Source organism: Delftia sp. JD2 (genome assembly GCF_001682645.1).
GTDB lineage: Bacteria > Pseudomonadota > Gammaproteobacteria > Burkholderiales > Burkholderiaceae_C > Comamonas > Comamonas acidovorans.
Genome location: NZ_LFJT01000045.1, coordinates 1 through 53,332 on the forward strand (window position 1 = coordinate 1; position 53,332 = coordinate 53,332).

Below are 53,332 nucleotides of genomic sequence, written 5' to 3' on the forward strand. Positions count from 1 at the left end.
CGCGGCTGCCCTCGGGCACGCGGGTGCTGGTGTTGTGCGGGCAGCCGCTGCAAAACCATGGCACGCGGTCGCCCGTGGGCTGGCTCTGGGCCACCTTGAGCGCGGCCTCGCGGGCGTCCAGCACGGCAATGCGCTCGTGCATGCGCTGGGCGATGTGTTCGGGCACGCCGATCTTGGTCAGGCGCTGGACGATGGCGCGCGCGATGAGGGCCGGCGTCAGGTCCGCATTGGGGCGCAGCAGCCAGTCCTGGCTGGGATTGGGCACCGACCATTCGCCGCCGTGCTCATCGCTGAACTTGCCGACCACGTTGGGCCGCACGTCGGAGCGCCAGTTGTAGAGCTCTTCCTTGATCTGGTATTCGATGACCTGGCGCTTTTCCTCCACCACCAGGATTTCCTGCAGGCCGCGCGCGAAGTCGCGCGTGATGGTGGCCTCCAGCGGCCAGACCACGTTGACCTTGTGCACGCGTATGCCCAGCTGGCGGCAGGTGTCGTCGTCCAGGCCCAGGTCGGCCAGGGCCTGGCGCATGTCGTTGTAGGCCTTTCCGCTGGCGATCAGGCCGAAGCGGTCGTTGGGACCGTCGATCACGTTGTGGTTGAGCCGGTTGGCGCGCACATAGGCCAGGGCGGCATACCACTTGTAATTCATCAGCCGCTGTTCCTGCTCCAGCGGCGCATCGGGCCAGCGGATGTGCAGGCCGCCGGGCGGCATCTGGAAGTCCTCGGGCAGGATGATGTTCACGCGGTCCGGCTCCACCGACACGCTGGCCGAGGACTCCACCACCTCCTGGATGGTCTTCATGCCCGACCACAGGCCGGAGAAGCGGCTCATGGCAAAGGCGTGCAGCCCCATGTCCAGGATGTCCTGCACATTGCTGGGAAAGAACACCGGCGTGCCGCAGGCCTTGAAGATGTGGTCGCTCTGGTGGGCGGCCGTGCTGCTCTTGCTGATGTGGTCGTCGCCGGCCAGCGCGATCACGCCGCCGTGCCTGGCCGTGCCCGCCATGTTGGCGTGCTTGAACACGTCGGAGCAGCGGTCCACGCCCGGGCCCTTGCCGTACCACAGGCCGAAGACGCCGTCGAACTTCTTGGTCTCGGGATAGAGATCCAGCTGCTGCGTGCCCCAGACGGCCGTGGCGCCCAGCTCTTCATTGACGCCGGGCTGGAAGACGATGTTGTTGGATTCGAGGTGCTTTTTCGCGGCCCATAGCGCCTGGTCATAGCCGCCCAGCGGGGAGCCCCGGTAGCCGCTGATGAAGCCTGCGGTGTTCAGGCCCGCTGCAGCGTCGCGCTGGCGCTGCAGCATGGGCAGGCGCACAAGGGCCTGTACTCCGCTCATGAATGCACGGCCGTGCTGCAGAGCGTATTTGTCGTCGAGAGTGACCGTCTCCAGGGCGCGGCGCACGTCTTCGGGCAGTGGGGCATTCATGGCTTGTCTCCATCGATGGTCGGCGCCCTGTCATGTCCTGCCCGGAACGGGAAAGAGGCATGCACGGCACTCGTTGTCTGAACCAAATCGCCTTTTTTCAGTGTATTCGTGCTCGTCTGATAGGTCTTTGCTTTCTTTGCGCTGTTTCAAGTATCCTGAGCAAGGATCTTTCTTGAAAACGGTGTTTTGTGCAAACTTTGGACAAATTCGACATTGCCATCCTCGGCCACCTTCAGGCCGACGCACGCTTGACCAATGCCGAGCTGGCCCAGCGCGTGGGCCTGTCGGCCGCGCCCTGCTGGCGCCGTGTGCGGGCGCTGGAGGAGGCGGGTTTCATCCGCGGCTACCACGCCGACATCGACCGCCACAAGATCGGCCTGGGCGTGCTGGCCTTCGTGCGGCTCGATGCCGTGCGCACGGCCGGCACGCTGACGCTGGAGATGGAGGACGCCATCCGCAAGCTGCCCGAGGTCGTGACCTGCCACTACATCAGCGGAACCGGCACCTTCGAGCTGCAGGTGGTGGCGCGCGACCTGGACAGCTTTGCGCAGTTCGCGCGCAACACGCTGCTGAACCTGCCCAATGTGAAGGACATGCAGACCAGTTTCTCGCTGGGCGAGATCAAGTCCAGCCATGCACTGCCCCTGTCCCAGCTGGGGCCCATGGCGGGCAAGGGCCTGCCGGACCAGTAGCCGCAGGCCGGCGGACTGGCCTGTGAAGGTCGCGCCGAAGCGACAGTGTGCTCCTGCAAAAGTAGCGCAAAACGCCTGCCGCGCAAGGCGGTGATCGTGGTTCTTAGTGCAACAACCATTTCTGGCGCCACCCCCGCGTTTGGGCCGAGAATCAGGGGCACATGGCCGCAGAACAAACAACACCAGTCCCCGCCCAGCCGCCTGCCTCTGAATCCGAGCCTTCCACCCCGCCCCCGGCCGAGCCTTCGGGCATGGGGGCGCCGGGCACCCTGATCGAAGACCCGTCAGGCATGACGGCCGCCGACAAGGCGGCTGCCGAGGCCGAAGGCCAGAAGGCGGCCCAGGCCCAGCAGGGCGTCTGGGCGCCGCTGTCCGGCCCCACCTTCCGCATGCTCTGGCTGATCTGGATGGCGGCCAACACCTGCATGTGGATGAACGATGTGGCGGCGGCCTGGCTCATGACCTCGCTGACCACCTCGCCCGTGCTCGTGGCCCTGGTGCAATCGGCCTCCACGCTGCCCGTCTTCCTGCTGGGCCTGCCCAGCGGCGCGCTGGCCGACATCCTGGACCGGCGCCGCTACTTCATCGTCACCCAGTTCTGGGTGGCGGCCGTGGCCCTGGTGCTGTGCCTGTTCGTGCTGTCGGGCCAGATGACGGCGCACTGGCTGCTGGTGCTGACCTTTGCCAACGGCATCGGCCTGGCCATGCGCTGGCCCGTGTTCTCGGCGCTGATCCCCGAACTCGTACCCAAGCACCACCTGCCCTCTGCCATGGCGCTCAATGCCGTGGCCATGAACGCCTCGCGCATCATCGGCCCCCTGGTGGCAGGCGCCATCATCGCCAGCCTGGGCAGCGCCTGGGTGTTCGTGCTGAACGCCGTGCTGTCCATCCTCTCGGGCATCGTGCTGATCCGCTGGAAGCGCCGCCACGTGGCCAACCCGCTGGGCCGCGAGCGCCTGCCCTCGGCCATGCGCGTGGGCCTGCAGTTCGTGCGCGAGTCGCCCCGCATGCATGCGGTGCTGGCGCGCACGGTGTGTTTCTTCCTGCAGTGCACGGCCGTGATGGCCTTGCTGCCCCTGGTGGCCCAGCGCCTGCACGGCCCCACCGAGGGCGGGGGCGGCGCCGAGACCTTCACGCTGCTGCTGGCCTCCATGGGTGCGGGCGCCATCGTGGGCGCCATGTTCCTGCCGCGCCTGCGCCAGGCCATGTCCAAGGAAAGTCTGATCCGGTCGGGCTCCGCCGTGCATGCGCTGGCCACGCTGGCCGTGGCCCTGTCGCCCAATGTCTACATGGCCGTGCCGGCCATGATGCTGGCCGGCATGGCGCTGATCTCCACCGCCAACGTGCTGGGCGTCTCGGCCCAGATGGCCTTGCCCAACTGGGTGCGGGCGCGCGGCATGTCCATCTACCAGATGTCCATCATGGGCGGTACGGCGACAGGCGCCGCGCTCTGGGGACAGGTGGCCAGCATGGTGGGCGTGCGGGGCAGCCTCATGGTGGCCGCCGCCAGCGGCGTGGTCTGCATGCTGCTGGTCCAGCGCCTGGTGCGCGACCGCCAGATCGAGGAGGATTTGAGTCCCTCCAAGGCCTTCCAGCGCCCTGAGGTCAACATCCCCGAAGCCGGCCGCGTGGTCGTCACCATCGAGTACCAGATCGACCCCACCCAGGCCGAGGCCTTCCGCGCCCTCATGCAGGAAAGCCGCCGCAGCCGCATGCGCCAGGGCGCGCTGGGCTGGAGCCTGCTGCACAGCATGAGCCACCCCGAGCGCTACGTGGAGCAGATCATCGACGAGTCCTGGACCGAGCACCTGCGCCGCTTCGACCGCGTCACTGCCGCCGACGTGGCCCTGCGCGACCGCAAGCTGGCCTATCACAAGGGCAAGGAACCGCCGCGCGTCACGAGGTATTTTGATACCCCCTGAGGCGCTGCGCGCCTTCCCCCTGAGGGGGACGGCGCCCTCGCCGCGAGGCGGCTCTTGCTCGGCGCCCCTGGCGTTGGGCTGCGCCAGAGCGAAGGACAGTGGATAGAGGTGTGTCTGCGCTGGTCTTGTGCCATGCGGGGCGAGCCTTGGCGTAAAGGATAAAACCGGCGCACCCCAAAGCGGGAGGAAGCGGCGTAGCCGCTCAGGGGGTCACCTCAAGTGCGGTGCCTGGCTCGCCAGGGCGCGCGGCCAGAAGGCCCACAGGCGCAGGTTCTGCTTGATGCGGCCGGCCAGGTCGCCGGCTTCCGGGCCCCAGCCCATGAAGTAGTCGGCGCGCACGGCGCCGACGATGGCGCTGCCCGTGTCCTGCGCAAAGACCAGGCGGTTCAGGGCCACGGTGGGCCCGGATGTGGACAGCCAGACCGGCGTGCCGTAGGGAATGCTCTGCTTGTCCACGGCGATGGAGCGGCCTGGCGTCAGGGCCACGCCCTGGGCGCCCTTGGGGCCGAATTGCAGGTCCAGGCCTTCCAGGGGCTCCTCGCGGAAGAAGACATAGCGCGGGTTGCTCCACAGCATTTCATTGACGCGGCCGGGGTTGGCGGCCACCCAGGCGCTGATGCCGGGCCAGGTGGCGTCGCGCACCAGTCCCTGGTCCAGCAGCCAGCGGCCCACGCTCTTGTAGGGCTGGTCATTGGTGCCCGCAAAGGCGACGCGGATCGTGCGTTGCGCGCCTGTGGGCTCGGTGATGTTCAGGCGCCCCGATCCCTGGATGTGCAGCACCATCGCATCGACGGGGTCGCGCATCCAGGCGATGGCGCGGCCGGCCAGGGCCGCCTGGGCCTCGGGCATCGTCTCGATCTGCTGGCGCGAGAACCAGGGCTTGCGGCTGCCGAAGCCGGCGCCGGCCGGCGTCTTGTACAGCGGCACGTTGAAGCCGTCGCCCGGCAGGCGCCGTGCCTCGAACAGCGGCTCGTAGTAGGCGGTCAGCATGCCGTCCGGGCCACCGCCCAGCGCTTCGATGCGGTAGGGCTGCAGATTGGCCATGAGCCAGGCGCGCTGCTCGTCGCCCGTGGCAATGCTCAACTGGCGCACGTCCCGGCACAGGCCCGCGAAGACCGAACTGGGCCGTTCGCAGTTCTTGAGCCAGGCATTCCAGGCTTCGTGCAGCGCGTCTTCCTGCAGGCCGGGCAATTCGCTCCAGTCGGCTGCGATCCAGCGGCTCTTGGTGGGGGTGCTCGTGACCAGCGGGGGCCTGGGTGTCACGGTGACCGGGCCTCCCGGCTGCAGGTCGGGCACGGGCGAAGGGTCATAGACCGGCTTGGTGGTGGTCGTGCAGGCGACCAGCGTCCCTACAATCAGCGCCATCGCGGCATGGCGCAGGAGGTGGAAATTCATGGGGTTGATTTTGCTCGAAGCACTGCTGGCCTTGGTGATTCTGGTCGCTATTGTGTGGTGGACCATGTTCTCCGGGCGCCGCAAGGGCGAGTTGCCCGTGGACACGCCACGGGATTCGCATCCGTCTCCAGACAAACCCTCTCCCGGGCAGGATCGCAGCGGCCCGTGACGGCCGTGGAGGCAGCCTCGCGGAGCGGGCGCCGTCCTACGGGTATGCCCTGCCCGCACTGATAGGCTGTGCTCAGCCTGCTTTCCACAATGGGGACCCTGGCGCTACCGCACGGCGCGTCCCCAAGATTCAAAAGGAGTTTCCCATGCGCAAGCACATCGTTCTGGCCGCCGCAACGGCTGCCGCACTGTTCATCTCCGGCTGCGCGAACATGAGCGACACCCAGCGCCGAACGGCCACGGGCGCTGGCGTGGGCGCTGCAGCCGGCGCCGTGCTGGGCGCGGTCACCGGCGGCAGAGCCGGCACGGGCGCCGTGATCGGTGCCGGCGTGGGTGCACTGGGCACCTACATCTGGTCGCAGAACATGGAAAAGCAAAAGCGCGAGATGGAGCAGGCCACCCAGGGCACGGGCGTGAACGTGAGCCAGACGGCCGACAACCAGCTCAAGCTGGACATTCCCAGCGACATCTCGTTCGATACCAACCGTTCCGACATCAAGGGCAACTTCGCCCCCATCCTGGACCGCTTCGCCGAAGGCCTGCGCAACAACCCCAATGCCGAGGTGCGCATCATCGGCCACACCGACAGCACGGGCTCGGACGCCATCAACAACCCGCTGTCGCTGGACCGCGCCAACAGCACGCGCAACTACCTGACGATGCGCGGCGTCTCGGGCGCTCGCATCGCCACCGAAGGCCGTGGCTCGCACCAGCCCGTGGCTTCCAACGACTCGGCCAGCGGCCGCGCCATGAACCGCCGCGTGGAAATCTTCGTGGGCGAGATCCCGCAGCAACATCAGCAGCAGCCCCAGTATCAACAGCAGCCGCAATACCAGCAGCCGCAATACCAGCCCCAGTACCAGCAGCCCCGCTGATCCCGGCTCTGGCTCGGATGCAACGCCCCGCAACGCGGGGCGTTTTTGCGTGGGTGGCCACCTGCCTTGCCCTATGCTGGCACCCATCCATCAATGGGGAGTCGTATGAGTGAAGCAAGCACAGCAGGCATGGCCGACGTGGTCAGCCCGCTCGACAAGGGCCTGGGTGCACTGTCGGCGCCCAGCGCGCCGCAGGACGCCGCAGCGCAGGGCTGGAACCTGCTGCGCGAGGATCTGGGCCTGCCGGCCGCCGTGCTCTCGCAGTCGCGCCTGGCGCACAACCTGGCCTGGATGCAGCGCTTTGTGGACGCCTACGGCGCCAAGCTCGCGCCCCACGGCAAGACGACCATGGCGCCCCGCCTGTTCCGCCAGCAGATTGATGCGGGCGCCTGGGGCATCACCTTGGCAACCGCCCAGCAGACACGCGTGGCCCATGCCCACGGCGTGCGCCGCGTGCTCATGGCCAACCAACTGATCGGACGGCGCAATATGGCCACCGTGGCCGAGCTGCTGGCTGATCCCGGTTTCGAGTTCTTCTGCCTGGTGGACTGCGCCGAGCAGGTCGAGCAACTGGCGGCCTTCTTTGGCGCGGCGGGCCAGTCCGTGCAGGTCCTGATCGAGCTGGGCCCGCCCGGCGGGCGCACGGGTGTGCGCTCCGATGCGCAGATGCAGCCGCTGCTGGACGCGCTGGCAAGGGCTGGCGCGGCCGTGCAACTGGCCGGCATCGAGGTCTACGAAGGCGTGCTCAAGGAAGAGGATGCCATCCGCACCCTGCTGCGGCGCGCCGTTCACTGGCTTGAGCGGCTCGCAAGCGACGGACGATTGCAGCGCAGCCCAGCCGTGCTCACGGGGGCCGGCTCGGCCTGGTACGACGTGGTGGCCCAGGAATTCGGCAAGGCCGATATAGGGGGAGCGCTGGATCTGGTGCTGCGCCCCGGCTGCTATCTCACGCATGACGCGGGCATCTACCAGGCAGCGCAGCAGCGCATCGACCAGACCAATCCCGTGGCGCAGCAGATGCGTGCCAGCCTGCTGCCTGCGCTGCAGGTCTGGGCCTATGTGCAGTCACTGCCCGAGCCTGGCCGCGCCATCGTGGCGCTGGGCAAGCGCGATACCGCCTTCGAGGCCGTGCCGCCCCGGCCCGCGCTGCGCTACCGCCCCGGTGATGCCGCGCCGGTGGCCGCACCGCCCCATTGGGAGGTCACGGCCATGATGGACCAGCATGCTTTCCTGAAGGTGGCCGAGGACGATGGCCTGCGCGTCGGCGACATGCTGGCCTTCGATATCTCCCACCCCTGCCTGACCTTCGACAAATGGCGGCAGATGGCCGTCGTCAACGATGGCTACGACGTGGTCGACGTGATCGCCACGTATTTCTGAAGACGTCAGCCGTGCGTGCGCAGCAGGTTGGCCAGTTCCACGGCCGACTTGACCTGCATCTTGTCGAAGACGCGCGCGCGGTGGACTTCGACGGTGCGCACGCTGATGTCCAGCTGGTCGGCGATGAGCTTGTTGGGAATGCCCTCCACCACCAGCCGCATCACGTCGCGCTCGCGCTCCGTCAGTTCGTTGAAGCGCGCACGCACGGCCTCGCGAGCGCGGGTCTCGGCCTGGTGCTGGGCTGACAGTTCCAGCGCCTGCTCGATGCGGTCCACGAGCGCGTTGTCCGAAAAGGGCTTCTCGCAGAAATCGAAGGCGCCGCGCTTGACCGTGTCCACGGCCGTGGGCACGTCGGCATGGCCGGTCAGGAAGATCACGGGCATGCCCGCGATCTGGTTGCGCTCCAGCATGAGGTTGAACAGCGCCAGCCCGCTCATGCCGCCCATGCGCATGTCCAGCAGCAGGCAGCAGGGATTGCGTGGCGGCGGGCGCGACTGCAGCATGGCGTCGAAGGCCTCTGCGCTGTCATAGCATTCGCTGAGCAGGCGGCGCGAGCGCAGCAGCCAGGCCAGCGCTTCGCGTACATCGGTGTCGTCATCGACGATGTAGACGGTGGCGTCGGGTACAGGTTCCATGGGCCTATTGTTCCATCTATGGTTCCACCTGTGCCGGGTTGTGGGTCGGCAGCGTGAAGGCGAAGACGGTTCCGCGCGGGCTGTGCGGGCTGTGCTGCAGGTGGCCGCCATGCTGTTCGACCACGGTGCGGCACAGGCTCAGGCCCAGGCCCATGCCCTCGTTGCGCGTGGTAAAGAAGGGCGTGAACAACTGCTCCGCCACATGCTTGGGGATGCCGCTGCCGCAGTCGATGACGGCGAATTCCACCCAGCTGCGGCGCGTGCTGGCGGCCGCGCGCCGCACGCGCAACTGCAGTTCGCGGTCCACGGTCTCGGGCGAGTCCATGGCCTGCATGCCGTTGCGCGCCAGGTTGAGCAGCACCTGCTCGATCATGGTCGGATCGCAGAGCACGGGCGACAGGCCGGGCTCGATATCGGTGGTCACGCGCACGCCCAGGTTGCGCGCCTGCAGGCTGACCAGCGGCAGCACGGCGTCTATGAGTTCGGCGGCACCTATGACTTCGCGTGATTGGTCGCGCCGCCGCACGAAGTCGCGCACGCTCTTGATCACGCGGCCTGCACGGTCGGCCTGGAAGCTGATGCGCTCCATGGCCATGCGCAAGTCCTGCAACTGCTGGCGCAGATGGGCTTCGTTGCCGGCGCTGCCTGCCGCACCGTCGTCGCTGCCCAGCATGTTCAGCGATCCCGTGGCGTAGCTGGAGATGGCCACCAGCGGCTGGGTGAGTTCATGGCTGAGCAGCGACGCCATTTCGCCCACGGTGGCCAGGCGGGCCGTGGCCTGCAGGCGCTCCTGCGAGGCGCGCGAGATCTCTTCCATGCGCTTTTGCTCGCTGATGTCGATGAAGGCGCTCATCCAGCCCGTGTGCTGGCCCTGGGCGTTGATCAGCGGCGCCTCGAAGATCAGCACCGGAATGCGTGTGCCGTCCTTGCGCATGAAGATGCTTTCGTGGCCCTCGCGCGGCGGCGGTGCGTTGCCGGACAGGCGGTTGTCGCGCCGGCGCGCGTAGATTTCGGCGCGCTCAGGCGGCCAGTAGGGCGCGATGCTCAGGCCCAGCAGCTCCTCGGCCGTGAAGCCCACCATGTTGCAGAAGGCCGGATTCACATAGCTGATGCGGCCCTGCAGGTCGCGCGCGCGTAGGCCCGTGACCAGCGAGTCCTCCATGGCCTTGCGAAAGGCCAGCGCATCGCCCAGGTCGCGCTCGGCACGCAGGCGGCGGCGGTTGTCGCGCACCAGCACGGCGACCACGGAGACCAGGGCGATGGACATCAGCGTCACCAGGGCCGTGAGCACGTTGGGGAACACGCTGGGCGCGCGGTGCCAGCTGTCCATGCGCAGCACCAGGGTGCTGCCGGGCAGATCCAGCAGCTGCTGCGCCGTGAACATGCGCGTGCCGCGCCAGGAGGCGCCCAGCAGGGCCAAGCGCGTGCCGTCGGGCTCGGTGAAGGACACTTCCTGGGTGCGCGGCAGGTTCTTGCTGACCTGGGTGATCAGCAGGCTTTGCAGGCTGTAGGTGCCGATGACGAAGCCGATGATGTGGCCGCTTTGCGTCAGCGGCAGGCAGACCTCCATCATCTCCGTGCCCAGGCCCTCGGCCAGCAGCTGGAAGTAGCTGGGCGAGTAGGCGGGGCCGTTGAGGCGGCGCGCGTGGGTGCAGGTCAGCACGGCCTCGGGGTGGGTGTTGTTCGTGCGCAGCTGGTCTTCCCACTGCACGTTGCGATAGGGGGTCTCGGCATGGGAGCGGATCTGCAGGCCCGCGTCGCGCCACTCGATGCGCATCAGCTCGCGGCGCACCTGCAGCAGCTCGGCAGCGCGGGTCTTCCATTCGGCGGGCTCGTTGTCGGGCGCGTTCAGCGCCTGCAGGTCCTGCAGGTTGCGGTTGAGCGCGGCGCGTATGTCGGCCACGGCATTGGCCGTGTCGCGCTCCAGCTTGTCCTGGACCTGGGAGGCCTCATAGCGCCCGGCCAGCCAGACCATGGTGACGAGCATGCTCAGGACCAGGGCGACCAGCAGGCTCCACAGCGACCAGCGGCGCCAGGCCGTGCGCCAGCGGCGCCAGGGCCAGCGGCCTTCGGGCATGGGCGACATCGGCGACATGGGCGGGTGCGTTGGATTCACAGGACGCGGTGCTCCAGGGCCGGCAGCTGGCGGCGCACATGCGCCAGGCGCTCGCGCTTGATCTCGCCCAGCACCACGCCGGCGCCCTCGGCCTGCTGCGCCAGCACCATGCCCCAGGGATCGGCCAGCAGGCTGTGGCCCCAGGTACGGCGGCCGTTTTCATGGTGGCCGCCCTGGGCGGGCGCCAGCAGGTAGGCCTGGTTTTCTATGGCGCGGGCGCGCAGCAGCACTTCCCAGTGCGCCAGACCCGTGATGTGGGTGAAGGCGGCGGGCACCAGCAGCAGGTCGGCGCCCTGCTCGGCAAGGCGGCGGTACAGCTCGGGAAAACGCAGGTCGTAGCACACGCTCAGACCCAGGCGCCAGGTCTCGCCCTCGCGCGCGGTGATGTCGCAGGTCACGGGCGTGTGGCCCGCCTGGACCACGGCGGCTTCCGTGTAGCGCTCGCGTCCGTTGTCGTAGTGGAACAGGTGGATCTTGTCGTAGCGCGCCACGCATTCGCCCTCGGGCGAGAACACCAGGGAGCTGTTGAGCACGTGGGCGTCGTCATCGGCCACCAGGGGCAGGGTGCCGCCGACGATCCACAGCTGCAGCTCGCGCGCGGCGCGGCGCAGGAAGTCCTGGATGGGGCCTGCGCCGAAGCTCTCGCGGTAGGCCAGCTTGTCGGTGTCGCGCAGACCCATGGCGCAGAAATACTCGGGCAGGGCCGCGAGTTCGGCCCCCTGGTCGCGCGCCTGGCGCAGCAGTGCCAGCGCCTGGTCGAGGTTGGCGCGCACATCGGGTTCCGACACCATTTGCAGGGCTGCGATTTTCATGGGTTCTCTCCTGAAGAAGCGGGCTCGGTGGCGCCGGAGGGCGTGCTGGCGGGGCTGTTGGCGGCAGGATCGGAGGGTGTCGTGGCCCGGCGCCGCGGCAGGGCCGTGACCTGGGGCTCGTCCCAGCTGCCGTCGATGCGGAATTCCTTGGTGGCCGCCGCGATCAGCGGGCCGCGCAGCAGCACCTGCGCCAGGAAGCTGCCCAGGCCGACCACGGGGTTGATGGCCGTGGCCACCAGGGAGGCCGTCATGGCATTGATCTCGGGCACCACCACCACATGCAGATTCTGCGTCTCCTGGACCAGGTCGGCCGTGCCCTCCATCAGCACGGCGGCGTTGACGCCCTTCATCTGCATGTTGTTGGTGCGCGCCACGCCGTCGGTGATCTGCACGTCGCCGCGCATGAAGTCGAAGGCGAAGCCGTTGCTGAACACATCGCGGAAATCCAGCGTCAGCCGGCGGGGCAGCGCCTGCAGGCTGAGCACGCTCAGCAGCTTGGCCAGGCCCGGCTCGGCCTTGAGGAACTGGCCGGTCTGCACATCCAGGTGCATGGAGCCAGAGAGGCTGCGGAAGTCGGGCGTGATGGGCGAGCCCGTCCAGCCCGCCGAGCCCTGCAGCACGCCCTTGCCGTTGCCCACCACGCCAGGCATGTCAAAGCGCGTGAGCAGCTTGCCCACGTCGCGCAGGTCCAGCTGGAACTGCAACTGGCTGCGCCCCGGGTGCTCGGACTGGCCCTGGGGCAGGCGCCACTGGCCGCTGGCCGTCAGCGTGGCCTCGGGCGTGGCGATGTTGAAGCGTGACAACTGCCATTCGCGCGCCGCCGCATCGCCGGGAACGGGGCGGTTGCGGGCCTCCACTTCCAGGCGGCCCAGGGCGTGGCCTGACAGGTGCATGTCGTCCACCACGATCTGCAGGGCCGGCAACTGGCGCGGCCCCTCGCTGAACAGGGCATCCACGCGGTCGGATTTGGCCTCGGGCACCGTCAGGCGCGACAGCCGGGCCACCAACTGCCCTTCGGGCTGGGCATCCGTGCCTTCGCGAAAGCCCACGTAGCCGTCAAGCTCCTGGGAGGCGAGGTTGCTGTGCCACGAGCCGCCATCGCGCGAGATGCCCGCCACCACGTCGTGCAGCTGCCGTCCCTTGGCCTGCAGCTGCTTGACGCGCAGGGTCAGCCGGTCTGGGAGGTATTCGCGCGCAGGGTCCGCGGCATCGGCGGGCTCCGGCTTGGCGCCGCTGGGCTGCGGCGCCAGTGCCAGCCAGTCGTCGAGATTGAAGAGCGGCAGCTGCACGTGGGCCTGCACGCCCTGGCCCGAAGTGGAGGCCGTGCCCGCTTCCTGGCCGATGAGGATGCTGCCGTGCAGCACACGGCTGTGCTTGCCACTGATGTCGCGCTCATAGAACACCGAGCCCGTATCGCCCAGTTGCACGCTGATCTGGTCGCGCAGCGGGGCATCGGGCGAGGTGAAGCTGGCGGGTGCGAGCTGGTGGCTCACGTTCAATGGCTGGATGGACTCCGCCGCCTTGCCCAGCGGGGCGGGCAGGTTGATGCGCATGCCTTGCAGGCTGGACTGGACCTGGATTTCGGGTGTTCCGCGCCGCACCTTCAGCAGCAGGGAATAGGGCGACTGGCCTTCGGCATGGCGGGCCAGGTCGGCCACCCAGCCCAGTTCCCTGGCTTCGCGCAGCCCCTGTGCCGTGGCCGTGCCCTGCACGCGCACCTTGACGGACGATTCGGTGGCCGGCGCATTGCGCGCCAGCGCCTGCATGCCGCCATCGGCGCGCAGCTCACCGCCCAGCGCGCGCGCCTGCAGGCCGGCCAGCGAGAAGCCGGTTTCGGAGAACTTGACGGCCCCGCGCAACTGGCTCAGATGGGGCGTCTGATCATCGAGCTGCAGGGAGTTGCCCGCCAGCGTGACCTGTCCAGACACCTTGCTGCGGTCCAGATGGTCGATGGGCAATTGCAGCTGCAGGGCCAGTTGCGCGGCGCCCGTGGCCTCGCTGCCGTCCAGCACGTGCCCGGTCAGCGCCGACAGGGCCGAGGTCTTGACCACGCCCAGCATGTCGGCCAGCGGGCCCTGGCCCTTGGCGGTGACGGCCACCTCGGTGTGGCCCAGGTTGGGAATGCTGGCCTGGATGTCGCGCATCTGCAGCTGCGGGTAGCCCGCGAACTCGCCGCGTGCATTGCGCACGGCCATCGATGAACGGTCGAAGACCAGCTCACCCGACAGATCGACCAGAGCCGGCCAGGGCGCCTCGCCATGCGTGAGCAGATGGGGCGGCACATATTCATAGTGCACGTCATGCAGCTTGGCAGCGATATGGAACTCGCCCTGGCTGGGCTTTTCGGCCGGCACGTGGTCCAGGTGGCCGCGCACCTTGAAGTTCACCGTGCTTGCGCGCCCGGCGTGGATGGCCTCTCGCACGTAGTGGCGCGCATCGGCGGGGATTTCCAGCGGCAGGTAGCGGTGCACGCGCGTGCCGTCTGCGTTGCGCAACTGGCCCTGCAGGTCCAGCACGCCCGGAAAGCGCGGGTGCTTGTCGCTGCCGTCGCCGGTGTGCCATTGCGCACGGGCCTCGCCCTCGGTGTCATCGTTGGCAAAGCGCAGGCTGGGCACCTGCACGCTGATGGCCTGGCCGCGCAACTGCCAGCGCAGGCTGGCCTGCAGGCGGTGCAGCGGGATCTCGGGTTCCTCGAAGACGCCAGGAAAGGACAGTGCGGCCGGCTGCTGCCCCGTGCCCTCCATCTCCAGCTGCGCCTGTCCGCCGTCCTGGTCCAGCGAAAAGCGCGCGTTCAGGCCCTTGATGCCGGGCATGCCCGGCTTCGTGGGGCCTTCGGACGATGCCACTCCGTCGATCGACAGCTGCTGCAGCTCGCCGCTGGCCTTGTACTGCTGCACAGCCTGCAGCGGACCGCGCCAGCTTCCCTGGAACTGGCGCAGCTGGCCGGCCGGGGCCATGTCGGCCAGATGGCGCTGCAGCTGCTCGGGCAGCGGCAGGCGCTGGCCCAGCTGGGCGAGGATGGCCAGGTCAATGCCATCGGCCTGGAACTCGCCCTGCTCGCCCAGCGCCCCCTGCGTGCTGGCGCCCGCAGGGTTGTAGCGCGCGCGCAGATTGCCGGCAGGCCAGTGCAGGCCGTCACCCGTGGAGAACTCCAGGTTCTGCGCGGCGAAGCGCCAGCCATCCTGGTGCTGCACGCTCAGCCGGCCCGTCAGCGCCTGCAGTTGCAGCGGCTCCAGGTTCTCGCGCCACTGCAGTTGCAGGGCATTCACCGCCACATCGGCCATGGCACCCACGGGCTGGCCCTGGCGCAGGTCGATCCAGGCGCGCAGTGCGCCCCGGCCCTGCTGCAGGCGCAGGTCGGACGTATCCATGTACTGCCCGAGCCGGGACAGGTCGATCTGCGTGAACATCGCATGGGCCTGTCCGCTCCAGCGCTGCCAGTTGCCCTCGTGCGTGGACAGCAGCGGCTCGCGGAACAGGCCGGCGAGCATGAAGCGCTCGCCCCAGCCTTCGGGCGGCGTGGCATCCAGGCGGATTCCGTGGCTCCAGCCCTTGTTGCGCAGCACCAGGTCCACATCGCGCAAGGCCAGCGGCTGTGCCTGGCGCAGCTCGTCCTCCCACAGCAGGCTGCCGCCACGCAGGGCCAGCTCGGTCTGGGAAAACAGCCAGTCGGTGGCGGCATTGTCCCCGCCCGATGAAGGGCTGATCTCGATGCCGGCCACGAAGACACGGCCATCGGCCGCGCGGCGGACCACGAGTTCGGGGCGGTCGATATAGATCTGCTCCACGCCCAGGCGCATCAGCGAGCGGGCCGAAACGGCCACCACCACGCTGGGCAGGCGCAGGGCGTCCGCGGAGTGTTCTGGGTCTTCGACCACCACGTCGCCCAGCTCGAACCGGGGGACCAGTCCCTCGCTGCGGGCCGTGATGCTGCCTATGTGCACGGGTAGGCCCAGCGTGCGTGAGGCCAGGGATTCCAGCTGAGGACGCCATTCGCCGATTCGCGGCACAATCCAGCCATGGAGCACCCCCCACACGGAGCCCAGGACCAGCCAGAAGGCCAGGACCAGCCCCAGTGACCACCGCGCAAGGCCGGCCATCCAACGGGTCAGGCGTGTGGGGTGCGGTTTCGGTTCGATCATCGGCGGCATCAGCTATGACGGGAATTATGACCGGCCCCCCCAGGGACCGGACGGTAACCAAGGGTTGCTGCGATCCCTCTGCGCGTGAGTGGCCGCTTCTTTCGCGTTCCGTATGCAATCCTCAGAGCACGCAATGGCAGACACGGCCTTGAATGTCCCCGCACAGGCCGCCTATTCCCGTTTCCACCAACGGCTGCATCGTCGCTATGGCGACGAGTTGAGCCTGTTGCCGCCGGGCCCGCCCGAGCGCGCCTCCATGGAGCAGGCCCTGGCGGCGCTGCTGGAGCGCGGGCTGGACCTGTCGGCCGCGCTGCGCGTGCTGCGCCAGCTGGTCATGGAGCGCACCATGGTGCTCGACTGCGAGCAGCAGGCGCCGCTGGCCGTGGTCACGCGGGCCGTGACCGAGCTGGCCGAGCTGGCGCTGGAGCGCGCCTGCATCCAGGTGCGTGCCGAACTCGATGCGCGCCATGGCGCACCGCAAGGCCCCGAGGGCCGGCCCGTGCAGCTGTGGATCATCGGCATGGGCAAGCTGGGCGCGCGCGAGCTCAATGTCTCCAGCGACATCGACCTGATCTACGTCTACGAGCAGGACGGCGACACGGCCGGCCTGCCTGACGGGCGCGGCGTTCTCTCCAACCATGAGTACTTCGCGCGCGTTGTCAAAGGCATCTATGGCCTGATCGGCGACACCACCGAGCACGGATTCGTGTTCCGCGTGGACCTGGCGCTGCGGCCCAACGGCAACTCGGGGCCGTCGGCTGTCTCGCTGGCCTCGCTGGAAGAGTATCTGCAGACCCATGGCCGCGAGTGGGAGCGCTTCGCCTGGCTCAAGAGCCGGGTGGTGGCGCCCATGGACAGCGTGCGCTCCACGCAGGTGCAGGCGCTGCGCGCCGTGGTCCTGCCTTTCGTCTTTCGCCGCTATCTGGATTACGCGGTCTTCGATGCGCTGCGTTCGCTGCACCGCCAGATCCGCGAGCATGCGGCGCGGCGCAGCGCGGGCCATCCCGGCCGCTCCAATGACGTCAAGCTCTCGCGCGGCGGTATCCGCGAGATCGAATTCACCGTGCAATTGCTGCAGGTGGTGCGTGGCGGCCAGTTCCCCGAGCTGCGCTGCCGCCCCACGCTGGAGGCGCTGGGGCGCCTGGCGCGCGCCGGCCTCATGAGCCAGGAAGTGGCCGACGCCCTGGGCGCGGCCTATACCTTTTTGCGCCGTGTCGAGCACCGCATCCAGTATCTGGACGACCAGCAGACCCATGTGCTGCCCACGCGCGATGACGACCTCGAATGGATTGCGCGCACCATGGGCTTTGCCGATACCTGCGCCTTCCTGCACCAGTTCGACGCCCACCGCGAAAAGGTGGCCGAGGAGTTCGACACCCTGCTCGGCGGCTCGGCCCCGCCGCAATGCAGCGCGGGCCGCTGCAACGGCGCCCGCAGCCCTGCCCAGGGAGGAACGCCGCGCGAGATCGATGGACTCATGGAGCAGTTGCCGCCCGCCCTGGCCGCCCACGTGGCCGACTGGCGCGGCAACGCCCGCATCGCCAACCTGCGCGACGAGGCGCGCAGCCGGCTGTTCCGCCTTGTGCAGCGCACGGCGCAATGGGTGGCCGAGCGCAGCGTGCCCGAAGACGCCGCAGTGCGCTTTCTGAACTGGCTGGAGCCGCTGCTGCGCCGCGAAAGCTATCTGGCCCTGCTGCTGGAGCGCCCTGCCGTGCACGAGCGGCTGCTGGACCTGCTGGGCGCGGCGCGCTGGCCCGCGCGCTATCTGCAGCAGCACCCGGGCGTGATCGACGAGCTGGCCAACGACGCCATGCTGGGCGAGCGCTTCTCCCCCATGGATTTCGAGCATGAGCTGGCCCTGCGCCTGGCCGCGCTGCAGACCACGGGCGAGGACGACGACGAAACCCTGCTGAACTTGCTGCGCCGCGCTCACCATGCCGAGGTCTTTCGCACGCTGGCGCGTGATATCGAGGGCCGCATCACGGTCGAGCAGGTGGCGGATGACCTCAGTGCGCTGGCCGACTGCGTGCTGCGCGTGACGGCCAGCTGGTGCTGGAGCCGGCTCAAGAACCGCCACCGCGAGTCGCCGCAGTTCGCCATCATTGGCTACGGCAAGCTCGGCGGCAAGGAGCTGGGCTACGGCAGCGACCTGGACATCGTCTTCGTCTTCGATGACGACGACGAGCACGCCTCCGAGATCTATGCCGCCTTTGTGCGCAAGCTCATCAACTGGCTGGCCGTCAAGACGGGTGAGGGCGACCTGTTCGAGATCGACACCGCGCTGCGCCCCAACGGCAACTCCGGCCTGCTGGTCACCAGTTTTGCCTCCTATGCCAACTACCAGCAGCAGCGCGGCAGCAACACGGCATGGACCTGGGAGCACCAGGCCATGACGCGGGCGCGCTTCGTGCTGGGCAGCGACGATCTGCAGGCCCGCTTCGACGCCGTGCGCGAGGCCGTGATCACCGCACCGCGCGACGCCGCGGCCCTGCGCGACGAGATCGTGGCCATGCGCGAACGCGTTCGCACTGCGCATCCGGTGCGCGGCGGCCTCTTCGACGTCAAGCACAGTCCCGGTGGCATGGTCGATGTGGAGTTCGCCGTCCAGTACCTGGTTCTCTCGCAATCGGCCCTGCATCCGGGTCTGATGGCCAATCTTGGCAACATCGCGCTGCTGCAGCGTGCGGAAGAGGCTGGCCTGCTGCCTGCAGGCGTGGGCCAGCAGGCTGCCCGGGCCTACCGTGAACTGCGCCGCCTGCAGCACGTGGCGCGGCTGGACGAGCGGACGGCCCAATTGGTACCCGGCCAGGCCGAACCGCTCAGTGCGCCGGTCAAGGCCCTGTGGGAAGCGGTTTTCACGGGGGCCGCTCTGGTGTGAGGATGCGGGGAGGGAAGGTGGTCGGCCCTGGCCGACGCCATCCCGTCAGCATCCATCGAACACGGCCTACAGCAGAATGACGCTCCTCGTCAAAATGTTACATTTTTCCCGCCCCCGACCCCTGGAACTTCTGCAAAAGTAGCTCATCTATTGGACAGGTTGACGAGAGAGGGTATCCAGACCGAATTTCACGTTGCGAAGCCTCTGGGGCCACAGTCCTGAACTGTTCCGCCCGAAGCGCTTCTCCTCCCTCCCTCTCTTTATTCGTTTCGGGATGCTTCGCAACTTTTTTATGCCAGCAAAAAGGCCACCCATCGGGTGGCCTTTTTTGTTGCCGTTGCAGTTGTCGTTGCGGGGGTGACCCGTTTTCAGGGCTGAGGCGGGCGTGTGGCCGCAAAGCTGGCGCGTTCCGCCAGCTTGGCCTGCAAGGTGGCCAGATTGGGGTGGTCGGCGCGCCAGTCCAGTTCGGGAAAGCGAAAGTCCAGCCAGCCCAGGGCACAGCCCACGCACACGTCGGCCAGGGTGAAGTGGATGCCGCAGCAATAGGGCTTGTCGCCCAGGCCCTGGGACATCACGTTCAGTGCGGCGCGCACCTTGGCCAGCTGGCGGTCTATCCAGGCCTGGCAACGCTGCTCCTCGCTGCGGCCATCCCAGGTGGCTTCGAGGCGGGCCAGAGCTCCGGCGTCCAGCACGCCATCGGCCAGGGCTTCCCAGGTCTTGATCTCGGCACGCTCGCGGCCTGTGCCGGGGATCAGCTTGCCTACCGGGGAAAGTGTGTCCAGATATTCGACGATCACGCGCGAGTCGAACATGGCATCGCTGCCGTCCATGACCAGGCGCGGCACCTTGCCCAGCGGGTTGCCGGTGCCCGGCGACAGCTCGCGGCTCCAGGGGTTTTCCTCGACGAACTGATAGTCGAGCCTTTTCTCGGCCAGTACGACGCGTACCTTGCGTACGTAGGCGCTGGTGGAGGAACCTATCAGTTTCATGGCTGTTTTCCGTGGCGAAGAGGCGGCCCATGGGCGGGCAGCCGATTCTATGCGCTGCCCGGCGATCTCCCCCTACAGCCCCCGTTTTTGCCGCACGCACCTACAATCACGGCCCATGAATCTGCCGCACATCTCCGCCCTGTCCCCGCTCGACGGCCGCTACGCCGCCAAACTGTCTCCTCTGCGCCCGATCATGAGCGAGATGGGATACATGCACCGCCGCGTGCAGGTGGAGGTGACCTGGTTCATCGCCCTGTCGGACGCCGGCTTTGCCGAGTTCAAGCCCCTGACCGAAGGCGCCCGCGTCTATCTGCAGGATCTGGTGAAGAACTTCTCCGAGGCCGATGCCGTAGCCATCAAGGACATCGAAAAGACCACCAACCACGACGTCAAGGCCGTGGAGTATTGGATCAAGGGCAAGTTCGACGGCCGTCCCGAACTGCTCAAGGCCGCCGAATTCGTGCATTTCGCCTGCACCAGCGAAGACATCAACAACACCAGCCATGCGCTGCAACTGCGCGCCGGTCGTGACAGCGTGCTGCTGCCGGCCTTGACGGGCATCACCGCCAAGCTGCGCGAGATGGCCCACGCCTACGCGGCCGTGCCCATGCTCAGCCGCACGCACGGCCAGACCGCCAGCCCCACCACCGTGGGCAAGGAAATCGCCAACGTGCTGGTGCGTCTGGAAAAGGCCGCTGCCCGCATCGCCGAGGTCAAGCTCCTGGCCAAGATGAATGGCGCCGTCGGCAACTACAACGCCCATCTGTCGGCCTGGCCCGAGTTCGACTGGGAAGCCTTCAGCAAGAAGGTGATCGAGTCGCCCGAGCCCCAGGGTCTGGGCCTGAGCTTCCAGCCCTACTCGATCCAGATCGAGCCGCATGACTACATGGCCGAGCTGTTCGACGCCATCGCACGCGCCAACACCATCCTCATCGACTTCTCGCGCGATGTCTGGGGCTATGTGTCCCTGGGCTACTTCAAGCAGCGCCTGAAGGCCGGCGAGATCGGCTCGTCCACCATGCCGCACAAGGTCAACCCCATCGACTTCGAGAATGCCGAAGGCAATCTGGGCCTGGCCAACGCACTGCTCAAGCACCTGGCCGAAAAGCTGCCCATCTCGCGCTGGCAGCGTGACCTGACCGACTCCACCGTGCTGCGCAACATCGGCGTGGCCATGGGCTATGCCACGCTGGCCTACAGCTCGCTGATGACGGGCCTGAACAAGCTCGAACTCAACGAAGAGCGCCTGCAGGAAGACCTGGACCACGCCTGGGAAGTCCTGGCCGAGCCCATCCAGACCGTCATGCGCCGCTACGGCGTGCAGGGCGCCTACGAAAAGCTCAAGGAAGTCACGCGCGGCAAGACCGTGCAGGCCGAAGACCTGCACCGCCTGATCAACGGCCTGGAAATCCCCCAGGCCGACAAGGATCGCCTGCTGGCCATGACGCCTGCCTCCTATGTGGGCAAGGCGGCCGAGCTGGCCCGCCGCGTCTAATCCATCCTTTGCCGCGCCATGAAGGGCGCGCTTCAACCATTCAGGGCTGCCGATGCAAGCACAGGCTTGCTGCGGCAGCTCTTGTTTTTGATAGGTTCTGTCTCATGGCCCTCAAATCCACCATCTTCAAGGCGAACCTGTCCATCGCCGACATCGACCACGGCTACTACGCCGACCATGCGCTGACCCTGGCGCGCCATCCCAGCGAGACGGACGAACGCATGATGGTGCGCCTGGTGGCCCTGGCCCTCAACGCACACCAGCTCAATGACATGTGCAAGGGCGACGGCACGCTGGCGTTTGGCGCAGGCCTGTCCGATCCCGAAGACCCCGATGTCTCGCTGACCGACTTCACAGGCGCCAAGCGCCTGTGGATCGAGGTCGGCCAGCCCGAGGAAAAGCCCATCGCCAAGGCCTGCAACAAATCCGATGCGGTGGTGCTCTACGCCTTCCACCATGCGGCCGAGGTCTGGTGGAAGGGCCTGGAGGGCAAGCTGGCGCGGCTGAACAAGCTGCAGGTCTGGCGCATTCCCTCTGAAACATCCCAATCCCTGGCGGAGCTGGCCGAGCGCAGCATGCAGCTTCAGGCCACCATCCAGGAAGGCGCGCTGACGCTCAGCAGCAACCTGGGCACGGTCTTCATCGAGCCGCTGCGCTGGAAGTAAACGGGCTCCCGCTCAAGGTCCCCGTCTCAACCCGGCTACTGCATCCGGACGGCCTGGGCGAAGGACTCCACGGTCCAGCCCGCGCCCAGCAGCATGCGGCGCGTGGACAGGCGGTCCATGACATCGTCCGGCACATTGCGGCCCAGATGGATGAGCGACTTGCTGTCCGCAATGCCCACATATCGGCCGTCATAGCTTCGCGCCAGATGGTTCCACAGTCCGTGGGCGCCCGGTGACTGGCGTGCGCCGCTGACCAGGCAGGTGCCTTTGTCCAGCACGCTGCGATACACAGCGCTGGCAATGCCGCGCCGCTGGTAATGCGGCGCAAAGCGCGAATGCGGCGAGCGCACGCGGCGGTCGGTGCGCTTGTCCACCTCGACCAGGCGATTGAACACCGTGTAGCCGGCCAGGCAGCGCCGCTCCATGTCCTCCACGTAGGCAAACCATTCGCCGTCGGCTTCACGCCAGTGCAGCTGGAACTGCGGGTCGTGCAACGGGCGGCGCTCCAGGCCATGGAGCTTGTTGCCGGGCTGGTACAGGCGCTCGTGAATGGCTTCGAGCTCGCCCTCCACCAGCGGCTGCATCACGTCGATGCGCAGTTCGGTGACGTGGCGTGGCGCGCAGCGGGGCAGGGCGCGATGCGCCACGGTATCGCTCAGATGGCGCAGCTGGCGCAGCTGGCCCAAGAGCGTGGAAAAAGAGGGGGCGGCAAAAGAATGCCCGGCTGGGGCAAGGGCTAGACAGGTCACGGCAGGGCTCGCTTCGTCGGTTGGCATTGAGGCCGGGCAGACGCGTGAAAATCCAACCGCCTTCAGGCTTCAGGATGAAGGCGGCGCAAGAAGAGCGGATTCAGTGAAGCGACGCTGCCCGGTTCCGCGCAGGGCAGCGCATCAAGACCGTGCGGCCTGTCGGGGGCCGATGTTCAGCCGTGCTGCGTCACGCTCGCGCAGGCGCGTGGCCGTGGCGGGCCAGGCCTTGCCGGCCGGCACGCGCGTCTCGCCCGCATCACGTGCCGTGAGGCGCAAGCAAAGGCGGAGGCAGAGGTGGCTGTGGCGGTAAGCGGCGGTCTGCAGCATGGCGGCCGATGTTAGGCCGTCTGCAACATCGCACTGGTCCGGTGCGGTATCCGGCAGATCAGCCGGCAATCAACCAGCAATCAGCCAGAGTCACGCGATGTGTCCGTGCGCTCGGCCGCACGCTCTGCATAGCGGGTGAAACGCCAGGAGTCGCCCTCTGCCGTGATCCTGCGCCAGACCATCCGCTTTTGTGCCGGTTCCATCGCGGTCCACAGCTGCACTTCGTCAAAGCTGCGGCCGCAGCCCTTGCATCTTTCGTCGCCCTGGCTGGTGGAGCAGATGGCAATGCATGGCGTATCGGGCGTGGTGTCGTACCAGGCCAGCCAGGCCGCCATGGCGTGCGAGGGAAAGCCCTCAACCTGTACTTCGCTCTCATGCCAGAAGATCATCAGCGCGTACACCTCGGCCAGGGCCCGTACTTCGGGCTGCAGCAGCACGCCGTCCGGGGACGGATGGCGCTCGCGCCAGTAGTTGATGGCGGCTTCGATGTCGGTGATGTGCAGTGCGGTCATGGACGGTCAGGGGCAAGGGACAGCGATGATAAGACGCCTGCCCGCGCACGGCCGGGCATGGCTGCAACACTCCGTTGGCTCAAGGGTTGCTATGGATAGTGAAGCGTTTGAGGTAGGCAGATAAATGGTCTGGGGGATGCGCGACTTGTGCTTCCCGTGGAAATGAAGGGTTTTTTCACTTGCGTGCCGTGGCGGCTTTGTGTTGCAATCCACAGGTTCGAAGGGGAGTAGCTCTCTGCCGGCGGGGGTGGTTTTTGCAAAGCCACGGTGCCGGCATCGGAATGGTCGTCAATACGAAGCGCAAGCTTCCGGCCTTCCGGGTTGCGGTGCATACCGCAGCCGAGCAAGACCTTTGATGGACCTGATGACGGTCGATCAATGTGTTCTCCCCTGAGCCAGGCATGTCCTTGCCCGGGTAGGCGCTGCGGCGTTGCATCGGTCTTTCTGTGCCGGTGGGTGTTTCTCCAGGAGGGAGGAGTTCTCGCCGGCCTTACTCAACAGCGAGGACCTTATGGACTTGGACTTTCTGACTCACGCCCCGTTCTGGGTGGCCCTGGGCCAAATCATCATCATCGACATCCTGCTGGGCGGCGACAACGCGGTCGTGATCGCGCTGGCCTGCCGCAAGCTGCCGCCCGAGCAACGCAAGAAGGGCATCATCTGGGGCACGGCGGGTGCCATCATCCTGCGCGTCATCCTGATCGCCTTCGCGATGACATTGCTGGCGCTGCCCTTCCTGAAGTTCGTCGGCGCACTGCTGCTGGTGTGGATCGGCATCAAGCTGATTGCTCCTGATGAAGACGGCCACGACAACATCCAGGGCAGCGACAAGCTGCTGGCCGCCATCAAGACCATCATCGTTGCCGACCTGGTGATGAGCGTGGACAACGTGATCGCCATCGCCGGCGCTGCCCAGAGCTCGGGCGAGCACCAGATGCTGCTGGTCGTGCTGGGCCTGTTGATCTCCATCCCCATCATCGTCTGGGGCTCGCAGCTCGTGATCAAGCTGATGGAGCGCTTCCCCATCATCATCGTGGCCGGCGGCATGCTGCTGGGCTGGATTGCCGGCGGCATGCTGGTCACCGACCCCGTCTTCGCCAATACGGAGAAGTGGGACTGGATGGTCAAGCTGCCCCAGACCGACATGCTCAAGTACGGTGCCAGCGTGTTCGGAGCCCTGCTGGTGCTGGCACTGGGCAAGTACATCGCTTCGCGCCGTCCTGCTCCCAAGGCCGGCGCCCACGGAGCCTGATCCGCTGAAAAGTTGAGGTGGGCGCCGGGTTGGCCCGATGGGCCGCCCGCGCCGATTCGCGACAATCCATGGCAAGGGCGGCCCCGGCCGCCTGCCTCTCCCACTCCCGCAAACCCAGTTCGACAAGGACTTGCTTTGAACCCCATCATCGTCTACGTGGATGACGCTTCCTACGCTCTGCCTCTGGTACAGGCCCTGGCCGCCTCGCCGCAGGCCCAGTCCTCGCACTGGCTGCTGGTGGCCTGCGCGCCGCGCATTACCCACCGGGTCAGCAAATGGGTGAGCCACAGCGCGCGCGAAAGCTGGCGCGGCAAGTGGGCGGACAAGCTGTTCGCCCAATTGCTGCCGGTGTTCGGTGACAGCGCTGGCAGGATCACGCCAGTGCTGGCCAAGGGCCCGCTGGCCGAACTGGTGGCCCAGCTCCAGCAGGAGCACGGCACTGCCCAGATCGTCGATGCACGCCGCCCCAAGCAGGAAGCCACGGCTCCCGCCGTGGCGCCTGCCGCCCCGCTGGGCCGGCGCTGGAATCTTCCGGGAACGCTGGCGGCCATCGGCGCGCTGATGGGCCTGGTGTTCGAGGAAGCGATGATCTAGCGGCTGTCGCCTGCCTGACCGCTCTGGTCAGGCGATCACTTTCAGGACGGCATCCCGGAAAAAGGGATGCCGTTTTTCATGGGGTTCTCCGGTCCACGGTTTCCAGTGCGCCGCCTCAACCTGGATCTGCCGGCTGCTGCTATGCTGCCCGCATGAAAATCCTGATCAAATGGCTGCTCAGCGCCGGTGCCCTGCTGGTCGTGGCCTATCTCTACGGTGGCGTGCAGGTCAACAGCTTCAGTTCGGCCATGATCGCGGCGCTGGTCATCGGCCTGCTCAATGCGGTGCTGCGCCCCATCCTCGTGGTGCTGACGCTGCCAGTGACCATCGTGACGGTCGGGCTGTTTCTCTTCGTGGTCAACGGACTGATGTTCTGGGCAGCCTCGGGCCTGCTCAGCGGATTTCACGTCGCGGGCTTCTGGGCGGCCATGCTGGGCGCGCTCATCTACTCGCTGCTGGGCCTGGCCATCGAATCACTTCTCGCGCGCCTGTTCCCTTAGCAGCTCCTCCACGGCACGCAGCCGCGTGTCCACGATGGAGGCTTCAATGAAATCCACCTTGGGCCCGCCCTTGCGGGCCAGGTCCTGCGCGGCCTTGAAACGGTCGACTGCCGCCGCGTAGTCGTAGTGCGCGACCTGGGCCTCGGCCTCGGCGCGCAGCGCGCGCAACTCCTGGCCCTGGGCGCGCTGCACCTGGGCCAGCAACTGCCAGGCGCTGGCATCACGCGGGTGGTCCGTCACCCAGGTCTGCAGCGGGCCCGCCATGCTGGCGGCGCCTTGCTCGCGCAGCAGGATCTGTGTGCGCATCAGCAATTCCGGCCTGCGCACGGCGCGGTTTTCGACCACATTGACGGTGGCCAGGCTGGGGCCGCTCTCCGTTGTCTTGGCGGGGATGGATTCCGTGGGATTGGCTTGGGCAGGCGCAGCTGCCGGCAGGTAGAGCGGTGGCAACGCCTGCAACGCGGCACCGGGCTTGCCGGCCGTCAGCTCCAGTTCGGCCTGCAGCAGCCTGGCCTGCCGCTGGGCACTGGCATCTGCGGCGGTTGCCACTTGAAGGCGCCCGGACATTTCCCGCGCCTCGGCCCAATCGCGCAATTGCACGGCGCTCAGCGTGGCGGCATATAGCTGCGCCACCTGCTGGGTTTGGGTTTGGCTGCCAAAGCTGGTGGAGCGCGGCTGCTCGGCCCACTGGCGCAGCACATCCACGCCGGGGCGCGACAGCACGCGGGCCCGTGCGGCCATCATCACGTGTTCCAGGGATGGTGCTGGCGCAGGCGCAACGCCACGCGGCAGGCGCGAATGCATGTCGGCCATGCGTTCCGTGGTCAGCGGATGGCTGCGCAGATAGGGCCAGCTGCCGTTGTCATTCAGGCGGTTGGCCTGCTGCAGCTTGTCGAACATGGTCACAAAGCCCTGCGGCGCGAAACCTGCCGGCGCCATCAGCCCGTAGCCCATGCGGTCGGCCTCGCGCTCCATGTCGCGCGAAAAATTCAACTGGTTCTGCACGGCCAGCGCCTGGCCGCCCATCATCATGGCCATGGCGGCATCGGGGCTGCGGCTGGCGGCCAGGGCGCCCAGAATCATCGAGCCGATCATCAGCGGCGTCTGCTTGCCCTGCTGGGCAATGAGTCGCGCAATATGGCGCTGCGTGACGTGGCTCAGCTCGTGTGCCAGCACCGATGCGAGCTCGTCGCGTGTGCTCACCACGCCGATCAGGCCCAGGTGAACCCCCAGATAGCCGCCGGGCAGCGCAAAGGCGTTGACCGATCGGTCCCGCCCCAGCAGGATCTCCCAGGCAAAGCGCTCTTCCAGCTCATCCGACAGCTCGCCGCGCGTGCGTGCCGCATCGACCAAGTGCTGCCAGATGCCTTCCACATATTCCTGCAGTACCGCATCGTCGATGTAGTCCGGATCGCGGTACAGCGAGCGGATGATGCGGTCACCCAGGCGCCGCTCGTCACTGGTCGTCGTGGCCGCGCCATCGCCCAGCGTGGGCAGGCGCAATTGGGCCTGTGCCGGTGTATGCGTTGCGATGGTGAGAGAGGCCGCCAGCAACTGCAGGCCGACGGCGATACATGTCTTCAGGCGTGATGGGCGCATGGGCAGGTAAGAACCAAGGGGCCGGGCCCGTGCATAGGCACGGGGCGGTGAAACACCCCACTATGATGCCTCGGTTCGCCGAACGTTCACGGCAGGACTGACCAGCGTGTCAGGACTGCCGTAGACCGGCCCGTGCATTTTTTGGAGTTGCCATGTCTTCCCTCACCCATTTCGACGCCCAGGGCCAGGCCCACATGGTCGACGTCGGCGCCAAGCCGGCAACCCACCGCATCGCGGTCGCCGAAGGCCGCATCGTCATGCAGCCTGCCACCCTGGCCATCATCCAGAGCGGTACCGCCAAGAAGGGCGACGTGCTGGGTATTGCACGCATTGCTGGCATCATGGCGGCCAAGAAGACCAGTGACTTGATTCCGCTGTGCCATCCGCTGGCGTTGACGCGGGTGGCTGTGGAGTTTGACCTATTGCCAGATGTGTCCGCTGTCCGTTGTCTTGCAACCGTGGAAACGGTGGGGCCTACCGGGGTCGAGATGGAGGCCCTCACCGCAGTGCAGGTTGCCCTGCTTACGGTCTATGACATGTGCAAGGCAGTGGACAAGTTGATGGTGATGGAGGGAATGAGGGTGGTGGAGAAGCGGGGGGGGAAGTCGGGGAGTTTTGTGGCGTAACTAATCGGCCTTTTATTTCAGGCGTTTTCAGAATCCGTCGATAGGGGCAAAGGCTTTTACTTCGGCGGTTTGATTGTCTATCAAGGCCACCCAGCCAGTGCTGAGGAAGCTGGTGACAGGCAGCCATGCGAGTGCAGTTTCAGAAATCCCGCTATCGCGCACGGCTTTGTCGATCAATGTCTGTTGACTGGGGCGCTTGCTGCGCAGCGTCTCCAGCTTCTGAGCCCTTTTCAGCGCGTCTGGTCTGTTTTTTTCGTAAGGCTGCCACCAGTCCGGGCGCATTGACGGATCAAGGCCGCCTAGAGACATGTTCAGACTGTCGATGTACTCCTCGCTGTCACGGGGCGCTCGTGTGCCGATAATGAGTGGGCCTGTCCAAGGCAGAGCATGCAGGCCGCCTTGCTCCGGGTGCAAGGTTTTGTTGTCTACGTCAGCAACGGTGACCACCCGGAAACGGTCGACCTCAAATACGAGGTACACGGGGCGGGCTTGGCTGAGGGTATGCAGCCCATATGTCAGCGCGGCCAACTGGATAAGCGAAACCAATCCTAGGTCCAGCATCAATTCACGCCTGGATTTTTGAGGATTGAAAATTATTACAGTTAATAGGGGGCCACAAATCACATCCACGCCAATGATTAACCAGAGCAGATCTCGGCCACCGGCCAATTCTTTATAGGGGTAGGGAAACCACAGCCACAACACTAGGCCAGTCACAACAGTGGCGACCGCCATGCTGGCTAAAAAATGCAATGAAGCCGCACGAAAAGCGGCTGGCCTCCTGAGAAATAGAGTCATTTTCTAATTGTGTGGCATATAAATAAAAAGGAGCGCATAGCGCTCCTTTTTTAGGCTTAATATCGAGACTCGATATTAACGGCACTCTGCCGGGGCATACTTTGCCAGAACAGCAGTTTTGATAGGCGCGAAGGTCACACCCATGAGACGATCCTTGTTGTTGGCAGTAGCGGCTGTCTCGCTCACGCAAGCCCAATCAATGGAACCAGTTTCACCATCTTTCCATGCATCAGCCAAGGCAACAGCGGCGTCGCCAGTCTTCTTGGTGCGCATACGGGGGAAAAGTTGAATCACGTTCTTGGTGCCCAGGCTACCAACAGTCGTTGCGTTGTAAGTGATCAGAAGGTGATCTGTTGCTGCACCTGTTGCTGCGCTGCCCTTCAGCGCGGTAGCGCCGTCAGCACTGAACCAGACTGAGTTAACAAACTTGGAGTTTGCGCCAGACTCGCCAGCTTGCTTGTTCCAAGTATCGACAACCGTGGCATAGTCAGCCAAGCTGGTGGCGCCATCAGTCGCAAGCATCTGGCGAGCCGGTTGGGCGAGATTGAAACCTTCAGTGATACGCGAACGCACCGTGTAATCCTGATAAGCCGGCAGCGCAACGGCTGCCAAGATGCCGATGATCGCCACAACGATCATCAGTTCGATCAAGGTAAAACCTTGCTGGATGGAACGCTTCATGAACTTCTCCTCATAGGGGGTTGATTGCATGCTCTATTGAGCAAGAGCCGTGCCAGTCGCGCCTTGAGGTCAAGGTTCGCGCATGCGTATTGTTTGGTTGCAAATTACACGGTTGATCGACATTCTCTGACAAATCGATCCAATTTTGCGTGACATTTTTGTCAAGGATGGTGCGCTTGCCAACGAAGCAACAGCGAACCTTGTCAGTGGACCAAGAGGGTCCTTTATGCCACCAGGAACTGCATCTGCGTACCTGCCAGTTCCACCGTGTCGCCATGTTGCAGCGGCATGGCACGGCGGCCGATTTCCTGGCCGTTGAGCTTGAGGCTGGGGGAGTCGCCTTCCAGCTGGGCCAGCACGAAGCCGTGGTGCTTCTGGGTGATGGAGGCGACGGCCACGCCGGGCTTGCCCAGGGTGGTGACGACTTTGACCAACGGGACTTCGCGGCCAGCGGCGTTGCCGTTGAGCATGCGGATGGCAGCCTGGCGCGTGGCCAAGCCAGCCATCGAAGGCGGCAGTGTGTGGTCGAAGCCTGAGGGCGTCTGGGTGCTGAACTGCGATGGCAGGTCTTCCGCCAAGGGGGCTGGGCGGGTTGCCTCCACTGCTGCGGCAATGGCCGCCAGTGCCGAGCGCGAGGAGGCGCTGACCTGCTGCTGCACGAAACGGATCTTGTACTTGCCGATGTCCAGCAGGTCGCCGTGGTTCAGTGTCTGGCGCAGTATGGGCTGGCCGTTGACATAGGTGCCGTTGGTGCTGCGCAGATCTTCGATGATGACGGTGCCGTCGACGATGCTGAGAACGGCGTGCTCGCCGCTGACGGCAAGGTTGTCGATCACGATGTCGTTGTAGGGGCGGCGTCCCAGCGTGGTGCGCTCCTTGGCCAGCTGCACTTCCTTGATGACGGCGCCGTCGATGGAGATGACCAGGGTCGGCATGCTCAAAGTTCCTTTGTTATGCCCGGCTTGCACCATCCACTGGGCGATCCGGAGCTGGGGTGTATCTAAATATTATGTCTGCGGCCTGCGCGCGCAGAGGTCTGCCATCGTATTTGATACAGACTATGGATTGTCTTTTCCTGATTGTTGGATTTGCAATCATTTTTAACAATTGGAACCTGCAAGGGCGGTGCAGGCAAGCGCGTCCATCGGTTGGGATCTGCCGTCGATCGCTGTGTGGGGCTCAATCGAGGGAAGTGCTGGCTGTAGGGGGCGGGCTGGCCTGTATCTCGATCAGCGCTGCGCTGATGTTGTCGTTTCCGCCGGCTTCATTGGCGGCGGCGAGCAGCGAGGTCAGCAAGACGGGCAGGGGGCTGGATTGGGTGAACAGGGCGGCGATGGCCTGGTCATCGAGCATGTCGGTGAGGCCGTCGGAGCACAGCAGGATGCGGTCGCCGGGTTGCAGCGGCCATTCATTGAAATCGGGCGTGACGTCCGGCGTGACGCCCAGGGCCTGGGTGAGCAGGTGGCCCAGGCCGGATTGCCGGGCTTCGTGGTCCTGGATGCGGCCTGCGTCGATTTCTTCCTGTAGCCAGGTGTGGTCCCGGGTCAGGCGCAGCAGTTGACCCTCGCGCCAGCCGTAGGCCCGCGAGTCGCCAAGGTGGGCGAGCATCAGCAGACCTGGCAGCAGGGCTGCGGCAATGATGGTGGTGCCCATGCCGCGGCAGCCCGGTGTTTCCCGGGCAGCCGTAAGAATGGCGGCGTTGGCCAGGTTCAAGGCATTGGCCAGTGACTGCTGCAATTGCTGGCGGGCTTGTGGAGTGTTGGCTGCAGGCGCCTCGGTGGCTACGCTTTGCAGAGCCACGGAGACCAGGCTGATGGCCATGGCGCTGGCGACTTCGCCGGCGTTGTAGCCGCCCATGCCATCGGCCAGCACCGCAATGGGCCAGGGCTGGGCGCTGGGGTGGATGGTGACCGCATCCTCGTTGTTGTCACGGCGCCGGCCCACATCGGTGCGCGCAACCATGGCGCAGTGTTGCGCAGGGACTGCCTGTCGGCAGGGCTGGTCCGGGGTCTTGGGTGCGCTGGGCATGGTGGCGAAGGGCGGGCGCGGCAGTGTTGCCATCAGTCCCTGTGCAGATGCAATGGTGAAGCCGGTGCACAGCGTAATTGAAAACAGTGCCCCCAAGTGCCAAGAATGGGCCGGCGCAGCGGCTCGTCAGCTTGACGCCACATCAAGAACGGACCCTCACAAAGCAAAAACGCACTGCCTAGGCAGTGCGTTGTGGAGGCGGCGAGGGGCCGCCGCCTGCGGCAGGATCAGGCCTGCGCCGCGTGCTTGGCGCCGGAACGCGACTGCAGGAGCTTGCCAATGCCGACGACCAGCACGGCACCGGCGGCAGCCGCCACGTAGTGCAGCCAGGGATGGCTGATGGCGTAGTCGTGCAGCAGGCGGTCGTTGACGATGGTTTCTCCACCGACCCAGCCGATCAGGGCAGCGCCCAGCGTGATGATGACGGGGAAGCGCTCCATGAGCTTGATCATCAGCGTGGAGCCGAAGATCACCAGCGGGATGCTGATGGCCAGGCCCAGGATCAGCAGGACCATGTTGCCCTGCGCCGTGGCGGCCACGGCGATCACGTTGTCCAGGCTCATCACCAGGTCGGCGATCAGGATGGTGCGGATGGCGACCATCATGCTGCCGTGTCCTTTGGATTCGCCTTCATCATCTTCTTCGCCGGTCAGCAGTTGCAGGCCGATCCACAGCAGCAGGCAGCCGCCCACGATCTGCAGGAACGACAGCTCCAGCAGCTTGGCCGCGACCACGGTCAGGATGATCCGCAGCACCACGGCGGCGCCGGAGCCGAACATGACGGCCTTCTTTTGCTGTGCAGGGGGCAGCGAGCGTGCTGCGAGGGCGATGACGACTGCGTTGTCGCCAGACAGAATGATGTTGATCCAGACGATCTTCAACAGGCCGATCCAGAAATCGGCGCTTTGCAGGTATTCCATGGTTTCTCCACTGTTATGAGTTGAAAAGCGCCAGGGCGGTGGCCTCTGGCGCTTTTTCTTTTTTGGAGTCGTCAGTGTAGGGCGGACTTGCCGCCTTACCGATTCGTAATTCTGCGTAATTTTTTCCTGGGGCGAACCCCAGGATGTCACGCAGAACCGGTGCCGCTTAGATCAGGCCCTTGAGCAGGCGACCCATTTCGGAAGGATTGCGGGTGATGATGAAACCGCACTCTTCCATGATGGCCAGCTTGGCGTCGGCCGTGTCGGCGCCGCCGGAGATCAGCGCGCCGGCGTGGCCCATGCGCTTGCCGGGAGGGGCGGTGACACCAGCGATGAAGCCGACGATCGGCTTCTTCATGTTGTCCTTGCACCAGCGGGCAGCTTCGGCTTCGTCGGGACCGCCGATTTCGCCGATCATGATGACGGCGTCGGTGTCGGGATCGTCGTTGAAGGCCTTCATCACGTCGATGTGCTTGAGACCGTTGATCGGGTCACCGCCGATGCCCACGGCCGACGACTGGCCAATGCCCAGTTCGGTCAGCTGTGCCACGGCTTCATAGGTCAGCGTGCCGGAGCGGCTGACCACGCCAATGCGGCCCTTCTTGTGGATGTGGCCGGGCATGATGCCGATCTTGATCTCGTCGGGCGTGATCAGGCCGGGGCAGTTGGGGCCCAGCAGCAGGGTGCGCTTGCCGCCTGCGGCTTCCTTGGCGCGCATCTTGTTGCGCACTTCCAGCATGTCACGGACGGGGATGCCTTCGGTGATGCAGATGGCCAGGTCCAGGTCGGCTTCCACGGCTTCCCAGATCGCGGCGGCAGCGCCTGCAGGGGGAACGTAGATCACGGAGACCGTGGCGCCCGTGCCTTGCGCGGCTTCCTTGACGGAGGCGTAGATTGGCACGTCGAAGATCTTTTCGCCGGCCTTCTTGGGGTTCACACCGGCCACGAAGCAGTTCTTGCCGTTCGCGTATTCAATGCACTTTTCAGTGTGGAACTGGCCCGTCTTGCCCGTGATGCCTTGGGTGATGACCTTGGTGTCTTTGTTGATGTAGATCGACATGGTGTTTTCTCCGGGCCTGCTTACTTGACGGCTTCGACGATCTTGGTGGCCGCTTCGGCCATCGTGTCGGCGCTGATGATGGGCAGGCCGGACTCGGCCAGCATCTTCTTGCCCAGTTCTTCGTTCGTGCCCTTCATGCGCACGACCAGGGGCACTTGCAGGTTCACGGCCTTGCAGGCAGTGATCACGCCGGTGGCGATGGTGTCGCACTTCATGATGCCGCCGAAGATGTTGACCAGAATGCCTTCGACCTTGGGGTTCTTGAGCATGATCTTGAAGGCTTCGGTGACCTTCTCGGGGGTGGCGCCGCCGCCCACGTCCAGGAAGTTGGCCGGCTCGCCGCCGAACAGCTTGATGGTGTCCATGGTGGCCATGGCCAGACCTGCACCGTTGACCAGGCAGCCGATGTTGCCGTCCAGCGAGATGTAGGCCAGATCGAACTTGGAGGCTTCGACTTCAGCGGGATCTTCTTCGTCCAGGTCGCGCAGGGCCACGATTTCGGGCAGGCGGAACAGGGCGTTGGCGTCGAAGTTGAACTTCGCGTCCAGGGCAACCACGTTGCCCTTGCTGTCACGGTTCAGCGGGTTGATCTCGACCAGCGAGGCATCCGTGTCCATGTAGCACTTGTAGAGCTTCTGGCAGATGTCGATGAACTGGGCGGTGGAGTCGGCAGGCATGCCGATGCCCTTGGCCAGTTCTTCGCCCTGGGCCTGGGTCAGGCCGACCAGGGGGTCAACGAAGATGGTGATGATCTTCTCGGGAGTGGAGTGGGCCACTTCCTCGATGTCCATGCCGCCTTCGCTGGAAGCGATGAAGGCCACCTTCTGCGTGCCGCGATCGGTCACGCACGACAGGTAGTATTCCTTCTGGATGTCGGCGCCGTCTTCGATGTACAGGCGGCGGACCTTCTGGCCTTCGGGGCCGGTCTGGTGCGTGACCAGCTGCATACCCAGGATCTGGCCAGCCAGTGCCTTGACGTCGTCAATGCTCTTGGCAACCTTCACGCCGCCGCCCTTGCCGCGACCACCAGCGTGGATCTGGGCCTTCACGACCCACACGGGGCCGCCGAGCTTCTGGGCGGCCTCGACGGCCTCTTGCACTGTGAACGCAGGGATACCGCGAGGTACAGGCACACCAAACTGACGCAAGATGTCCTTGCCTTGGTATTCATGAATCTTCATGATGTCTCTCTCAAACAAATAGGGGGGGATTGACCCGGTAGCCCTGGGGTGCTGCCTCAAGGCGGAGTGACCTGGCAATCGCCGAATGTACCATGCTGCACTGCGCCATCCGACACGCCCCCATGCGCAGAATCCACAATTTCCTGCGGGCCAAGCAGCATGTCAGGAACTGTGCAATGCATTGATATGTCAGGGAAAAGACGGTTTCCCGACATTTCTTTCAGGCGCCACAGCTCTTTTGTCTTATAGAGGATCTGCAGACGGCGCTGCCCGCTGTTTGTAACAGGCGCATGTCAGCGCGCCCTTGATCGCCACTGCCAACCGTTTTGCGACAACGGGCGCAGGGGGACCCGGTTTCGGTGAGAATCCGCAGCTGGAACGCGGCAATGGTGCCGCAGCGGCTCCAGGAGGGCCGCGCAGCAGGAGAAATACAGCGATGGCAAAAGTCTTTATCGATGGCGAAGCAGGCACGACTGGGCTGCAGATCCGTGAGCGTCTGGTCGATCTGTCCGGCGTGGAGCTGGTCAGCATTGCCCCCGAGCTGCGAAAGGATCCTGCCGCCAAGCGTGCGCTGATCGCCGGCGTGGACTTGGTCATCCTTTGCCTGCATGACGATGCCGCGCGCGAGACCGTGGCCATGGTCGATTCCATCGAGGCCGAGACCGGCCGCACCATCAAGATCATCGATGCATCCACGGCCCACCGTGTGGCGCCCGACTGGGTGTATGGCTTTCCAGAGCTGCGTGCCGGCCAGCTTGAGGCGGTCAAGACTGCCAAGCGCGTGTCCAACCCCGGCTGCTATGCGACGGGAGCCATCGCGCTGCTGCACCCGCTGGTTGCCGCGGGCCTCATCCCTGCCGACCACGGCCTGAGCCTGCCCTCGGTGTCCGGCTATTCGGGCGGCGGCCGCAGCATGATCGAAGCCTATGAGGCTGGCACGGCCGCGCCTTACGAGGCCTACGCGCTGGGCCTGACGCACAAGCACATTCCCGAGATCCTGCAATACACCGGCCTGACGCGCCGCCCGGTGTTCATTCCCGCCGTGGGCAATTTCCGCCAGGGCATGCTGGTGCAGTTGCCGCTGCATCTGGACCTGCTGCCGGGCGCGCCCAAGGCGGCCGACCTGCACGATGCGCTGGCCTCCCACTACGCGGCCACCAACACGCCGGAGCAATGGGTGTCGGTGTTGCCGCCGACCGAGGACATGAAGCTGGCCGCCGACACGCTGACGGACACCAACAAGCTGGAGCTGCGCGTGTTCGCCAATGAGCAGTACCGCCAGGCCGTGCTGATCGCCCGTTTGGACAACCTGGGCAAGGGCGCCAGCGGCGCCGCCGTGCAGAACCTGCAGATCATGCTGCGCCTGTGAGCCCGGCCACGCCACCGTCCGCGTCCCTGCCGGGCCGGCGCAGTCCGGTCTGGGGCCATGTCTTGGCCCTGGCCGTGCTGTGCCTGCTGGTCGTTGTGTTTGCCTGGAAGCTGCGGCCTGCATTGCCGTCTTCATCGCGCCTGCTGCTGAGTCCGCTGCTGGGCAATATGGAGGCCTGTCTGGTGCAGGACGGGCTGCGCGAGGATTTTCCCAAGGAATTTCAGCAGATACCCGCCAGTTGCCTGGGGCCGCAGGGCTCGGCTGCAGAAATGGTGAAAGCCACGCTGCAGCGCCTGGGCCGGCCCCAGGGCGAACTGGACCTGGGCTATACGCTCAGCGTGCCGCTGCTGCGCTATGTGCAGTGGAATGGCCAGGCCTGGGAAGTCCGGGGCGAGGCGCTGGACCGCGTGGTGCGCACGGTGGCGCAGGCGCACCGGCCCGTGGTGCTGTATCTGTTCGCCACGCATTTCGAGGTGCACTCCAAGGCCGAGGAGCGCCTGGCCGCCGATCCCGCCAATCTTGCGTGGACACCCAAGGGGCCGCTGCCGCTGGACAGCTATCTGGGCGCGCGCATCTTCCCGTGGTCGGTCGCGCGGCAAGACAACGAAGTCACGCGCGTGCGCAAACTGGTCGTCGATGCCCTGGCCGAGCGCATGTGCGCCGCAGGCGATGCCGCCATGCACCAGCTGCGCGCCCTCACCGTGCTGGGCGAGACGCACCAACTGTTCCCGGGATTCGAGGCCGGCATGGGGTTCGCGGCCGAAGGCTATGCGGTCACCGACTACAGCCCGGCCTCCGTGGCGGGCTTCCATGCATTCCTGCGCCAGCGCTATGGCGACATCGCACGGCTCAATGCCCACCTGAAGTCCGGCTTTGACAGCTTCGAAGCGGTCGAGCCGCCGTCGCGCAACATCCGCAGCGAGCCGCTGCAGAACTTCTTCCAGCACATCGACAGCTATGCAGCCGGCACCGTGCCCGTGTCCGGCTGGGTCCACTCGCCCGATGCGAAGCTGCAAAAGCAGCTGGCCGTGGCCGTCTTCGTGGACGGGCATCCTTACTCGCACGCCCCCGTGCACATGCACCGCCAGGACGTGGCACAGGCCAAGCCCGGGTTCCTCACGCCCGATGTGGGCTGGCGTGCCGACATCCGCTATCCGGCGCTGGGTGAGGGCCTGCACCGCATCGACGTGGTGCTGCAGGCCGGTGGACGCAGCCTGGGCCTGCTGGCCACGCGCCAGATCGCCGTGATGGACCGCAACCAGGGTGAGCCCAGGCCCCATGCCGCCGAGGCCTTGCCCGACTTCGGCAAGCTGCCGGACGGCGTGGAATTCTGGGTGGACAGCCCGCAGGACCGGCTGGCGCTGTTCTACAACCCGCTGGTCACGGACTGGAACGATTTCCGCGAGCAGCAGGTGGCCGACTACATCCAGGGCTTTTCCGAGCACATCGGCCACGGCTGCCTGGGCCGGGTTCCTCGCTTTGCCCACCAGCTCAACCCCCATGCGAATCCGAGCTGGGACGCCAACCGCTACGCCGTGGAGCGCAGCCTGCAGCGCATGCCGGGGCTGTCCCTGGGTGTCAGCCTGTACGGCGAAGATACCTACGGCCCGCTGGTCGGCCAGATGCTGCGCCGCTATGGCCACACGGCCTATGGCGTGACGGAGTTCCATCCGCTGGTGGCCCTGTCGCCACAGCGGCTGGAGAAAGTGCTGACCATGCACCGCCGCCAGGGCGCGCGCTTCCTGTCCTTCTTCATGGAAGCCCGGCCCGAGGATGCGACGGGCACGCAGTCCAGCAACGAGTTCTCGTTCGATGCGGACAACACCGCGCATGGCTCGGATGCGCTGTACCACTCGCTGCGCCAGCTGCTGCAGCCGCACTGATCTGCCGCGCGCAGCCATCGCCGTGTCTTCCCTGCAGAACAACTCCCCCGTGGCCGCCGGCCGGGCCACTGCCATCGGACTGCTGGCCGTGGTGTGCTGGAGCTGCACCGTGGGCCTGATGCGCTCGGTGGCCGAGCCGCTGGGCGCCGTGGGCGGCGCCGCCATGCTCTACACGGTCAGCGCCCTGTGCGTGGCCGCCGTGCGCGGCTTGCCCAGGCCCTCGCAGTGGCGGGCCATGCATCCGGCCTACTTCTGGGGCTGCGGCCTGCTGTTTGCGGTCTACGAGATCTGCCTGTCGCTGGCGATTGGCCTGGCGCAGGACCGCGCCCAGGCGCTGGAGCTGGGGCTGATCAATTACCTGTGGCCCAGCCTGACCATCGTTTTGGCCGTGCTGCTGCGCCAGCAGCATGCGCGCTGGTGGCTGTGGCCCGGCGTGCTGCTGTGCCTGTGGGGGCTGACGCGCGTACTGGGCGGCGACTCGCTGCAACTGCGGGGCATGGCGGACCACATGCTGTCCAACCCGCTGGCGTATGGACTGGCTTTTGGCGCGGCCCTGCTGTGGCCCTGCTATTCGCTGGCTGCGCGGCGCTGGGGCGGTGGCCACAATGCCGTGGGCCTTTTCCTGATATGGACCGCGCTGGCGTTGTGGATCAAATGGCTGTGGCTGGGCGGTGAAGGCGGCATGCAGTGGTCGGGCACCGTGGTGCTTCAATTGCTGGCCGTGGGCGGGCTCACCGCCCTGGGCTACAGCTGCTGGGAGCACGGCATACAGCACGGGCACTTGGCCGTGATGGCTGCCGCCTCGTACTTCACGCCCGTGTTCTCTGCATTGCTGGCCAGTGCCTGGCTGCAGGTGCAGCCGGGCTGGGGCTTCTGGCAGGGCGTGGTGCTGGTGACCGTGGGGTCGCTGGTGTGCTGGGGTGCGACCCGGCGCGCAGACTAGCCTTCGTCCTCTGCTCCTGCGTCCCAGTCTTCGCTGCGCCCCCGCAGCACCTTGCTCGCAATTTCTCCACCAAAACCGCGCGCAGCCAGGAAACGCATCTGCTTGAGTCGTTCCTGCGGTGTGGCCGGTGGTGCGCCGAAGCGCTGGCGCCATACGGAAAGGGCGCGCTGCAGTTCGGTGGCTCGCAGTTGCTCTGCGGCGGCGCGCACCAGGCCGTCGTCCAGTCCCTTGTTGCGCAACTCCTGCACCACGCGTGCCGTGCCAAAGCGCGCGGCCTTGCGGTGCAGCACGGACTCGGCCACGCGCTGGGCACTGATGAAGCCGCGCTGCTCCAGCGCGTCGAGCATGGCGCCCAGGTCTTCGCCTTCCTCCACATGGGGGGCGAGCTTGCGTTCCAGCTCCAGCCGTGAATGTTCGCGCTGGCCCAGCAGCTTGAGCGCCCGGCCCTTGAGCGACAGCTTGGCGAATCCCATGCGGCAATGTCTCCTGAATCGTCCCAAATAAAAAAGGCCCCCACGCTCCCCTTGCTGCGCAAGGTCCGCTGCCCCCCAAGGGGGCCGCTTTTTTGCCTTGGGGCGTCCCGGCGATAAAAAAGGCGCAGACGTGAGCCTACGCCAAGATGGCAAACACAGTGTGTGCAGGCGCGGCAGCGCCTGCAGTGAGGGGTCAGGCCGCTCAGGCTTCGATCACGCCGTCCTTGTCGGCCTTGGCCTTGCCCGCCTTGGCGGCCTTGGCTTCGGGGGCATCGCCACCGGCCGTGGGCAGCAGGGCGATGCCCAGGCTGTCGCGCACCTTGTTCTCGATCTCCACGGCCAGGCCGCTGTTCTCGCGCAGGAATTCGCGGGCGTTGTCGCGGCCCTGGCCGATCTTCTCGCCGTTGTAGGCATACCAGGCGCCCGACTTGTCGAGGATCTTGGCGTTGACGCCCATGTCCAGGATTTCACCTTCGCGCGAGATGCCCTCGCCGAAGAGGATGTCGAACTCGGCGGTCTTGAACGGAGGCGAGACCTTGTTCTTGACGACCTTGACCTTGGTCTCGTTGCCGATGGCCTCGTCGCCCTTCTTGATGGTGCCGGTGCGGCGGATGTCCAGGCGGACCGAGGCGTAGAACTTCAGCGCATTGCCGCCCGTGGTGGTTTCGGGGCTGCCGAACATCACGCCGATCTTCATGCGGATCTGGTTGATGAAGATGACCATGCAGTTGGTCTTCTTGATGGTGGCTGTCAGCTTGCGCAGCGCCTGGCTCATCAGGCGGGCCTGCAGGCCGGGCAACTGGTCGCCCATCTCGCCTTCGATTTCGGCCCGGGGTGTGAGGGCGGCCACCGAGTCCACGACGATCATGTCCACGGCACCCGAGCGCACCAGGCTGTCCACGATTTCCAGGGCCTGCTCGCCGGTATCGGGCTGGCTGATCAGCACTTCGTTGAGGTTCACGCCCAGCTTCTGGGCGTAGCTGGTGTCCAGTGCGTGCTCGGCGTCGATGAAGGCGCAGGTGCCGCCCTGCTTTTGCATTTCGGCGATGACCTGCAGCGTCAGCGTGGTCTTGCCCGAGGATTCAGGGCCGTAGATCTCGATCACGCGGCCACGGGGCAGGCCGCCAACGCCCAGGGCGATGTCCAGGCCCAGCGAGCCGGTGGAGACGACCTGGATGTCCTGGATGGCTTCGCCTTCACCCAGGCGCATGATCGTGCCCTTGCCGAACTGCTTTTCGATCTGGGCGAGTGCGGCCTGCAGGGCCTTGGCTTTTTCACTGTTGGCGGTGGTGACGGCGGTGTTCATGCGGACTCCTGGGTTGGCTGGGGTTTCAGCTCTGTATTTGCATTCAGGCTGGATGCTTGAACAGTAGTTTATGGGCTTGTTGGTTTGTTTTGTGGGTGTTTTTAGTCAGTTTTCCTGACTTGTTGGATTTGCCTCCACAATGCATCCATGAGTGAGTTTTCCCCCGTCACGCCGCCCGCCGACGCCTGGCGCCAGACCCACCTGGGCCGCCTGCTCGGCCATGCCATGCGGCGGTTCGACGCGCGTGTGCTGCAGCTCATGGCGCGCGATGTGGAGGTGCCGCTGGCGCTGTCCAATCTTGCGGCGCGCGACAAGGTGGGTGCGGCCCACATCCACATCACGCGGCATCTGTCACTGGCTGGCGACAGGCTCACCGACCTGGCCGAGCGCGCTGGCATGACCAAGCAGTCCATGGGCGACCTGGTGGCCCAGTGCGAGGCCTGGGGCCTGGTCACGCGCGAAAGCGACGAGCGCGATGCGCGCGCACGCCGAATCCGCTTCACGCCTGCGGGCCTGGCATGGCTGCAGGCCTTCCATGACGCCGTTTCCCAGGCCGAGGCCGAGTTCCGCGAGGAAGTCGGCGACGACATCGCCACCGTGGTGGCGCTGGGGCTGGAGGCCTATGCGGGCGGCGGCTCACTCGGGTAAGGTCCCTGCCCGTGGGGCGGGGCGCATCCTAGAATCCTAGGAATCAAAGACGCGCATTTCCAACATCCAGAGCGCGTCTGTATTTCAGGAGACAACCCCATGCGCATTCTGATTGCCGAAGACGACCAGGTCCTGGCCGATGGTCTGCTGCGCAGCCTGCGCGGCTCGGGCGCCGTGGTCAGCCATGTGGCCAACGGCAGCGAGGCCGATACCGCGCTGATGACCAGCAGCGAGTTCGACCTGCTCATCCTGGACCTGGGCCTGCCCAAGATGCACGGGCTCGAAGTGCTCAAGAAGCTGCGCGGCCGGGGCGATGCGCTGCCGGTGCTGATCCTCACGGCGGCCGACAGCGTGGAAGAGCGCGTGCAGGGGCTGGACTACGGCGCCGACGACTACATGGCCAAGCCGTTTGCGCTGTCCGAGCTGGAGGCGCGTGTGCGCGCGCTCACGCGGCGCGGCATGGGTGGCGCCAGCAGCACCATCAAGCATGGTCCCCTGGTCTACGACCAGGCCGGCCGCGTGGCCACCATCGACGGCAAGATGGTCGAGCTGTCGGCGCGCGAGCTGGGCCTGCTGGAAGTGCTGCTGCAGCGTGCGGGCCGGCTGGTCAGCAAGGATCAGTTGGTCGAGCGCCTGTGCGAATGGGGCGACGAGGTCAGCAACAACGCCATCGAGGTCTATATCCACCGCCTGCGCAAGAAGATAGAGCGCGGCCCCATCCGCATCGCCACCGTGCGCGGCCTGGGCTACTGCCTTGAGAAGATCGCTTCCTGAGGCCGCTGCCCTGGCTGTCAGGCCCGGGTTGGCTTGCCTGCGCATAGTGGCGGATGCCACGGGGCCGTGAACCCGTCGTGAGGGCTGCCCGCCGATGAAAATCTTCCAGCGTGAACAGCGCTCACTGTTCGGCGAGATCCTTGACTGGATGCTCACGCCGCTGCTGCTGCTGTGGCCCGTGAGCCTGGCGCTGACCTGGCTGGTGGCCCAGGGCCTTGCCAACAAGCCGTTCGATCGTGCGCTGGAGTACAACGCCCAGGCGCTGGCGCAGCTGGTGATGGTGCAGCAGGGCAAGGTGCTGTTCAACCTGCCGCAATCGGCCAGCGAAATCCTGCGCGCCGACGAGTCGGACACCGTGTATTTCCAGGTGCTGGGCGTCAAGGGCGAATACCTGGCCGGCGAGCGCGATCTGCCGCTGCCGCCCGAGTCCGACGATCCGCCATCCGGCGATCTATCGCCCGGCGGTGCACCGACCGGCGGGGCCGTGCAGCTGCGCGATGCGGAGTTTCGCGGCATTGACCTGCGCGTGGCTCATGTCTGGGTGCGCATGCCCCTGCCCGACGAGCCCCAGGCCCTGGTCCAGGTGGCCGAGACGCGCGAAAAGCGCAGCGTGCTGGCCACGGAAATCATCAAGGGCGTGATGCTGCCCCAGTTCGTCATCCTGCCCCTGGCCGCCTTGCTGGTGTGGCTGGCGCTGGCGCGCGGCATCAAGCCGCTGCACCGGCTGGAGGAGCGCATCCGCGCGCGCCGGCCCGAGGACCTCTCGCCCATCAACCACAAGGACGTGCCGCTGGAAGTCGTGCCGCTGGTGGACTCGGTCAACGACCTGCTGGGTCGGCTCGGTGATTCGCTGGCCACGCAAAAGCGCTTTCTGGCCGACGCGGCCCACCAGCTCAAGACACCGCTGGCCGGGCTGCGCATGCAGGCCGAACTGGCCCAGCGCGAGGGCGTGAGCACGGAGGAGTTGCGGCAGTCCCTGGCACAGATTGCGCGCTCCAGCATCCGTGCCACGCACACGGTGAACCAGTTGCTGGCGCTGGCGCGCGCCGAGAGCGCCGGCGTGGGCCGCGGCCTGGCCATGCAGCCCTGCAACCTGGTGCGCATCGTCACCGACGTGGTGCGCGACTGCCTGCCGCGCGCCATGGACAAGCATGTGGACCTGGGATACGACGGCGCCGAGTCATCGGCCACGGGCGTCTGGCTGCAGGGCAACGCCACGCTGCTGACGGAGCTGGTTCGCAACCTCGTGGACAACGCCATCAACTACACGCCTTCCAGCAGCAGCCGGCCCGGCATGGTCACGGTACGCGTGCTGGCCGATCCCTTCGGTCAGGTCCTGTTGCTGCAGGTGGAGGATTCTGGACCCGGCGTGCCCGAGGCCGAGCGTGAACTGGTATTCCAGCCGTTCTACCGCGTGCTGGGCTCGGAGGCCGATGGCTCGGGCCTGGGCCTGCCCATCGTGCTGGAGATCGCGCGCCAGCATGGCGCCCAGGTGGTGCTGGAAGATGCGCATCCTGGCCAGCAGCCGCCGGGTGCGCGCTTCAGCGTGCGCTTCACGGCGCTGCGCTCGCCGCCGTCGCCCAAGCCTGCGGCATAGGTGGCGGGGCTTCCCCGGCTGCCGCAGATTCCCCGGGAGCCACAGGCGCCACCGCGATCCGTCCCGGCGTCTGCGCGGCATGGTCCACCAGCCAGTTGCGGAAGATGCCCAGGGTGCCGTGGTTGGCGCGGTCGGCCGGATAGCACAGCCAGTAGCCCAGTGCGCTCTGGTAGCCGTGCTGGGGCAGGGGCTCGTTCACCAGGCCGGCCGCGATCTCGTCCTGCACCAGGCAGCGCGGCACCAGGGCGATGCCCATGCCGGCCATGACGGCGCGGATGATGGTCTGGAACTGGTCGAACTGCGGGCCCGCAAGGGGGCTGATGCCGTTGACGCCATGGGCCTCGCTCCAGCGTGCCCAGGCATCGGGAATGGTCACATGGCGCAGCCGGGTGCAGCGCGCCACGTCCTGGGGGGTGGTGATGCGTGCCTCGGGGCCCGCGCCGCGTGGCGGTGCGATCAGCGCCACCTGGCGGCCCACCAGGTAGTGGGCATGCGCGCCATTCCAGTGCCCGTCGCCAAACAAAATTGCGCAGTCCAGCCCCGGACTGTCAAATTGGTAGCTGTGTACGTAGGGTACAAAGTGCAGCGTGATCTGTGGATAGCGCTGCTGAAACTGGGGCAGCCTGGGGATCAGCCACTTGGCCGCGAAAGTCGGCAGCGATGACAGGTGCAGCGCGCCTCGGCTGTCATCGCTGGTGATGAGTTCGAGGGTGGCTGCCTCCAGCTGGCCCAGCAGGGCGCGCACTGCGCGCTCATAGCGCTCGCCCGCGGGTGTCAGCCTCAAGCGCTTGCGCTCGCGTTCGAACAGCGGCACGCCCACCCATTTCTCCAGCTCCTGGATCTGCTTGCTGACTGCGCTTTGCGTCAGGTGCAAGGCTTCGGCCGCGCGCGAGACGCCCCCGAAGCGCACCACGGTGGAGAAAGCGCGCAGCAGATGCGTGGGCGGGTTGAGGCGGCGCAAACTCATGACAGGGATATGATGAAAGTATTCCTGTTTGGAATATTAACAGGCACAGTATTTGCTTTTTTTGTGAGCAGATTTCTTTTAATCTGAACTTGTTTGTAAGAAAGATTCTATGCAACGACGTCATTTCCTTGCTTCCATCGCCGCTTCTTCTGTCGTTCCTGGAATGTCCTTCGCCCAGGACACCTCCCGTCCCCTGCGCATCGTCGTTCCGTTCCCTGCTGGTGGCTCCACCGACATGGTCCCGCGCAACATGCAGGACGTGCTGCCCAAGCTGCTGGGCGGCCAGGCCGTGGTGATTGAGAACAAGGCCGGCGCTGGCGGCTCCATCGGCATGGCCGAAGTGGCGCGTGCCACCGACGGCGTGACCTTCGGCATCGCCACGCTGTCCACGCACGGCGTGAACCCTGCCGTGTTCAAGAAGCTGCCCTACGACGCCATCAACGATTTCGTCGGCGTGACCGAGATCGTCAAGGCGCCTGGCGTGATCGTGATCAACCCCAAGCTGGTGCCCGCCAACAACTTCGCCGAGTTCGTGAAGTACCTGAAGGCCAACCCCGGCAAGGTCAGCTTCGCAACCCCCGGCAACGGCACCATCGGCCACATGTGGGGCGCCCAGTTCATGAAGAGCACGGGCACCGAGATGCAGCACATTCCCTACCGCGGTGCAGGCCCGGCCATCAACGACGTGCTCGGTGGCCAGGTTCCCGTGTACTTCGACCAGGTGGCTTCCTCGCTGCCCCACATCAAGGGCGGCAAGGTCAAGGCCCTGGCCGTGTCCTGGCATGAGCGCCTGGACGTGCTGCCCGACGTGCAGACCTACGCCGAAGCCGGCCATGCCGACCTGAATGATCCTTCGTGGTTCGGCCTGGTGGCCCCCAAGAGCACGCCGCCCGAGCAGATCGCCCGCGTGCAGAAGGCCATCGCGGCCGCGCTCAAGGACCCGGCCGTGCAAAAGCGCATGGCGGCCCAGGGCCTGTACATCTCCGGCACCAGCAGCGACGCTTTCACCAAGCAGATCGCCAGCGAAGTCGCCAAGATGAAGAAGATTGCCGCCACGGCCCAGATCCAGCTGGATTAAAGGCTCCCCCTGAGGCGCTTCGCGCCTTCCCCCTCTCTCGCTTCGCGGGAGGGGGACGACGCCCTCGCTGCGGGGCGGCCCTTGCTCGGCGTCCCTGGCCTGGGACGCGCCAGTTTCATGGCGGGCTGGCCGCAGCGCAGCGGTGCAATGCGTAACCGAGATAGACCACTTCCTCATGCATCCCGTCCTGCGACTGATCAGTCAGAACTTCCTGCAATCCCTGCCCGGCGCGGCAGGCTCCGGCGCGGCCGATGCCGCGCTGCCCATGGTCACCAGCGTTGCCGGCGCCAGTGCCGTGGTGCTGGACTCGCCGCACAGCGGCACGGTCTACCCGGCGGACTTCGGCTCCTGCCTGCCGCTGGCCACGCTGCGCCAGGCCGAGGACACGCATGTGGAGAAGATCTACGCCTTTGCGCCGGGCCTGGGCGTGAGCTGGGTGGAGGCGCATTTCCCGCGCATCTACCTGGATGCCAACCGCGACACCACCGAGATCGACACCACCATGATCGAGGGCGAGTGGCCGCTGCCCGTCACCACCGACCAGGTCGTGCTGCAGAAGGTGCGCCTGGGCAAGGGCCTGATCTGGAAGTTCACCGATGAGGGCGTGCCCATCTATGACCGCCAGCTGCCCGCCGCTGAACTGCTGCAGCGCATCGAGCGCTGCTGGAAGCCCTACCACGCCGCCGTGGAGCGCGCCATCGACGGCGCCCATGCGCGCCATGGCTACAGCATCCATATCAACTGCCACTCCATGCCTTCCGTCGCAGCCAGCCATGCCACGCTGCACCCGGGCCTGGTCCATGCCGACTTCGTCATCGGCGACCGCGACGGCAGCACGGCCAGCCCGGCGCTGTCCGAGCGCATCTGCGCCTTCCTGCGCGAGCGCGGCTACAGCGTGGACTACAACCATCCCTACAAGGGCGTGGAGCTGGTGCGCCGCTACGGCAAGCCCGCCGAGCACCGGCACAGCATCCAGATCGAGATCAACCGCAAGCTCTACATGAACGAGCAGACCCTGGATCTCGACCAGGCCGGCTACCTGCGCCTGACCACCGACCTGAAGGTGCTGGTGGAGCAACTGATGGCCACCGATCCGCGTACGCTCTGAAGCCCCTGCGAGTGAAATGCAAAAGGCCCGCGATCACAGGATCGCGGGCCTTTTTTCATCGTGCCCTTGGCGGGGCTCAGCAGGGCCTGAACGGCTTGCCCTCGAAGGCCTTGCCGCCCATGGACTCGACCTGGCTGCGCAGCGCGGGCGTGGCCTGGGGCAGGCGCAGCGTGTAGAGGGTGATGTCGGGGCGCTCCTGCACCACGCGGGCCGTGCGCACGCCCTGGCGCGCAACGTTGGTCAGCTCGCGCGTGGCCGCTTCCTCGGAGGAGAAGCGGCCCAGCGACAGGCCCGGCTCCAGTGCGCCGCCTGCGCGGTCGAAGTCGATCTTGCGTGCACGCAGTTCCGCGCGCTTGCGCTCCAGGAACTCGGCATCGGGGAATTTGCCCATGTAGACCATCCAGCGGCCCGGCTGGTGCGTGCTGCTCAGGTCCCACTGGTCGCTGGCGACCTGGGCGATGAGGCCGCGGCGCAGCGCCTCGGCATGGCGGTCTTCGATGCCCGTGGCCACCAGGCAGCTGGTGGGCTGGCCCGCGGCTTTCTCGGGGCGAGCCGGTGCGGCGGGTTCCTCGCCACTGGCAGGGGCCGCAGGTGCTGCGGGTGCCGCAGGAGCCGCAAGGGATGCAGGAGCCGTGGCCGGGGTGGCCGAGGAGGGGGCCGGCGCGTTGTCCACACTCAGCAGGCTCAGCGCCTCCGGGCGCACCTGCTGGCCCAGGCGCTCGGGCTCGGTCTGGGATGGCGGTGCCAGGCCCAGGGCCTGGAGCTGGCCGTGGTTCCAGAGGTAGTAGCCGGCATTGGCCAGCACCAGCAGCAGGAAGGCGATTCGCAGCATGTCGTTTCTTGGGCCCTAGTGATGAGTCACCCGCCCTAGCCTACAGCAGCCGGGCGCACGCTGATTTCCGAGCTGGTGATGGCCTGCAGGCCGCGCGCCGTGCGTACCAGCAGCGCGCCATCGGGGCCCACGCCCTCGGCCGTGCCGCTTTCGCCATCGCTGAGATTGACGGCGCGGCCACGCAGCAGGTCGCGCTGGGCAAAGCGCTCCACCAGCGGCGCAAAGCCCTGGGCGGCAAAGGTCTGGATGTCGGAGACCAGGCCCGGCAGCACACAGGCCAGGGCGGTGGGTGCGTCCAGGCGTTCGTCCAGCTCCAGCAGGCTGGCCGGGGGCGTGCGCATGCCGTCGCCGGGGCGGGGGCGCACATTCAGGCCGATGCCCACGACCACGTAGCGCGGCGTGCCGGGCTCATGCGCGGCGCTGCCGACAAAGCTGGCCGTCTCGATCAGGATGCCGCCGAGCTTGCGGTCGCCGTCGATCCACAGGTCGTTGGGCCATTTGAGGCCGATGCGCGGGCGCTGCGAGCCCGGGGCGGGCAATTGCGGCTGCAGGCTCTGCGCCACGCTCAGGCCCACGGCCAGCGACAGGCCGGACCAGTCGGCAGGCGCCAGCGGCATGCCCAGCGAGAAGGTCAGCGAATCGCCCACGCCGCTGGTCCACTGGCGGCCCAGCCGGCCCCGGCCGGCGGTCTGCACTTCGGTCACCAGCAGCACGGGTTCGTTGCGGCCATCGCGGGCACGCGCCATCAGCTCGGTATTGGTCGAGCCGATGCTGGGCACGATTTCCACGGAAAAGCCCGGCAGTTGCGGCTCGATGGCTTGCCACAGCGATTCCGCAGGCCAGTGAATGGGGGACGATGCCATCATGCGCCGGCCTTTGTGGAGGATGTGCGGGATTTTTTCCTTGGCTTTTGGGGGGCCTTTTCCAAGGGCTTTTCCAAAGGCTTTTCCGCTTTGACCTGCTGCTTTTTGGCCCGCTTTGTCTTTTCAGATTGTTCCGATGCCGGCTTTGCGCTGGCCGGCAATGCATCGCCGGGCATGGGCGGGCGCCAGCCGCGCTTGGGCGCCAGCAGCGTGCCGCGGCAGGTGGCCGCGCCGCACCAGCATGGATACTCGGCCTTCAGCTTCCTGGTGTAGGGTTCGTCGATGATCAGGCCGTAGTCGTAGCTCAGCTCCTCGCCGGCGGCGATGTTGCGCAGCGCGACGATGAAAATCCGGCCATCGCGCTCATCGGTGTAGCAATTGGGAGCGCAGCTGTGGTTGATCCAGCGCGAGGAGTTGCCGCCGTAGTTGGCGTCGATCACGCGGTCTTCGTCCACGTGGAAGTAGAAGGTATGGTTGGGCTGGCTGGGGTCGTGCGGATGCCGGTCCTGGGCTTCCTGCCAGCTGACGATTTCCCCTACGTACTCGACAAGGACCTCGCCTTCGGCAAGATCCTGCGCGGCGAAGACGCCCTTGCCATGGACACCCGAGCGGCGGGTCTGGATACGGCGGCCGCCGGAAGGGGCCAAAGCTGTGCGGGGCATGTTTTCTCTGATAACTTGAATAGGCACACATGCGCGTGCGCGTACACGTACGTACACGCGTGAGCCATGGATTGTAGAAGCGCAGGCTGCGACATGCAGGTCCTGTGGGGAATGACGAGTACACACAATGACAAAGACCCTGGTGATTGCTGAGAAGCCTTCGGTCGCGCAGGACATCGTCCGCGCGTTGACTCCGGTGGCGGGCAAATTCGACAAGCACGATGAATACTTCGAGAGCGAGCACTACGTCGTGACCAGCGCCGTGGGCCACCTGGTGGAAATCCAGGCGCCCGAGGAATTCGACGTCAAGCGCGGCAAATGGAGTTTTGCCAACCTGCCGGTGATTCCGCCGTATTTCGACCTCAAGCCCGTGGACAAGACCAAGAGCCGGCTCAATGCCGTGGTCAAGCTGGCCAAGCGCAAGGATGTCACCGAACTCATCAACGCCTGCGACGCGGGCCGCGAGGGTGAGCTGATCTTCCGCCTGATCGAGCAGTACGCCGCAGGCGCCAAGCCCGACGGCAAGGGCCTGGGCAAGCCGGTCAAGCGCCTGTGGCTGCAGTCCATGACGCCGCAGGCCATCCGCGACGGCTTCCAGAACCTGCGCAGTGACGCGCAGATGCTGGGCCTGGCCAGCGCAGCGCGCAGCCGCTCCGAGGCCGACTGGCTGGTGGGCATCAACGGCACGCGCGCCATGACGGCCTTCAATTCGCGCGATGGCGGCTTCTTCCTGACCACCGTGGGCCGCGTGCAGACGCCCACGCTGTCCCTGGTGGTGGAGCGCGAGGAAAAGATCCGCAAGTTCGTGAGCCGCGACTACTGGGAAGTGCATGCCGCCTTCGATGCGCAGGCCGGCCAGTACCTGGGCAAGTGGTTCGACACGCAATGGAAGAAGAGCGAAGACGCCGAAGCGCGCGCCGACCGCATCTGGAACCAGCGCGATGCCCAGGCCATTGCCGACGCCGTGCGCGGCAAGCCGGCCCAGGTCACCGAGGAGTCCAAGCCCACGTCCCAGGCCAGCCCGCTGCTGTTCGACCTGACCAGTTTGCAGCGCGAGGCCAACGGCAAGTTCGGCTTCTCGGCCAAGACCACGCTGTCGCTGGCGCAAAGCCTGTATGAGCGCCACAAGGCCCTGACCTACCCGCGTACCGACTCGCGTGCCCTGCCCGAGGACTACGTGCCCGTGGCGCACCAGACCTTCGCCATGCTGGCCGGCAGCGGCATGCGCCACCTGGCGCCCTTTGCCCAGCAGGCGCTGGACGAGAACTATGTGCGCCCGACCAAGCGCATCTTCGACAACAGCAAGGTGTCGGATCACTTTGCCATCATCCCGACCACGCAGGCGCCCAGCGGCCTGTCCGAGGCCGAGCAAAAGCTCTATGACCTCGTCGTGCGCCGCTTCATGGCCGTGTTCTTCCCCAGCGCCGAGCACCAGGTGACCACGCGCATCAGCAAGGTCGAGCAGCACAGCTTCAAGACCGAAGGCAAGATCCTGGTCAAGCCCGGTTGGCTGGCCATCTACGGCAAGGAGGCCGCCAACGAGGTCGAAGGCGGCAAGGACGGCGACAAGGGCCAGCCCCTGGTCGCGGTGCAGCCCGGCGAGCAGCCGCGCGCCGGCCAGGTCGATCCCAAGGGCCTCAAGACCAAGCCGCCCGCGCGCTACTCCGAAGCCACGCTGCTGGGCGCCATGGAAAGCGCCGGCAAGCAGGTCGAGGACGACGAGCTGCGCGAGGCCATGCAGGAAAAGGGCCTGGGCACGCCTGCCACGCGCGCGGCCATCATCGAAGGCCTGCTGACCGAAAAGTACATGCTGCGCGAAGGCCGCGAGCTGATTCCCACCGCCAAGGCCTTCCAGCTCATGACGCTGCTGCGCGGCCTGGGCGTGGAAGAACTCTCGCGCGCCGACCTCACCGGCGAATGGGAGTACAAGCTGGCCCAGATGGAAAAGGGCCAGCTCTCGCGCGATGCCTTCATGCAGCAGATCCAGTCCATGACGGAAAAGCTGGTCAAGAAGGCCAAGGAATACGACCGGGACACCGTGCCCGGCGACTACGCCACCCTGTCCACGCCTTGCCCCAACTGCGGCGGCGTGGTCAAGGAGAACTACCGCCGCTACGGCTGCACGGGCAGCGACGGACAGGGCGCGGGCTGTGGCTTCTCGTTCACCAAGTCGCCTGCAGGCCGCACCTTCGAGACGGCCGAGGCCGAACAACTGCTGCGCGACCGCCGCCTGGGCCCGCTGGACGGCTTTCGCTCCAAGGCCGGCTGGCCCTTCGTGGCCGAGGTCACCATCGTGCACGATGAGGAAGGCGGCAACTACAAGCTCGAGTTCGACTTCGGCGACGACGCCGCCTCCGAAGACACGGGCGAGCTGGTGGACTTTGCCAGCCAGCAATCGCTGGGCCCCTGCCCCAAGTGCGGCGCGCCGGTCTTCGAGCACGGCAGCAACTACGTCTGCGCCAAGGCCGTGCCCACGCTGGCCCAGGCCACGCCCAGCTGCGATTTCAAGAGCGGCCAGATCATCCTGCAGCAGCCCATAGAGCGCGAGCAGATGCAAAAGCTGCTGCAGACCGGCAAGACCGACCTGCTGGACAAGTTCGTCTCCAACCGCACGCGCCGCAGCTTCAAGGCCTTCCTGGTCTGGGATGGCGCGGCCGGCAAGGTGAACTTCGAGTTCGAGCAGCGCGACAGCAAGTACCCTCCGCGCAAGACGGCGGCCGCCAAGAGCGCGCCGGCCAAGAAGGCGCCTGCCAAGAAAGCCGCGGCCAAGACCACGGCAAAGACGGCCACCAAGACCGCCACCAAGACCGCGCGCAAGCCGGCTGCCGGCACGCTGCAGCCCAGCGCGGCCCTGGCCGCCGTCATCGGCGAAGGCACGGTGGCGCGTACCGAAGTGGTCAAGAAGCTGTGGGAATACGTCAAGGCCCAGAACCTGCAGGACCCCAAGGACAAGCGCGTCATCCGCGCCGACGACAAGCTGCGCCCCGTCTTCGGCAAGGACAGCGTGAACATGTTCGAGCTGGCTGGCATCGTGGGGAAACATCTCACCCCCTGAGGCGCTTACGCGCCTTCCCCCTCTTTACTCGCTCCGCGAGGGAGGGGGACGACACCCTCGGTGCGGGGCTGCCCTTCCTCGGTGTCCCTGGCTTTGGGGCGCGCCAGTTTTGAGGGCAGTGTTTGAGCTCTACACCAGCGGGTCGCCGGCCTGACATGGGGGCAACACATGCTTGGGCTAATCTAGCGGGCATGGATACCGAAATGCTCACCCCGGCAGCGGCTGCCGCCGCTGCTTCCTCCCTGGCGCCCTCGCGCTCCATCCGCCTGGACGGCGCCTCCAACTTCCGAGACCTCGGTGGCTACACGGGCCTGGATGGCCGGCGCGTGCGCTGGCGCACGCTGTTCCGTGCAGACCACCTGGCGGGCCTCAGCGCAGCGGACCTGGACGTGCTGCAGGGCCTGAAGCTCGCACGCAGCGCGGACTTCCGGGGCAAGATGGAAAGCGCCCACCTGGCCTACGAATGGCCGGGCATTGCCCGCCATGCGCTCATCGTCGAGCCCACCGTGGTGCAGCGCGCCAGCGCCCTGATTGCCGCAGGCAACGACCTCACGGCCGCCCATGCCGAGGAGCTGATGCAGGACACCTACCGCAGCTTCGTGCACGACTACGCGCCACGCTTTGCACAGCTGTTCCAACTGCTGCTGGACAGCCAGGACCCGCTGGTCTTCCACTGCACGGCCGGCAAGGACCGCACGGGCTGGGCCGCCGCCCTGCTGCTCACCGCGCTGGGCGTGGACGAGGACACCGTGATGCAGGACTACCTGCTGACCAACCAGCTCTACCAGCGCCCCGCCACCACCTTCGCTCCCATGCCGGCCGAGGTGATGGATGTGCTGTGGCGCGTGCAGGCGTCCTACCTGGCGGCGGCCACCGACATGGTGCGGGCCGACTTCGGTGGAATGCAGGGGTATCTGCGGGATGCGCTGGGCATCGACAGCGCTGCACGCGAGCGGCTGGCTGCGCTTTACCTGGAAGGTTGATTACCTTCGCTCACGGGGCGGCGGGTTGGCGCGGCTAACATGGGCTGTGCCGGTCGGTTGTGCCGGAGATGAAGGAGATTGCGATGAAGTACGGCATGCGTGGGCTGGCCGCGATGGTGCTGGTGGCCTTGAGTGTGGGGCTGGCTGGCTGTGCGGGCGGCGTGCCTGGGGATGTTTCGGGGAGCCAGGCGTCCAGTGGCAGTGGGGTGACGGTGTTTGGGACTGTGGATGCCAATGTGAGTCATACGCGGACTTCGCGGTGACTCTTTGTGCTTTGATTCTTTCGCTGGATTTGTCCCTGCCGGGTGGTTGTTTTTCGAGGCCGGGTTTCGGCCCGGCGGCCGACCTACTTTCTTATCGCGCGATAAGAA

45 protein-coding genes and 1 pseudogene are annotated in these 53,332 nt (G+C 66.3%); 22 read left to right on the plus strand and 24 right to left on the minus strand.

Translation table 11 applies throughout. From position 1 onward, the window contains the following. A pseudogene (locus ACM14_RS21315) lies at positions 1–1,429 on the minus strand (indolepyruvate ferredoxin oxidoreductase family protein); the annotation flags it as partial. A 188-nt stretch (positions 1,430–1,617) separates the two neighbouring features. On the opposite strand from ACM14_RS21315, the gene ACM14_RS21320 reads away from it, so the two are divergent. Further along, a complete protein-coding gene (locus ACM14_RS21320; protein WP_012202773.1) occupies positions 1,618–2,121 on the plus strand; it encodes an Lrp/AsnC family transcriptional regulator in 504 nt (167 codons plus the stop codon). Between the two features lie 161 nt (positions 2,122–2,282). Then, a complete protein-coding gene (locus ACM14_RS21325; RefSeq protein WP_063327528.1) occupies positions 2,283–4,043 on the plus strand; it encodes an MFS transporter in 1,761 nt (586 codons plus the stop codon). A gap of 210 nt (positions 4,044–4,253) precedes the next feature. On the opposite strand, the gene ACM14_RS21330 is transcribed toward ACM14_RS21325, so the two are convergent. Then, positions 4,254–5,438, minus strand: a complete 1,185-nt coding sequence (locus tag ACM14_RS21330) for a murein transglycosylase A (RefSeq protein WP_065347255.1) — start codon at positions 5,436–5,438, stop codon at positions 4,254–4,256. Here ACM14_RS21330 and ACM14_RS32115 point away from each other — a divergent pair. The 3 genes from ACM14_RS32115 (at position 5,437) to ACM14_RS21340 (ending at position 7,861) form a co-directional block, all read left to right on the plus strand. Then, complete coding sequence (locus ACM14_RS32115; RefSeq protein ID WP_016449371.1) at positions 5,437–5,607, plus strand: hypothetical protein; 171 nt, start codon at positions 5,437–5,439, stop codon at positions 5,605–5,607. The genes ACM14_RS21330 and ACM14_RS32115 overlap by 2 nt on opposite strands. A gap of 145 nt (positions 5,608–5,752) precedes the next feature. Then, positions 5,753–6,481, plus strand: a complete 729-nt coding sequence (locus ACM14_RS21335) for an OmpA family protein (protein ID WP_016449372.1) — start codon at positions 5,753–5,755, stop codon at positions 6,479–6,481. Between the two features lie 105 nt (positions 6,482–6,586). After that, the gene (locus tag ACM14_RS21340) at positions 6,587–7,861 is read left to right on the plus strand and encodes an amino acid deaminase (RefSeq protein WP_065347256.1); all 1,275 of its coding nucleotides are present in this window, start codon (positions 6,587–6,589) and stop codon (positions 7,859–7,861) included. 5 nt (positions 7,862–7,866) lie between these two features. Here ACM14_RS21340 and ACM14_RS21345 read toward each other — a convergent pair whose 3' ends face one another. From ACM14_RS21345 to ACM14_RS21360, 4 genes are read right to left on the minus strand one after another with little or no spacing between them, the layout of a single operon-like run. Next, positions 7,867–8,496 (minus strand): response regulator transcription factor, encoded by a 630-nt coding sequence (locus ACM14_RS21345; protein WP_012202778.1) that lies wholly within the window; start codon positions 8,494–8,496, stop codon positions 7,867–7,869. 16 nt (positions 8,497–8,512) lie between these two features. Next, positions 8,513–10,582, minus strand: coding sequence for a nitrogen regulation protein NR(II) (locus ACM14_RS21350; protein WP_170962152.1), 2,070 nt, complete (start codon positions 10,580–10,582; stop codon positions 8,513–8,515). A gap of 26 nt (positions 10,583–10,608) precedes the next feature. Continuing rightward, positions 10,609–11,424, minus strand: coding sequence for a carbon-nitrogen hydrolase family protein (locus ACM14_RS21355; protein WP_065347257.1), 816 nt, complete (start codon positions 11,422–11,424; stop codon positions 10,609–10,611). Continuing rightward, the gene (locus ACM14_RS21360) at positions 11,421–15,566 is read right to left on the minus strand and encodes a YhdP family protein (RefSeq protein WP_065347258.1); all 4,146 of its coding nucleotides are present in this window, start codon (positions 15,564–15,566) and stop codon (positions 11,421–11,423) included. The genes ACM14_RS21355 and ACM14_RS21360 overlap by 4 nt, the downstream gene beginning before the upstream one ends. A gap of 133 nt (positions 15,567–15,699) precedes the next feature. Between ACM14_RS21360 and glnE the strand changes: the two genes are divergently transcribed. After that, on the plus strand, positions 15,700–18,444 hold the full coding sequence (gene glnE / locus ACM14_RS21365) for a bifunctional [glutamate--ammonia ligase]-adenylyl-L-tyrosine phosphorylase/[glutamate--ammonia-ligase] adenylyltransferase (RefSeq protein ID WP_065347259.1): 2,745 nt from the start codon (positions 15,700–15,702) through the stop codon (positions 18,442–18,444). 368 nt (positions 18,445–18,812) lie between these two features. Here glnE and ACM14_RS21370 read toward each other — a convergent pair whose 3' ends face one another. Then, the gene (locus ACM14_RS21370) at positions 18,813–19,433 is read right to left on the minus strand and encodes a glutathione S-transferase family protein (protein ID WP_013804599.1); all 621 of its coding nucleotides are present in this window, start codon (positions 19,431–19,433) and stop codon (positions 18,813–18,815) included. 115 nt (positions 19,434–19,548) lie between these two features. On the opposite strand from ACM14_RS21370, the gene purB reads away from it, so the two are divergent. Together purB and ACM14_RS21380 are read left to right on the plus strand one after the other, a co-directional pair. Further along, the gene (purB, locus tag ACM14_RS21375) at positions 19,549–20,928 is read left to right on the plus strand and encodes an adenylosuccinate lyase (protein ID WP_065347260.1); all 1,380 of its coding nucleotides are present in this window, start codon (positions 19,549–19,551) and stop codon (positions 20,926–20,928) included. 104 nt (positions 20,929–21,032) lie between these two features. Further along, on the plus strand, positions 21,033–21,593 hold the full coding sequence (locus ACM14_RS21380; protein ID WP_012202786.1) for a YaeQ family protein: 561 nt from the start codon (positions 21,033–21,035) through the stop codon (positions 21,591–21,593). 35 nt (positions 21,594–21,628) lie between these two features. On the opposite strand, the gene ACM14_RS21385 is transcribed toward ACM14_RS21380, so the two are convergent. The 3 genes from ACM14_RS21385 to ACM14_RS21395 all read right to left on the minus strand — a co-directional run bounded on the left by ACM14_RS21385 (position 21,629) and on the right by ACM14_RS21395 (position 23,181). Next, entirely contained in the window at positions 21,629–22,342 is a 714-nt protein-coding gene (locus ACM14_RS21385; protein ID WP_065347261.1) for a hypothetical protein, read from the minus strand. 141 nt (positions 22,343–22,483) lie between these two features. After that, complete coding sequence (locus ACM14_RS32650; protein ID WP_256974509.1) at positions 22,484–22,618, minus strand: hypothetical protein; 135 nt, start codon at positions 22,616–22,618, stop codon at positions 22,484–22,486. A gap of 131 nt (positions 22,619–22,749) precedes the next feature. Then, positions 22,750–23,181, minus strand: a complete 432-nt coding sequence (locus tag ACM14_RS21395) for a DUF3717 domain-containing protein (protein ID WP_012202788.1) — start codon at positions 23,179–23,181, stop codon at positions 22,750–22,752. A 511-nt stretch (positions 23,182–23,692) separates the two neighbouring features. Between ACM14_RS21395 and ACM14_RS21400 the strand changes: the two genes are divergently transcribed. The 3 genes from ACM14_RS21400 to ACM14_RS21410 all read left to right on the plus strand — a co-directional run bounded on the left by ACM14_RS21400 (position 23,693) and on the right by ACM14_RS21410 (position 25,527). Continuing rightward, complete coding sequence (locus ACM14_RS21400; RefSeq protein WP_012202789.1) at positions 23,693–24,433, plus strand: TerC family protein; 741 nt, start codon at positions 23,693–23,695, stop codon at positions 24,431–24,433. Between the two features lie 135 nt (positions 24,434–24,568). Beyond that, positions 24,569–25,027: a hypothetical protein gene (locus tag ACM14_RS21405; protein WP_065347262.1), complete on the plus strand. Its 459-nt coding sequence runs from the start codon at positions 24,569–24,571 to the stop codon at positions 25,025–25,027. Between the two features lie 152 nt (positions 25,028–25,179). Beyond that, positions 25,180–25,527, plus strand: a complete 348-nt coding sequence (locus ACM14_RS21410; protein WP_012202791.1) for a phage holin family protein — start codon at positions 25,180–25,182, stop codon at positions 25,525–25,527. Here the strand turns inward: ACM14_RS21410 and ACM14_RS21415 are convergent. Then, a complete protein-coding gene (locus tag ACM14_RS21415) occupies positions 25,501–27,126 on the minus strand; it encodes a M48 family metalloprotease (protein ID WP_065347263.1) in 1,626 nt (541 codons plus the stop codon). The genes ACM14_RS21410 and ACM14_RS21415 overlap by 27 nt on opposite strands. Positions 27,127–27,278: 152 nt before the next feature. On the opposite strand from ACM14_RS21415, the gene moaC reads away from it, so the two are divergent. Continuing rightward, positions 27,279–27,752 carry a cyclic pyranopterin monophosphate synthase MoaC gene (moaC, locus tag ACM14_RS21420; RefSeq protein WP_016454242.1) on the plus strand — a complete coding sequence of 158 codons (474 nt, stop codon included), beginning with the start codon at positions 27,279–27,281 and terminating at the stop codon, positions 27,750–27,752. Positions 27,753–27,779: 27 nt separating this feature from the next. Here moaC and tfpZ read toward each other — a convergent pair whose 3' ends face one another. From tfpZ to sucC, 7 genes are all read right to left on the minus strand, one after another. After that, complete coding sequence (gene tfpZ / locus ACM14_RS21425) at positions 27,780–28,550, minus strand: TfpX/TfpZ family type IV pilin accessory protein (protein WP_065347264.1); 771 nt, start codon at positions 28,548–28,550, stop codon at positions 27,780–27,782. A 75-nt stretch (positions 28,551–28,625) separates the two neighbouring features. Further along, positions 28,626–29,231: a prepilin-type N-terminal cleavage/methylation domain-containing protein gene (locus tag ACM14_RS21430; protein WP_175403292.1), complete on the minus strand. Its 606-nt coding sequence runs from the start codon at positions 29,229–29,231 to the stop codon at positions 28,626–28,628. Between the two features lie 224 nt (positions 29,232–29,455). Then, positions 29,456–30,166: an FHA domain-containing protein gene (locus ACM14_RS21435; RefSeq protein ID WP_013804584.1), complete on the minus strand. Its 711-nt coding sequence runs from the start codon at positions 30,164–30,166 to the stop codon at positions 29,456–29,458. A 244-nt stretch (positions 30,167–30,410) separates the two neighbouring features. Beyond that, entirely contained in the window at positions 30,411–31,193 is a 783-nt protein-coding gene (locus ACM14_RS21440) for a PP2C family serine/threonine-protein phosphatase (protein ID WP_065347275.1), read from the minus strand. 293 nt (positions 31,194–31,486) lie between these two features. Further along, positions 31,487–32,179, minus strand: a complete 693-nt coding sequence (locus tag ACM14_RS21445) for a TerC family protein (protein WP_013804582.1) — start codon at positions 32,177–32,179, stop codon at positions 31,487–31,489. Positions 32,180–32,345: 166 nt separating this feature from the next. Next, positions 32,346–33,239: a succinate--CoA ligase subunit alpha gene (gene sucD / locus ACM14_RS21450; protein WP_065347266.1), complete on the minus strand. Its 894-nt coding sequence runs from the start codon at positions 33,237–33,239 to the stop codon at positions 32,346–32,348. A gap of 20 nt (positions 33,240–33,259) precedes the next feature. After that, positions 33,260–34,420 carry an ADP-forming succinate--CoA ligase subunit beta gene (gene sucC / locus ACM14_RS21455; protein ID WP_012202801.1) on the minus strand — a complete coding sequence of 387 codons (1,161 nt, stop codon included), beginning with the start codon at positions 34,418–34,420 and terminating at the stop codon, positions 33,260–33,262. Between the two features lie 436 nt (positions 34,421–34,856). Between sucC and argC the strand changes: the two genes are divergently transcribed. The 3 genes from argC to yddG are packed head-to-tail and all read left to right on the plus strand — an operon-like array spanning position 34,857 to position 38,615. After that, on the plus strand, positions 34,857–35,789 hold the full coding sequence (argC, locus tag ACM14_RS21460) for an N-acetyl-gamma-glutamyl-phosphate reductase (protein ID WP_065347267.1): 933 nt from the start codon (positions 34,857–34,859) through the stop codon (positions 35,787–35,789). Next, positions 35,786–37,672 (plus strand): hypothetical protein, encoded by a 1,887-nt coding sequence (locus ACM14_RS21465; RefSeq protein WP_065347268.1) that lies wholly within the window; start codon positions 35,786–35,788, stop codon positions 37,670–37,672. Before argC ends, ACM14_RS21465 begins: the two co-directional genes overlap by 4 nt. Positions 37,673–37,694: 22 nt before the next feature. Then, positions 37,695–38,615: an aromatic amino acid DMT transporter YddG gene (yddG, locus tag ACM14_RS21470; protein ID WP_012202804.1), complete on the plus strand. Its 921-nt coding sequence runs from the start codon at positions 37,695–37,697 to the stop codon at positions 38,613–38,615. Here the strand turns inward: yddG and recX are convergent. Both recX and recA read right to left on the minus strand, forming a co-directional pair. Next, positions 38,612–39,088: a recombination regulator RecX gene (gene recX, locus ACM14_RS21475; protein WP_065347269.1), complete on the minus strand. Its 477-nt coding sequence runs from the start codon at positions 39,086–39,088 to the stop codon at positions 38,612–38,614. The two genes, yddG and recX, sit on opposite strands and share 4 nt — an antisense overlap. 202 nt (positions 39,089–39,290) lie before the next feature. Beyond that, on the minus strand, positions 39,291–40,394 hold the full coding sequence (gene recA / locus ACM14_RS21480; protein ID WP_012202806.1) for a recombinase RecA: 1,104 nt from the start codon (positions 40,392–40,394) through the stop codon (positions 39,291–39,293). Between the two features lie 147 nt (positions 40,395–40,541). Between recA and ACM14_RS21485 the strand changes: the two genes are divergently transcribed. The 3 genes from ACM14_RS21485 to ACM14_RS21495 all read left to right on the plus strand — a co-directional run bounded on the left by ACM14_RS21485 (position 40,542) and on the right by ACM14_RS21495 (position 43,413). Beyond that, positions 40,542–41,042 (plus strand): MarR family winged helix-turn-helix transcriptional regulator, encoded by a 501-nt coding sequence (locus tag ACM14_RS21485; RefSeq protein WP_012202807.1) that lies wholly within the window; start codon positions 40,542–40,544, stop codon positions 41,040–41,042. A 99-nt stretch (positions 41,043–41,141) separates the two neighbouring features. Then, a complete protein-coding gene (locus ACM14_RS21490; RefSeq protein WP_012202808.1) occupies positions 41,142–41,816 on the plus strand; it encodes a response regulator transcription factor in 675 nt (224 codons plus the stop codon). Between the two features lie 94 nt (positions 41,817–41,910). Then, the gene (locus ACM14_RS21495; RefSeq protein WP_065347270.1) at positions 41,911–43,413 is read left to right on the plus strand and encodes a sensor histidine kinase; all 1,503 of its coding nucleotides are present in this window, start codon (positions 41,911–41,913) and stop codon (positions 43,411–43,413) included. Here ACM14_RS21495 and ACM14_RS21500 read toward each other — a convergent pair. Beyond that, positions 43,370–44,380, minus strand: coding sequence for a LysR substrate-binding domain-containing protein (locus tag ACM14_RS21500; RefSeq protein ID WP_013804575.1), 1,011 nt, complete (start codon positions 44,378–44,380; stop codon positions 43,370–43,372). The two genes, ACM14_RS21495 and ACM14_RS21500, sit on opposite strands and share 44 nt — an antisense overlap. Positions 44,381–44,489: 109 nt before the next feature. On the opposite strand from ACM14_RS21500, the gene ACM14_RS21505 reads away from it, so the two are divergent. Next, positions 44,490–45,458: a tripartite tricarboxylate transporter substrate binding protein gene (locus tag ACM14_RS21505; RefSeq protein ID WP_012202811.1), complete on the plus strand. Its 969-nt coding sequence runs from the start codon at positions 44,490–44,492 to the stop codon at positions 45,456–45,458. Between the two features lie 175 nt (positions 45,459–45,633). Further along, positions 45,634–46,566 (plus strand): N-formylglutamate amidohydrolase, encoded by a 933-nt coding sequence (locus ACM14_RS21510; RefSeq protein WP_065347271.1) that lies wholly within the window; start codon positions 45,634–45,636, stop codon positions 46,564–46,566. 76 nt (positions 46,567–46,642) lie between these two features. On the opposite strand, the gene ACM14_RS21515 is transcribed toward ACM14_RS21510, so the two are convergent. The 3 genes from ACM14_RS21515 to ACM14_RS21525 are packed head-to-tail and all read right to left on the minus strand — an operon-like array spanning position 46,643 to position 48,923. Then, a complete protein-coding gene (locus ACM14_RS21515; RefSeq protein ID WP_065347272.1) occupies positions 46,643–47,398 on the minus strand; it encodes a sporulation protein in 756 nt (251 codons plus the stop codon). Between the two features lie 35 nt (positions 47,399–47,433). Beyond that, positions 47,434–48,264: a biotin--[acetyl-CoA-carboxylase] ligase gene (locus tag ACM14_RS21520; protein ID WP_012202814.1), complete on the minus strand. Its 831-nt coding sequence runs from the start codon at positions 48,262–48,264 to the stop codon at positions 47,434–47,436. Further along, positions 48,261–48,923, minus strand: a complete 663-nt coding sequence (locus ACM14_RS21525) for an SET domain-containing protein (protein WP_065347273.1) — start codon at positions 48,921–48,923, stop codon at positions 48,261–48,263. The genes ACM14_RS21520 and ACM14_RS21525 overlap by 4 nt, the downstream gene beginning before the upstream one ends. 127 nt (positions 48,924–49,050) lie before the next feature. On the opposite strand from ACM14_RS21525, the gene ACM14_RS21530 reads away from it, so the two are divergent. Both ACM14_RS21530 and ACM14_RS21535 read left to right on the plus strand, forming a co-directional pair. Continuing rightward, positions 49,051–51,978 carry a DNA topoisomerase III gene (locus tag ACM14_RS21530; RefSeq protein WP_065347274.1) on the plus strand — a complete coding sequence of 976 codons (2,928 nt, stop codon included), beginning with the start codon at positions 49,051–49,053 and terminating at the stop codon, positions 51,976–51,978. A 203-nt stretch (positions 51,979–52,181) separates the two neighbouring features. Further along, positions 52,182–52,961, plus strand: coding sequence for a tyrosine-protein phosphatase (locus ACM14_RS21535; RefSeq protein ID WP_013804569.1), 780 nt, complete (start codon positions 52,182–52,184; stop codon positions 52,959–52,961). Positions 52,962–53,332: the final 371 nt, after the last annotated feature.

What these genes read in the sequence shown, in the direction of transcription:
- recX (WP_065347269.1), bottom strand. Translation starts at nt 39,088, where the DNA reads ATGGGATTCGCCAAGCTGTCGCTCAAGGGCCGGGCGCTCAAGCTGCTG.
- recA (WP_012202806.1), bottom strand. Translation starts at nt 40,394, where the DNA reads ATGAACACCGCCGTCACCACCGCCAACAGTGAAAAAGCCAAGGCCCTG.
- ACM14_RS21350 (WP_170962152.1), bottom strand. Translation starts at nt 10,582, where the DNA reads ATGTCGCCCATGCCCGAAGGCCGCTGGCCCTGGCGCCGCTGGCGCACG.
- sucD (WP_065347266.1), bottom strand. Translation starts at nt 33,239, where the DNA reads ATGTCGATCTACATCAACAAAGACACCAAGGTCATCACCCAAGGCATC.
- ACM14_RS21360 (WP_065347258.1), bottom strand. Translation starts at nt 15,566, where the DNA reads ATGATCGAACCGAAACCGCACCCCACACGCCTGACCCGTTGGATGGCC.
- ACM14_RS21340 (WP_065347256.1), top strand. Translation starts at nt 6,587, where the DNA reads ATGAGTGAAGCAAGCACAGCAGGCATGGCCGACGTGGTCAGCCCGCTC.
- ACM14_RS21410 (WP_012202791.1), top strand. Translation starts at nt 25,180, where the DNA reads ATGAAAATCCTGATCAAATGGCTGCTCAGCGCCGGTGCCCTGCTGGTC.
- ACM14_RS21485 (WP_012202807.1), top strand. Translation starts at nt 40,542, where the DNA reads ATGAGTGAGTTTTCCCCCGTCACGCCGCCCGCCGACGCCTGGCGCCAG.
- ACM14_RS21525 (WP_065347273.1), bottom strand. Translation starts at nt 48,923, where the DNA reads ATGCCCCGCACAGCTTTGGCCCCTTCCGGCGGCCGCCGTATCCAGACC.
- moaC (WP_016454242.1), top strand. Translation starts at nt 27,279, where the DNA reads ATGTCTTCCCTCACCCATTTCGACGCCCAGGGCCAGGCCCACATGGTC.
- ACM14_RS21415 (WP_065347263.1), bottom strand. Translation starts at nt 27,126, where the DNA reads ATGCGCCCATCACGCCTGAAGACATGTATCGCCGTCGGCCTGCAGTTG.
- purB (WP_065347260.1), top strand. Translation starts at nt 19,549, where the DNA reads ATGAATCTGCCGCACATCTCCGCCCTGTCCCCGCTCGACGGCCGCTAC.
- ACM14_RS32115 (WP_016449371.1), top strand. Translation starts at nt 5,437, where the DNA reads ATGGGGTTGATTTTGCTCGAAGCACTGCTGGCCTTGGTGATTCTGGTC.
- ACM14_RS21395 (WP_012202788.1), bottom strand. Translation starts at nt 23,181, where the DNA reads ATGACCGCACTGCACATCACCGACATCGAAGCCGCCATCAACTACTGG.
- ACM14_RS21535 (WP_013804569.1), top strand. Translation starts at nt 52,182, where the DNA reads ATGCTCACCCCGGCAGCGGCTGCCGCCGCTGCTTCCTCCCTGGCGCCC.
- ACM14_RS21335 (WP_016449372.1), top strand. Translation starts at nt 5,753, where the DNA reads ATGCGCAAGCACATCGTTCTGGCCGCCGCAACGGCTGCCGCACTGTTC.
- ACM14_RS21490 (WP_012202808.1), top strand. Translation starts at nt 41,142, where the DNA reads ATGCGCATTCTGATTGCCGAAGACGACCAGGTCCTGGCCGATGGTCTG.
- ACM14_RS21330 (WP_065347255.1), bottom strand. Translation starts at nt 5,438, where the DNA reads ATGAATTTCCACCTCCTGCGCCATGCCGCGATGGCGCTGATTGTAGGG.
- ACM14_RS21495 (WP_065347270.1), top strand. Translation starts at nt 41,911, where the DNA reads ATGAAAATCTTCCAGCGTGAACAGCGCTCACTGTTCGGCGAGATCCTT.
- ACM14_RS21520 (WP_012202814.1), bottom strand. Translation starts at nt 48,264, where the DNA reads ATGATGGCATCGTCCCCCATTCACTGGCCTGCGGAATCGCTGTGGCAA.
- ACM14_RS21530 (WP_065347274.1), top strand. Translation starts at nt 49,051, where the DNA reads ATGACAAAGACCCTGGTGATTGCTGAGAAGCCTTCGGTCGCGCAGGAC.
- ACM14_RS21430 (WP_175403292.1), bottom strand. Translation starts at nt 29,231, where the DNA reads ATGAAGCGTTCCATCCAGCAAGGTTTTACCTTGATCGAACTGATGATC.
- ACM14_RS21345 (WP_012202778.1), bottom strand. Translation starts at nt 8,496, where the DNA reads ATGGAACCTGTACCCGACGCCACCGTCTACATCGTCGATGACGACACC.
- ACM14_RS21510 (WP_065347271.1), top strand. Translation starts at nt 45,634, where the DNA reads ATGCATCCCGTCCTGCGACTGATCAGTCAGAACTTCCTGCAATCCCTG.
- ACM14_RS21355 (WP_065347257.1), bottom strand. Translation starts at nt 11,424, where the DNA reads ATGAAAATCGCAGCCCTGCAAATGGTGTCGGAACCCGATGTGCGCGCC.
- ACM14_RS21515 (WP_065347272.1), bottom strand. Translation starts at nt 47,398, where the DNA reads ATGCTGCGAATCGCCTTCCTGCTGCTGGTGCTGGCCAATGCCGGCTAC.
- argC (WP_065347267.1), top strand. Translation starts at nt 34,857, where the DNA reads ATGGCAAAAGTCTTTATCGATGGCGAAGCAGGCACGACTGGGCTGCAG.
- ACM14_RS21400 (WP_012202789.1), top strand. Translation starts at nt 23,693, where the DNA reads ATGGACTTGGACTTTCTGACTCACGCCCCGTTCTGGGTGGCCCTGGGC.
- ACM14_RS21435 (WP_013804584.1), bottom strand. Translation starts at nt 30,166, where the DNA reads ATGCCGACCCTGGTCATCTCCATCGACGGCGCCGTCATCAAGGAAGTG.
- ACM14_RS21505 (WP_012202811.1), top strand. Translation starts at nt 44,490, where the DNA reads ATGCAACGACGTCATTTCCTTGCTTCCATCGCCGCTTCTTCTGTCGTT.
- ACM14_RS21440 (WP_065347275.1), bottom strand. Translation starts at nt 31,193, where the DNA reads ATGGTTGCGCGCACCGATGTGGGCCGGCGCCGTGACAACAACGAGGAT.
- glnE (WP_065347259.1), top strand. Translation starts at nt 15,700, where the DNA reads ATGGCAGACACGGCCTTGAATGTCCCCGCACAGGCCGCCTATTCCCGT.
- tfpZ (WP_065347264.1), bottom strand. Translation starts at nt 28,550, where the DNA reads ATGACTCTATTTCTCAGGAGGCCAGCCGCTTTTCGTGCGGCTTCATTG.
- ACM14_RS21325 (WP_063327528.1), top strand. Translation starts at nt 2,283, where the DNA reads ATGGCCGCAGAACAAACAACACCAGTCCCCGCCCAGCCGCCTGCCTCT.
- sucC (WP_012202801.1), bottom strand. Translation starts at nt 34,420, where the DNA reads ATGAAGATTCATGAATACCAAGGCAAGGACATCTTGCGTCAGTTTGGT.
- ACM14_RS21445 (WP_013804582.1), bottom strand. Translation starts at nt 32,179, where the DNA reads ATGGAATACCTGCAAAGCGCCGATTTCTGGATCGGCCTGTTGAAGATC.
- ACM14_RS21500 (WP_013804575.1), bottom strand. Translation starts at nt 44,380, where the DNA reads ATGAGTTTGCGCCGCCTCAACCCGCCCACGCATCTGCTGCGCGCTTTC.
- ACM14_RS21370 (WP_013804599.1), bottom strand. Translation starts at nt 19,433, where the DNA reads ATGAAACTGATAGGTTCCTCCACCAGCGCCTACGTACGCAAGGTACGC.
- ACM14_RS21380 (WP_012202786.1), top strand. Translation starts at nt 21,033, where the DNA reads ATGGCCCTCAAATCCACCATCTTCAAGGCGAACCTGTCCATCGCCGAC.